Source organism: Tildeniella sp. (assembly GCF_059505325.1).
Window position 1 is genome coordinate 133,904 of the sequence record NZ_JCACKI010000064.1, and the last position, 57,671, is coordinate 191,574.

Consider the following 57,671-nt stretch of genomic DNA (forward strand, 5'->3'; position numbering starts at 1 on the left):
TCCACCAACACATCCAGAACACGCAACACAGGGCAGTCCAACCGCTCAACGGGTTCTGGTTTTGGTAACAGCACATTGCGACAGTCCGATCGCCCTAGTGGCAGCTATCGTAGTCCTAGCAGAGGCTTTGGCAGTTCAGGATCACGGAGCTTTGGCGGTAGACGGCGCTAGTGTCATAGCTTCGAGGAACCGGATGGACACTGAATCTCTTTGCCGACCATTTGGGGGGCAGCAGGCGGCACTTTCGCAGGTTTACTGGTCAAACAAGTAGCTGTCACAGTTGTGTCGTTGTTCTTGTCGTCTTTGACTACAAGGAATGCGCCCGTGTAGCTGGGTAGGTTGTCTTGCTTGGCTGTTGCGGTAGCGATCGCCTGTTTTGAGGGCAAGACGCTGGTGCTATAGGTGTAGTTTGGCGTATCAGCAGGAATGCTACTGCCTAATTCCGTCAGATTGGCGGCAAAGCGTTTCTGTTTGGCAAAAAAGTCTGTCTGCTGCTGAAGCAAGGTATTAATGGTTGTCACAGCAACTGTCGCCGCGTCGTTTGCAGGGCTGGGGCTAGTAGACGGTTGCCCACCCGCAATCAAAGGAATACCACCGTCCGTATTGCCTTTAGCCGCAGAACGCTGGCTTGCACCACCCCGCTTTGCCTGTTGCTGGGCGCGCGCTAAAGCCTGTTGGTACGCTACCAGTAGCTTTTGCGCCGCGGCATGGTTCGGGCTAGATGGCGGCACTGCTTTCATGAAGGCGATCGATCGCTGCCATTGCGTGAGCACTAAGTTCCAATCTTCTGCCGACTGAGCTGATTGCGCCAGACTGGTGGCGCTGGCTGCCTTGTCTATACCTTTCGTAAACGGGTCACCTGTTGCGATCGGAAGCGGTGAAGGGCTACCAACTACTGGGCTGGATGAGAAGACATCAGGCAGCGGTGATGGTGTGACGGACGGGCGAAACGTATTGCACGCGACCAGTGTCGTAGCGATCGCTAACTGAATGGAACCATTGGTCAAAAGGGTCTTCATGTCTAGCGATTTTACCGTTAGTAGAGTCGTTTGCAAAATGGACATTTGAGCGTGATGAGCGGTAGCGAGGCATGAGAGAACGTTTTGTTGAGTGATGAAGTTAGAAGGCAAGAGTTAACGGCAACCTCTGACTTATGCTTTTAACCCTTATCCTTTAGCCCTTAGCCTTGATCCTTTAGCCCTTAGCCTTCCCCCCCTCTCCCTCAAAACGGATTCACCACGATCGAAAAATACAGTCCGTTTTCCTGCCAGGTGTTTTTCGCACCGCTGATCTCCATCAGCGGCATGCCCCAGTCAAGGCGGGCTGTAACGCGATCGCTGCATTGCAACCGCAGCCCCAAGCCCACTGCTAGTAGCGTACTGGGATCGGGATCAGGGGCGCTTCTCAGGTTCCAGGCAGTGCCAAGATCAACGAAGGGTGTGAGTTGCAACAGGCTATTCAACCTAGGCAAGCGCAGAATGGGAAGGCGAATTTCGGCTGAAGCGAACAGTCCGCTATCAGTGAGCAGGGCATCCTGACGATAGCCCCGCACGCTATCTTGACCACCCAAGCCAAATTGTTCAAGCGGCAGAACTGGTCGATCGGCGAGCTGTAAGTCGCTACGTACCAGCAGCAAGGTGTCTGGAGCCAGCAAGCGTACCCACTGAGCCTGTCCGCGCCATGCAAAAAAGCGGCTGTCGGGCGGATCGGGGTTGATGGTGGCACTGAGAGCATTCAGACCCACCGTAAATTGAGAGCGGAGCGCAATCACCTCTACACCACTGCGCCAGGTTGCCTCCTGAAAAAACCGTAGGGCAGTGAGGCGCGTTTTGCCATTGCGATCGGCTCCCAGCGCTGGAAACGGAATGAGTCCACTGAGCAAAGTCGCTTCGCTTTCGCGTCGGGTAGCGGTGATGCCGAGCGCTACTTCTCGTGTAGGTGTTTGAACGATCGGCTGCCGCAATATGAACTCGTAGTAGCGAGATTTGGACTCAATCTCCAGTACATCGAAGGGTAGCTCAATGACGTTGCTAGAGGCGCTGCCGTAGTTGAAGCTGAGGGTGCCATTGCGTGGATTCAGCGGCAGCACGTAGCTTAAATCAACCGCGTTGCTACCGTTTGTATTAGTGTAGACGGCACTCAGACGATCGCCCAGTCCGGTAAGATTACCCTCGCTGACTTGCAACTGACGGCGATCGGTGCCGACGCTGGGCGCACGAGCGTTATCAAATGTAAGCTGTGTCGTCAACGATTTTGCTTCTGTTACCCGCACCGACAGTACGCTTTCGCCCGGACGGGTGCCAGCAGACAGTTCTGCCGAAAGCGATTGAATGAGTGGATCGAGCTGTAGCAACTGCAATGCCTCTAACAGCCGATTACGGTTGAGAGGGGTGCCCGTGGCGATCGCCAACCGCGATCGCACGTAGTTTGGGCTGAGTCGGCGAGTACCCGTGATAGCGATCGCTTCTAGCCTGCCTTCTACGACTTGGATGGTGACGACTCCCCGCTGAAGTGTTTGCGGTGGAATGTATGCACCAGAGGTGATATAGCCCTTGTCAGTGTAAAGCCGAGTAATGGCAGAGCGAAGCTGAAATAGTTCAGCGATCGCTAGAGGACGCTTCGCAAATGGCTCCGTGATTTTGGCAAGTTCTGTCGCGCTAAACACTGTACTGCCGATGACCTCAAAGCGATCGACTGTAATCACCTCAGGCGGGCTTTCAGATGTTGGCGATCGCTGAGGGGCAGGCAGCGGGAACAACTGATCAAGGGATGGTAACGGTTCTGGTGTGGCAGTTGGCGGCGGCTGGGTAGACGGTGGCGATGGTTCTCGTGGCAGCGGTTGTGGTGCAGTTTTAGGTGGGATGCTTTGGGCGATCGACCACGTTGCGGTGGGTGCGATCGAATCTGATAGAAAGAGTGGCGAGTAGGCTTGAGATTGCTCCAAAGTTGTGGATACCTTGAGCAAAACCTGCGGCGATCGCTCACGTTCAACACTCTGCCCCTTCAGAGGCTTTGCGGTAATCAAACTAAACACGGTCAGTAAACTGCACCCGAGTCGGAACGTTAGGAAAGGGTTCTGCATGGAACCATCGCTTCACGACATTTAGCATCATCTCACGTGTGGCTGGTTCCAGGGTATTGCGCTTCGATCGTGCCTTCAGCTTCGTTGGCGATCGCTTTCAACTGCTCTAGCATTTTGGGGTCAGGCTGCTGCCATAAATCGCGCTGGTTCGCCTCCAATAAGCGTTCTGCCATATCGCGCAGCGCCCAGGGATTGCTTTTTTGCATGAAAGCTTGCACCGCTGGATCAAACACATATGCCTTGGCAATGCCTTCGTACATGAAGTCTTCGACACAGTGAGTCGTGGCATCGTAGGCAAACAGGTAATCCACTGTCGCTGCCATTTCAAACGCGCCTTTATAACCGTGCCTCATTGCGCCTGCAATCCATTTAGGGTTGACGACTCTGGAACGATAGACGCGGGCAATTTCTTCGCTCAGTTTTCGCACTCTGGGCTGTGCAGTACAGGAATTATCACCAAAGTAAACCGCTGGAGTCGTCTCAGAGACAGAACGTACAGCCGCTGTCAAGCCGCCTTGAAACTGGTAGTAATCATCCGAATCGAGCAAGTCATGTTCGCGGTTGTCCTGGTTTTGCAACACGATTTGCATTGTGCTCAACCGTTGTGTAAAGGCTTCGGGCGCTGATTTGCCTTCGGCGTTGCGGGCATACGCGTAGGCGCTCCAGTTAATGTAGGCACGGGCTAAATCATCATCGCTCTCCCAATTTTGGGATTCGATTAAGCCTTGTAGACCAGCACCATACGCACTGGGTTTGGAGCCGAAAATGCGGTAACGCGATCGGGCTGCTGCCTGTTCTGCCACAAGCCCCTCAGCTTCCCACCGCAACGTTTCTTGCTGCACTTGAGCGGCAAGGGGGTTTTGGTCAGCCGATTCATTGAGATTGGCGATCGCATTCACCGCACTGTCAAATAAATCAATCAAATTGGGAAACGCATCGCGAAAGAAGCCGGAAATGCGCAGCGTTACATCTACGCGTGGACGACCCAAAAAGGACAGAGGCAGAATCTCAAAATCAATGACCCGTCGTGAAACGCCATCCCACACGGGCTGTACGCCTAGCAGCGCGAGTGCTTCTGCCAGGTCATCGCCGCCTGTGCGCATGGTTGAGGTGCCCCAGATGGATAGTCCCAGTGTTTTGGGATACTCACCATGTTCCTGGGTATACCGTTCTACAAGGGTTTCGGCGGCTTTGCGTCCAATGTCCCATGCGGTTTCGGTTGGAATGGCGCGAATGTCTACGGAGTAGAAGTTGCGTCCGGTGGGGAGGACTTCTGGTCGTCCGCGTGTGGGCGCACCGGATGCGCCGCTGGGGATGTAGTGTCCGTCTAAGCCGCGTAAGAGGTTGATGATTTCTTGATCGGTTTGGCGGAGCGCAGGAAGGAGACGATCGCGCACCCAAAGCAACTCTTGCTCTGTCTGCTGTCCAAGGGAGTATTGCTGCGAGTGATCGTCTGCGTGTATTGTTGCTTCGGCTGAAGGCTGGCTCCGGGGGACTTCCCCCCTGCCAAAGACTTTTCCGTGGCACAGCGTCACAGAAAAGTCTTTGTCCCCCGCCTTGTGGGGTCCTAACTCCCCCACACCCCCCGAATAAGAGGTCTTGGGTAGAGGGTAAAGAGCGATCGAGGGGGCTTTGGCGTTTGCTGCTAGTTCTGTGGAAGGTTTAGCTCCCCCAGCATTGGGGGTTGGGGGGCAACCCAGATCGTTGCCCAGTAGCGTTCGATTAATAGATGGCTGAGTAATAAGTGCTTCGACGATTGCAGCGGCATGGTTTTCGATAACTTCAACGGCATCGCCAATAATGCGGCAAGTTTGGAGAGCGGGATGCTGCGTGGGTTCTAGAATGTCGCCTAGATTAGCGGTCAAAGGGTCGAAGTCGAGTTGCCAATCTTGAGCGATCGCGCGGGTTAAACCCATGCGGTTGGCGTTAGGATTACGGGCGATCGCCACGATCAAATCGCGCAACTGTAGCCCGTTGGGGCATTGCCCAAAAATGTGTAGACCGTCACGAATTTGTGCCTCTTTGAGTTCACACAAGTAGCCATCAGCGGCAGTTAAAACTTTAGCGATCGCCTCATCTGGCAACTCAGTTTCAATCCCTAAATCTTTGTGAAAATTTTCTTGCCGAATCAATGTCAGGAGGCGATCGCGAATTAAACTTACTCGCGCTGGATCAAGTGTTTGAGCTTCGTAATACTCATCAATTAAGCCTTCTAATTGATGTAAACTGCCGTACAGTTCAGCGCGAGTCATCGGCGGCGTAAGGTGATCGATGATGACAGCGTGCGATCGTCGTTTTGCCTGAGAGCCTTCACCAGGATCATTCACAATAAACGGATACAGATGCGGCATCGCACCAAAAACCGCTTCGGGATAGCAATTTTCTGACAGCGCAATGCTTTTCCCTGGTAGCCATTCTAAATTGCCATGTTTGCCCACATGAACGACTGCATTTGCGCCAAAATGAGCGCTGACCCAGTGATAAAACGCGAGATACGTATGGGTTGGTTCTAAGTCGGGTGCGTGATAATTGAGAGTGGGATCGCGATCGTATCCACGCGCTGGTTGAATGCCGACAAACACATTGCCAAATTGTATACCTGCAATGGGAAAAGCCTCTGTTTCAAGCGGGTTTCCCCAGCGAGTTTGAACACCAGTTTGTACCGACGTTGGCAATGTTTGAAAGTGCGTGTTGTAGTCTTCCAGCGATAGAGATTGGTTTACCAATCGCAGCTCTAAACTCTCTGGATCATTCGTAATGCCAGCGGCTAAAAGCTGCATCAGTGCATCACTGGTTGTAGGCAGTTCTGAAACGGTATAACCTTCATTTTGAAGCGCGTTCAAAATTTCTAAACAGCTTGCTGGAGTGTCTAATCCAACACCGTTTGCTAACCGTCCATCACGATTGGGATAGTTTGCCAGAATCAGCGCGACTTTTCGTTCAGCGATCGGGGTGCGACGCAATTTCACCCAATTGGATGCTAATTCTGCGACGAATTCGATACGCGATCGCTCCGGCTCATACACCACCACATCGGTTTGCAGTAATGCATTTTGCGCCTGCACTGTTTTGAACGAAACCGCTCTCGTAATAATTCTGCCATCCACTTCTGGCAATGCCACATTCATTGCCATGTCGCGTGGCGTTAAACCCTGCAAACCATTTTTCCAAGCCTCTTTCGTACCACCACTAAAAATGACTTGAAAAACAGGCACATTCAGCGTCTGCCACAAATCAACTTTAGGCGTATCAGTTTCCAAACTGGCTAAGGAAAAGCTAGTTGTATTAAGCAAAACGTCAATTTTTTGATTGCAATAACGAATTAATGCTGTTTGGACATCTGGTTCTTTAAGCGATGAAACAAAAATAGGAATGGGCGTTAGATTGCGATCGATTAAAGCAGCACAAAGGGCATCGATCGCCGCTGTATTACCCGCCAAATAATGCGCCCGATAAAAAACGATTCCAACGCTCCTTGATCCTTTTTCTTGCTTTTCATCTTTGAGCGCCTCTACAGACTTTTCTAAACTATGCTCCTCAAATACTTCAGCGTGAACTAGATCCCTCTTAACCAATACCTGTTTTTCACCACAGAACTCCTGTTCGGGGGGTTTGGGGGAGTTAGGACCCCAAGCGGCGGGGGACAAAGACTTTTCTGTGACGCTGTGCCACGGAAAAGCCTTTGGCAGGGGGGAAGTCCCCCGGAGAGAGGTTTCATTCAAGCCATAATTTTGATGCACAGTAACCTCAGCCAGAGCGCTAGAGCAATGGTTATAAAGCCCCACACGCGGCACTGGTTGAGGCGGCTGATAGGCGATCGCCTGATCCAAAAATTCCGTTGCAACAAACTTCAGCAGATTCTGATAATTCTCACTGCCTGCTTCAATAAAGTACTGCCACACCTGATTCACTAATGCTAATGAAACGGTAGAGTGGCTAATCAGCGTCGGATCAGGGCGCTCATCACCCGGAATAAAAATCAGCGCCGCACCCGTTTGCCTCGCCGTTTGCTCCACTACATCCAAGCCATAGCTCCAGTAAGACTGTCCGCCAATCAAGCGCACAATAATGACCGTTGCATTAGCTAAAACATCTTCCGCATAAGTGTCGATCGTCAACTGCTGTTGCAATTGAAGTAAATTCACCACACGCAATGATGGAAAGTCTGCGGGTAATTGAGCAGCGGCAGCAGCAAGTGTTTGAATATCCGTATCGGCTGCGGTGATCACCACGATCGGCGCGGGCTGCTGTTCCACAAAAATTACGCCGTCTGTGGACGGGTTCCAGCCTCCTGGCAAAGTAGCAAGACGATGCATCAGCGTTTAGCCAAGTAACGATAGCGGGCAATGGCTACCATTATTGCAGGTGAGTCAGGATTGCAGGTGAGTCAGGCATTTACCGCTACAACGAGTCGTCAAGCTCATTGTTGTACAGCATACATCTCTAAAGAGCGTGTATAATGGATAAACTACTATGGGGCTGCAACGGTTTCGACGTTTTGGCGAACAATACAGTGTGATTCAGGCTGAGAGCGAGCTAACTCTCATAAATCAATGGCTCAAACACAGTACATGCGAACAACATTGTACCCTTTGCTCGTAAGCAAGCACTCGTTGCTGCCTAACAACCTCTAACTGGTTCGAGCGTCTGCCATACGACTCCGTTAAGTATGGTAGACAACCCCCAACGGATGCTCTAGGAAGCTTTCTCTGGTAGGCTTTCTGGCTAAGAAATTATCAGAGAATCCCACCGTCCGGGATAAGGGACGGTTCCCGCTTCGAGGATTAGAGAAGCTAAGCCTGTGAACGAACGATGTACCAATACCCAGGGCGGACACGGGTTCGACTCCCGTCAGCTCCACTTCTTACTATCCTGATAAACCTCTTTGTGCTTGTGGTGTGAAGGTGTTCCAGCGCTTGGGCACCTCAGAGATGACAGATCGCGAACGGCAATTCTTACAGTTGCTGGCGATCGGCAAAAGCAATCAGAAAATTGGCGCTAAGTTAAGCATGACCGCAAGCACGGTCAGGTCTCATATCAATCATGCCTGGGCAAGCTGCACGTCAGCGATCGCTTGCGCTGCTTTGTCACGCACTCAAACTGTTGTCATACTGCGATGTGGGTTGATGCATCTGGTCAATGAACCTAAGACTTAGCCAAACGTTCAGGTTTTGCCCTCATTTCACGGCAAATGAGCTAACGCTTTTGCCTGATTAGACTGAACTTACAGCAGGCGACAGCAAGAACGTTGCCCTGTATAGTGACCTCAGAATCAACGTGAGGTTGAGTATATGCCTTTTCGTGTCAACGTCGGTCCGCCTGTCTTGACCATCAATCAAGGCAATACCTTTATGGTGACGCAGCAGGACGGACAAATCACGTCTGACGGAGAACTGGGGGTTTTTGCAGACGACACACGGTTCGTCAGCTACTATGCCATTTTTGCCAACGGTCAACCTTGGACGCGACTCAATGCAAGTACAACGAGTTACGCGACTGCGCGGGTTTATCTCACCAATCCTGCCATTGAAACCGAGGAAACCACGATCGCTCAAGGAACGTTAGAGCTGGTGCTGAGCCGGGTTGCGGGTAATGGCATTCACGAAGACATTGACATCATCAACCACGGTCTGATTACGGTGAAGTTCAATCTCGAAATTGTCCTGCGATCGGATTTTGCCGATATCTTTGAGGTCAAAGCACATCACTATGTGCGACGCGGACACATTGAGACTGATTGGAATGAGCGCGATCGTGAATTAAGCACCACGTACAACAATCGTGATTTTCAGCGTCGCTTTAGCTACCGAGTACGAAACGAGTCCTCACCGCCGCGAGTGGCGAATGGTCGCCTCACGTTTGGGGTTGAGTTAGCTGCCAAAGAAACGTGGCATACCTGTAGCTATTATCTTCTCAGTGCAGATGGTAGTGCTCCCACCGGGGAAACGGCTGCACAAGATGGGCACAGGTTTCCCTCTCAATGCTATGAGCTTGCACCGGAGACAGTAGCGTTGCAGCAACAGTGGTTTGACACTGCCACTCAAGTGACAACGGCTCAGGAAGAGCTTTATCGCCTCTATCAGCAATCTCTTGAAGATATGGGGGCATTGCGGCTGTATGATCACGATTTTGCCCCTGATATCTGGCTTCCGGCGGCAGGTGTCCCGTGGTTTGTGACAATCTTCGGGCGTGATAGTTTGATTGTCAGTCTCCAGAATATGTTGGTGCGTCCTAGCTTTGCGCTTGGCACGCTAAAGAAACTCGCCCAATATCAAGCCACGGAAGTCGATGACTGGCGCGATGCTCAACCGGGGAAAATGCTGCACGAACTCCGCACTGGAGAACTGGCTCACTTCCATCGCATCCCGCACACGCCCTACTACGGTACTGCCGACGCAACCCCGCTCTATTTGATTGTGCTGCACGAGACCTGGAAATGGACGGGCGACAAGGCACTGCTGCACGAGTACCGGGATGTGGCGATTCGTTGCCTAAACTGGATTGATCAGTACGGTGATTTAGATGGCGATGGCTTGCAAGAATTTAAAACCCGCTCGTCTCAAGGCATTGAGAATCAAGGTTGGAAAGACTCAGGCGATTCAATGGTTTCCTCAGACGGTTCACTCGTTGAGGCACCGATCGCCCTCTGTGAGCTACAGGGATACGTGTTTGATGCCTGGATGCGGATGGCAGAAGTTTTTACCACGATCGGAGAACCGGAGCGCGCTGTTTCACTCCGGCAAAAAGCGATCGAGTTGCGCGATCGCTTCGAGCAACAGTTCTGGTGTGAGGACTTAGGGTACTACGCCTACGCGCTGGATGCGAATAAACAACCTGTACGCACGATCGCCTCCAATCCGGGTCACTGTTTGTGGAGTGGCATTGCCAGCCCTGAACATGCTGCCCGTGTGGTGAAGCAACTGATGGAGCCAGATTTATGGAGTGGTTGGGGCATTCGCACGTTATCTGCGGCTCACCCCAGCTTCAATCCACATTCTTACCATCTCGGTTCCATCTGGGCACACGACAATGGCATCATTGCCCTCGGCTGCAAACGCTACGGTTTCGCAACGGAAGCGGCTCGGATTGCACGAGGGATTTCTGAAGCGGGCAGTTATTTCGAGAACTACCGTCTCCCAGAAGTCTACGCAGGCATTGCCCAACAAAAAGGAGCGTTTCCCATTCAGTATGCTCAGGCGAATGTGCCGCAAGCTTGGGCAGCAGGCTCGGTCTTTCATTTGTTGCAAGCCATGCTCGGACTGCAAGCCGATGCGCCTAATCATCGGTTATATCTTGACCCAGAGCTTCCCGCATGGCTGCCTGATATTACGCTGCACCAACTCACGATCGGTCAAGCAACGGTTGACTTGCGGTTCTGGCGAGAGGATGAACAAACCCATTGGGCAGCGGATATCAAAGCAGGTGACGTTGAGATTCTCGAAAAAGCATGGCAACCGTGGCACTAGGTTAAAGCCAGCGCCTCAAGGCGATCGACAATCACCATTACACACCAATGCATTGCGATCGTACTAAGCCACACGCGCATCTCAGTAAGTAACGTGACGATCATGCTTTGTGCGATCAGTCTCTTTGTGAGTAGCAGCGCGATCGTAGTAAGTCACACGCGCATCTCAGTAAGTAACGTGACGATCATGCTTTGTGCGATCAGCCTCTTCGTTAGTAACGGCGCGATCGTACTAAGCAACACGCGGATTTTAATAAGTAACGTCGCGATCATGCTTTGTGCGATCAGTCTCTTTGTGAGTAACACGGCGATCGTCCTTTGTAATACGCGGATCTTAGTTAGTAACGTCGCGATCGTGCTTTGCGCGATCGTCACGTTACTTAGTGACGTTCGGATCATCCTAAGTCAGATTCGGACTGCACTCAGTTAGGTTTGGCTCTTCCTTTGTGCGATCGTCATCTCTCTACGTTGCCTCTAACCCGCAGTGTGTGCGATCGTGGCTTCTCATTCAGCACTGCAATCGCTCAAAGCGGGCGATCGCCGCCTCAACTTAGCTTTGGCTCAAGCAATCATTAAGGTCTTGCCTGATAAGGCTTCCAGAACCAGGCTTTTTCTTGATCTTTGACAAAGGCACATTACTGCTTAGTAGGCTGATGCGATCGCCTTGACTTGCTGCTATCGCTACTTCACGCTCATGGTACGCTTCAGCAGCTCCAGAAAAGCGAATGCAGCGGGCGGCAACAGTGCCTCTGCCAGAATGGCAACGCTAATCACTCTGAACAATGGCACAGGCAGACTATAAACTTTAACGCCTGAAGGAATCGGTTCTGCGGCTAGGCGCGGACTGATCGCTGCCCCCAGTCCTTTCGCAACCATATTGACGATTGTCGCGTCTGAGCGAATCTGATAAGTGGCGTGTAAGGTAATGCCATAGGTGGCGCAGTGAGCATATACCATCGCATCACAGCCATCGCTCACCGGAGCCATAATCAACGGGTAGCGCATCAGTGCTGCCCACTCTATGTTTGGACTTGCTAACTCGAATCCAGGTGGAAACAACACGACAAACTCGTCACGCATCAGTTCCCAGGCTTTCAGCTCAGCCCCCACAGGTAGATAAGTGATGCCAAGCTCCGATCGCCCTTTACGGAGATCGTCTTCAACTTCGGGACGATCGTTATATTCGCGAATGTCGATGGCGATCGCGGGATAACGCTGACAATAGTCTGCTAAGACATCGGGCAGAATGTGCGTTCCTGCACTGCGAAACGTAGAGATTCGGAGATGTCCGCCGTCCAACCCTTTGGCGAGATTGGCTTGTTTGATGATGTCGTCCATCAGTTGCAGCATCTCGCGGGCACGAGCAACAATTTGTTCGCCAACGGGTGTAATCTGTGAGCCATAGCGACCCCGTGTCAGTAAAACAATGCCTAACTCGTCTTCAAGGGTAGCAATGGCATAGCTCACCGCCGACTGAGACATGTGCAGCGTCAAAGCCGCTTCGCTAAAACTGCCAGCCTCTGCGACGGCGACTAAAATGCGGAGCTGGGAGAGTTTGAGCTGGCTGAGGTTCATCGCAGACCACGAGTTGATCTCTTTTATTGTCTCAAACTTAAAAACAGAATCTCACCGCTCCTATCGAATTCATTCATGGTTGTGATTCGATTCAGCGGAGCGGAGCATCTTAGAGATAGGAGTTAAATAGTTCGAGCTTTGGCAGGGGCGAAGCATTCGGGCAAAAGTGTTGTCACTCAGTCAGATAACTGCCGAATGCTTCGTCCGTACAAGCTTGCATCATCTCTTTCTACTCTTTCTACGCCAATCTATTTTTTGCGCCAGTCTGCATATCCAAGTCACACTACTTGCGATCGACAGCCCGCTTTAACAGCAAGACTGATTTAACCGATCGCATGACAGGCTGACCTGCTTGATCACGCTTGCCATAAACCGTTTTGGCATTGTAGTAAAGCGACGATGAACTGCCGCCATCCAGATTCATTGCTTGCTCGACATCCAGCGTTTGCATAAATGTCGCTAGTACTTGCAACGTCATCCCGCTCGCAACACCCGGTTTTTGAGCCACCATGACCCAAAGCAGGCTGCGATCGCGCGTGATTCCGATCGCCGTTCTCGCATTGGGCTGGCTGCTTCCCAGCGCATCGCGTATGACGATCCCATTCGCTTCAGCCGTAAACCCCTCTTGCTGTGCGGTTAGCGTTGGCAGCAGACGCGGACCACCACCCAACGCATGGATCAGTTGACAGCCCGCTGGGACAGCATCGTTACGCAAAGCAAAGTCGTAGCGGTGGCGATCGCCACACTGATACTGCCGAAATTCGGTGCGGTTGAGAATTTTGCTTAAGTAGGGTGTCAGCTTCGGGTTCTGCATCAGGCGTTCATTCTGTCGCGGATCTGCTACCAGTTTGCCGTTGACCACTACGTAGGCAGTCGATTGCTGATTGTCAGGATCAAAAAAACCGCCGTTGAGAGCCGCGATCGCGTTCTGACGCTGGGCGATCGCGGCTGGTAGCTCAACCGTCTCCACCACCGCAGGCAGCACTACAAACGGGCTTTCCATTGGAATCTTCAACGTATAAACGGTGCTGTCGGCTAGGGTGTAAGACTTGTATTCAATGGTTGGCGCTGGCACAGTAGCTGTAGGTATCGCTTTGGTGATAGGCGTTACTTTAGCGATCGAAAGCGGCGAAGGTGCAGAAGACAGCAAACGAGGCACGACCCAAACCAACGTTCCCACCCCGATCGCGCTGATGCTCCATAGCCAGATTGCTTTCACGTCAGTTCACCATCGCACCAGAGATTAGATTCGGGACACAATACGCTTCAGATTCAGAACACGATCGTTCCTGGAGTCAAGACACCATCTTGAAACCGATTGTCAGATTTTAATCATCTGCTATGACGAGTCATTTGTGATGAAAACTAACGCTGTTCGTCTTTTAGATACGTTAGGCATTGCTTACACCCTGCGCGAGTACGAGGTCAACCCTGATGACCTGTCAGCCGAAAGTGTCGCTCAAAAAGTGGGACTACCGCCAGAGCAGGTGTTTAAAACGCTGGTCGTGCGGGGTGATAGAACGGGTGTTTGTCTGGCGGTGATTCCTGGCAATACTCAGCTTGACCTTAAAGCATTGGCAAAACTGGCGGGCGATCGCAACGCCCAACCCGTGCCTCTTAAAGAAGTCCAATCGCTGACTGGCTACGTGCGCGGTGGGGTCACTGCCCTTGCCTGCAAAAAAGACTATCCCGTGTATGTTGATGAACTCATTGAGGTCTTTGATGTGATCGCCATTTCCGCAGGCATGAGAGGGCTGCAAGTTCTCCTCGCTCCGGCTGACTACTTGCAAGCCGTTAAGGGCGCGATCGGCGCAATCTCACAGAGTAAAGCATAATTTCTAGTACGAGACTACGATGATAATCACGGGTTCTGCGGCAGAAGGGAAGGTCATGAGTGTCATCACGCGACGATTAACAGTGCCAGAGTTGAGCCAGCAGATTTTGACGATGGCAACGTCAGGTGTTTATCGGGAATCGGTGTTTGAAGCGCTGCGTCCCATGGCGACGAAAAAGCAAATTAGCGCCGCGATCGCTCATGCCAAGCGGTTTGGATTGCACTCAGTTGCCAGTCTGCGTGATGATGAATTGGGCACGTACTATCAGGTTGACTTGGTGAAATACCAATCGCTAGAACAGACGATCGCCACATCCACGCACTTTGGCGACGATGCCGATCTGCTGGAACGGGTTGTGTCTGCGAACAGCGCTATGCAGCGCATGCTAACGATAGCGAAAGGCTTAGCCACAGTGCTGGGAGTCATTGGCATCATTTGTCTGCTGGAGAACCGCAATCAGCTTGGTATCGGTTTGCTGAGTGGTGCGATTAGTGCAGCAGGCGTTTGGGCATTGCAGCGATCGCTGCATAAACCGGATTTTTAAAGGTGATGAGACAGCGCTGATGTAATTTTGCTGATGTAACGTTTGGGACACCGGGGTTTTGAGTTATCCGCTAGGCTTGGAAGAGACATCGCACTACTCATGCAAAGGGCAAGCCACAGCCGTTTGTTTTTGCTCAAGCACCACCAACGCGACAACTTCGGCAACAGTGTTCACGCTCTAAGCTGTCAGCAGCAACGACAAACGCTGTGCTTTAGCCTTTATCCCTTCCCCATGCCTTCCCCCCTTTGGTCTTACGTTACTCCCGGCATACCCGACGATCTGTTTGAGCGGTTGCCCGGTATTCCAATGAGTCCACGCGAAGTGCGGCTGCTCATCCTGTCTTCCTTGCGACTAGAAGCCGATTCGACCCTATGGGATATTGGTTCGGGAACGGGCACGATCGCGGTAGAAGCCGGGTTGCTGTGTCCGCAGGGACGCATTACTGCGATCGAACGTGATGACGATGTGGCAAACCTGATTCGACGGAACTGCGATCGCTTTGGTGTGGGCAATGTCGAAGTGATGGAAGGCAGTGCGCCTGAATGTTTGACCGCATTGCCTGAGTCGCCGCACCGCGTTTGCATTGAGGGGGGGCGATCGATCAAAGCGATTCTGCATGAGGTCTGGCGACGGTTACAGCCTCGGGGACGCATCGTGGCGACGGCAGCAACACTGGAAGGTCTTTACCAGGTTTCAGAGAGCTTTGCCGAACTGCAAGTCCGCAATATTGAAGTGGTGCAATCGGCAGTGAATCGATTGGAGAAGCGAGGCATGAATCAAACGTTTGCAGCGATCGATCCAATCTTTGTGCTCAGCGGAGAAAAACTAGACTAGAAAGGTGAGTGAGTGGCTAAGTCCGATCGCACAGGCTGATTTAACCGTATGTCTGGGACGATCGTCTGCAACCGTTAAGGGAATCTAACCGCTGACGCTCGTCTGGTTTTTGTTAACTGGATCAGCAAACGCGAAGAATTACTGGGAGCGCTACCGAGATTCAGCTAAAGTGTTTCAAAGGATTCTTAACCTTCTTAATCTTGAGCTAACCTTAATGGCTGTTGGTAGCATCTCGATCAAGTGACGTGTAACGATAACCCGAAGCTTTTCTAGAAAGGCTTTTGGTGTCCTCAGCCGACGACTGAAGAGCACGCCAGCCAAAGCAGTTAACTCTGACAGCATTTCGCTTTGTTCCTGTGAAGTGGAGTCCGTCAATGACGTTGGATCATTCAACCAAATCGCTGCCAAAAGAGAGCAGGTCAAAAGAAACCAGTTTCATGTCTTTACCCCGTGTTTTAAGTGGAGTAATTGCGATCGTTCTGGCACTCAGCATGATTATGCTGGGCGGCTGGTACTTTACAGTTGGGTTTGGCATCATCATTTATCTAGGGCAGTTGGAATACTTTCAGCTTGTCCACGCTAAAGGCATTGCACCGGCTGCCAAAACGACGCTGGCGGTTAGTCAGGCATTGCTGCTCATTGCGACTGTTTCGCCAACATTGGCGGATGCAGTCTTCCCGGTTGCAGGCACATTTATTTGCTTCTATTTACTGTTTCAACCCAAACTTGCGACGATCGCCGATATTTCAACCTCAATCCTGGGCTTGTTTTACGGTGGCTACCTGCCGAGCTACTGGGTCAGGCTGCGATCGCTGGGGCAGGCTGATGTTAGCAACCTGCCGCTAGACGGCTACTTTCCTCACTCCTGGACAGACTTACACAGCCTGCCGCAGGGTTTAACCAACACGCTGTTGGCGTTCGGCTGCATTTGGGCGGCAGATATTGGCGCGTATGCTTTCGGCAAAATCTTTGGGCGCACGCGGCTCTCAAACATCAGTCCCAAAAAGACCGTTGAAGGTGCTGTGTTTGGGGTGACAGGTAGTATTGTGGTGGCGATCGTCGGCTCCTGGTATTTGAACTGGTCAGGATGGCCCGTCACAGGTGCCGCGCTCGGCTTGCTCATTGGTATTGCCAGTTTGCTAGGTGACCTGACTGAATCGATGATGAAACGTGATGCAGGCGTGAAAGATTCTGGGCAACTCATTCCTGGTCATGGTGGCATTCTCGATCGCGCCGACAGCTATGTCTTTACCGCTCCGTTGGTGTACTATTTTGTGCTTTTGGTGTTGCCGCTGTTGCCGCAGTGAGAAGCGAGGCGGCAGAAGGCAGAGGGCAGAAGGCAGAAGGCAGAGGGAGCGGAGGAAGCAGGGGAAGCAGGGGAAGCAATTCAAAACTTAAAACTCAAAACTCTGACCCCACTCCCTACTCCCTACTCCCGTTCGGCTGAGCGCTCACGTCGAAGCCTACACCCCACACCCCACACCCTACTCCCTACTACTCTCCCCACTCCCCACTCCCTACACCCCACACCCCACTCCCTACTCCCTACTTCCTACTACTCTCCCCACTCCCTACTCCCCACTCCTCTCCCCCATGTCACACGCTCTCTTCTGGCTTCCTCTACTGGCACTCTTCCTCTGGCTAACCTGGGCTGGCTGGAACGAGTACCAAAAGCTGGAGGCATATAAAATCTGGGCGGCGCAGTTTGAACGGGCAAAATATGACATTTACGCCGTGTTAGGGCAGAAAGGACGCGACCTCACTTGGGGGTTGCCAACTCGCAAGGGAGCAGTGAATCTGGAAACGGTTTCGTTGAATGATGTGCAAACAGTTCGCCTGCTGGTGAATGAGCAACCAGCGGCTTTAGCATCGGCACCCAGTCGAGGAAAGGCTGTTTTAGAGTTGACCTGTGCCGATCGGGCTGTACCGATCCGCATTCCGTTTACAGAACCGCCATTAGCCGCCAAGTGGGGGCAATATTTGCAAGCAAACTTGCAAGTAGACTAAGGCATCTTAGCCTTTAGAGGCTACGAAGAATAACGTCATAGACTGTAGCGGTCAGCAGTCGTTTTTGGGCTGATAGCTGATAGCTGATAGCTGATAGCTGATGGCTGATAGCTTTTAGCCATCTCTCCAAAGATTACGTGACGCTGCTGGTGTTTCCGGTTACAGTGATGCATGTTACCTGCTGACGTTGTGTCAGTGCTGTTTTAGCATGGCAATTGATCGGCGCGATCGTGCGCTCAAGCGTTCCCAACCAGGTACAAAGGCTCAGAAAGCGTCTCAGGCTGCTACAGCACTGCCACTTGCCCCACGCGCAAAACGGGATGGCTTGAGACGCAGCTTGCCGAGAGCATTTTCCTGGTCAGCGATCGCTATGCTATTTCTTGGAGGAAGTGGACTGGCTGGCGCTGGCTGGCTAGGCGTTCAACTGATGGTGAACCCACAAACATTACTATGGATGAATCGTCTGTTACCAGATTGGATTCCCATTCCTGTGACCGGGCTGAAACCGCCACAGACCCTGGACGAGGTGCGTAAGGAACTAGCTCAGGCAGGACGCAACCTCGGTGAACCGCTCCCGTTAGGGAAAAATACTAGCGCTTTGGATCACAAAACAACCGTATCAGATCTGCTGCTGCCTGTGCTGGCGCAACGATCGAACTGCCAGAGCAACTGCGAACAGATTGTCGAACTGCGGATCTACCAAACTACGCCAACTCATCCACGTGAGCAACGCTTACAGCTATTGGATCAACTGGCGATCGTGGGTTCTGATGAATCGTTCGTGCTGGCACCGCTGATTAATGCAGGTGATACTCATCAAGGCTCAACGCGATCGTTGCCGTTGATGACGCTCAATCGGTTTGAGGGCAACGTTCCGTCTCAGGGCGTTTGGTTAAACTTGAGTGGACGCTGGCTGCGAGGAGACAGCACGATCGCCTATGGGCAGGTGCTGCACTACAATCCTAGTCGAGTGCATCTGCAGCCGATGCTGGAGTGGAGCAGTCCGGTGGGACAAGACCCCCTCTGGCAAAACGTGACGGGTACTGGCACGCCAGAACTGATTATCGATCAAACGGTGGGCATGGAGCCTCAGTTCCAGATCTATCAGGTAAAGCCGCGCAAGTTTCTCGCCAGCCCGCTGCAACTGGAGCCGCTTTTGCTGCTGGAGCCTGCGATCGACAACGAAACCTACAGCAAAGGGCTGCTGCTGGCTCGCAGTGGGTTATGGTCTACAGGCTTACAGTGGCTGCAATCAGTGCAACGGCGCGATCGCAGCGGTCAGTGGTCAGCGGCGGCTCAGGCGCAAAGAGCACTCATCCATCTGCACGCGCAGGCAGCACAGAGACAAGCTAATAAAGCCTGGGCAAGCCCCAGCCAGCAGGTGTTAGCCAACCTGATTGATGGTCGGTGGAGACGCGCTTTGACCGTGTTCGCTGCCAACGCTGAAAACAGCCTGGAAACGGCTACGCTGCTCAAGACAGACTCCGGTCGGTTGCAAAATCGGGTTGATGCTGCACTGCGGGTTAGCCCGTCGCAAATGGATGTCAGAACATGGGGAGCATTGTTAGTAGGGGCACGACAAGGACGCAATGCCGCGATCGTCTGGTTCAAAAAACAGCCCCGCATAACTCCCGCAGAGATTACCCGTGTAACGGCTCTCATCACACGCCTGACTGCACCGCCTGCTGAAAATACGTCTTTGGCGGATCTGCCGCCCGGTCAACTGGTGGGTACTGCCGAAGTACTATCTGCCATCAACGCTTCCGTCTGGTTGAAGCCAAAGCAGCATCCGGCGCTCAAACTAGACGCACAGCAAGCGTGGTATCGCGTCCAAGTAGCTGGCTTTCAAGATGGCAAACGCTGGCGCTTTTCGGGTGCGTCTCTGGGTCTACCAGCCAACTCTACAGTCGATCGCCTCTGGCAGCAACTGGGGCTAATCGCTGATCCACCTCTGTCGATCGTGCTCTGGCTACCAGATGGACAGCAGCAAACCGTCACTGCCAGTATCAAAGCCGTCCGCATTCGTGCTGGCGAACTAGAGTTGCTGGCTGCTGGCGAGGTCGCGCCCAAGTCGATCGCTCAGGCGAACAACCGACCACGTCCACTAGCATTCACCGAATCTGCCTTGCAATGGCAAACGCCAGAAACGACCCAACTGTCTGATTGGGTACAGCAACAGCCTGAGTGGGCAACGAACGCACTGCCCACGCTGATGCAAGAATTGAAGCGCGTCGGTAAGCTGCCTGGAACTGCACCCCCTGGAAACGGACCCTCTGGAAACGCACCCCCTGGAAACTCACCTAGATGGGAGGCACTGGAGTCGTTAGAACTTGGCAGCAGTCCAGTTCAGTTAGCAACACTGACCGATCACAGCCAACCTGATGTAGTTGTGACCGTTAATTTTGAAGCACTGCACGGGCAAGCCGCTAAAGCTGCTAAGCGATCGCGCACCCTAATTTTTTCAGCGACTGGCACCCTGCTGTACAGCGAATGCTCTACCGAAGCGACTCTAACTTACTTAGCGATCGCTGACTTGGGCAATAGCGGAGCTACTGCGATCGTTGCCGATAGTTCCAAAGGCTATCACTTTCTGCGCTGGTCCACCAAACGCAAGCACTTTGAATAAAGCTCTAGTTAGCATTCAGTGAAGAGGGAGTGGGGAGTGGGGTGTAGGGAGTGGGGTGTGGGGTGTGGGGTGTAGGGTCAGAGTCTTGAGTTTTGAATTGCTTCCCCTGCTTCCCCTGCTTCCTCCGCTCCCTCTGCCTTCTGCCTTCTGCCCTTCACTCACCGCCTGCCTAGAGCATCGCGCAGCCGTATCTTATAGGTAATGTAAACGGGCACCTGGTAATGCTCCGCTAATAGCCAGCCGACGAACGTGAAATGAGCGCCAAACGTCAGGCTAATCCAGACCGTGGGAAACCAAGCCCAGGTACTACCGTGCAGCGGCGGAAACGTATGAGACGACAGCCAGATGAGCGCAGGCGGCAGCAGCACGAGCGCTACACCAACCAGCCAGACGACAATAGTGAGATCCACGTCCATTTGATTCGCAGCCTTCCAGTTGTACCCGTTCCAGCGCCAGGTCATTGGCTGGGAGCTATCTTCCACATGAATCGATTGCTCCTGCAAATTGCCAGTAAAAATGTGGCGACAGAAATCACAGGCGAAAGCATCCATGAGCGTCAGTGGTGCAATTTGCCCATGCCGACAAACCGGACAGAGGTAGTTGTCCTGATAGTTAAGGTCGCGCCACTCGATCGCCTGCTGCGTTTTCCGCTTGGCGACGGCTGGTTTAGTACTGCTTGCATCATCGCGTTGGCTAAGTTCTGTCATAGAAGCGCTCCAGGCAAGGACAGAGAAGGACGCGAACGATCTGGCAAAGACAACCGATCAGCAACTAACCATTTCCCATTTGCTGTCTGCCTTTGCTCCAGATCATCACTAGCTATTTGCTAGCAAGACGGGCACTGCCGCCGATCGATCGTGTGATCTCTACTCCATTCTGCTGCAAAATCACGATCGGATCGGAGCCAGCACCCGCTACAATCCGCTTCACCAACACCTGACCGTTTGCCAAATAGCTACCAGCATGGACATAGCGACTGGTTTGAGCGTCTGGCTCTTTGACAATCACGCTCCACTTACCGCCAACTTTGATAACGCCACTCACCTCGATCGCGTCGGCTGTAGCAGTGCGCGATACGGGAGCTGTTGGCAGCAGTGTTGGCGGTAGCGGAGTGTTGATCGGCACCTGCGTCGGCGGTGGGTTGAACGTCGGCAACAGCCCCTGATTGGGTGCAGGTAAAGGGCTGGGAAGCGTCACCGCTGGCTTAGTGGCAGCAGCAGAAAGCTGAATGGGTGCTGTAGAAACCGCAGCGAAGGGGTCAGCTCGTCCAGTGACGATCGTCGGGACTCGCATCCGGGCATTCGTCGGCGTAATCAGTCCTGGTATCGTCGGCACTGGAAGCAGTGGAGCTGGGTTTACTACAGGCTTCTGAAAGTCTTGAGCGGCGGCTGTAGGTTTCGGCACTCCACCGTCAGAAGACGATGGTACAGCCGCTTGTTCATTGTTAGGCGCACTGGAGCAAGCCGCTAGCAGCAATACGGTACTAAAACTGATGAGCGATCGTGCGTACATGCCTGGTTCCCTTTGGCTGAGATTAGCCTCAGGATAACGCCAGTTAGCAAGAATGATTCATCTTGCTAAAAGAAAAAATAGGACGGCGCTGGATGCGGTTGTTCGTTTTGGGTCAAAGGTTTAGATCAGCGGTGTGGATGTATAGTGCAAGACCCACCTACACATCCACCACTGAGCAATCATTTCACGACATGCGGCACAAGTTGCCCGCCTACTTTTGCCTCTCGTAAGCCGTAAATGACTGATAGCACTCTTCGGGATGGTACAGGTGGCACTGATCGGTGATTGCTTTCATGAGCGACCACGAGAAGCGACATTCGTAGAGGTAAGTGCCCCAGTTTTCCCGCAGACTCTCGTGCGCCATTCGCAGGTTGTACGACGGAATAGCGGTAGACAAATGGTGGGGGATATGAACATTAATGTGGTGGCACAACCGTTCAACCCACATAGGGTAGTCGCAGTGAACGGTTCCAGCCAGTTGCGCTTTGGCAGCGTGCCACTGCTCAGGCTCTTGGAAATCAATGTCAGGAGCCGTGTGGTGTACGAGCGTAAAGGTGCTCATCCAAAAATGGTAGCCCAGCCAGGGCATGAGCCAGAATTTGATGAAGCCGCCGATGCCAAGCGTGGCAATGAGCAGTGGAAAAAAGATGACTGCGAAGCCAACGACCACTGCAACTGACAGCCTAACTTTGCTCCGATCGTTTGCCCCAACTCTGGATGGATCAAAGTGCATGATTGCCCAATGAACGACCGAGGCAAGCCACCACAAGCGTCCTCGCATCGCCTGGTAAGCACCCCGGATCGGCGTGGGCAGTGAGGCGTAGAGACCTGGTCGAAACGGCTGCCACGCATTATCCACATCCATCTTATTCGTGTGGTTGTGGTGTTGGTTGTGCAAAATCCGCCAGCTATGAAAGGGGTAGATCAGCGGCAGCATAAACAGATGCCCGACCAAATCGTTCACCCAACGCCGCTTCGCAAACGATCGGTGCCCGCAGTCGTGGGCAATCACAAAAAAGCCGGTGAGCGCCGTTCCGGTAAAAAACCAGGCGATCGGCAGTAAAAACCAGGGTGCGATCGCAATACTGGCATAGCCTAAGCTGACCATCAGAATACTGGTCAAAACGGCTGTCCAGGCTTTTCTCATATCTTTTTGAAAGCATTCTTTGGGCAATGTTTTCAGAATGTCTTTCAGGCGCAAATTAGCATTCAGCGGCGTGAATGTCAGGTTATTGGGGCTTACTGTCGCAGTCATGAATCGATTGTTTTCTCCAGGTGTAGGTCGCTTGGGCAAAAGCACACGAAAAAACCTGCTATACGTAAGCAGTGAGCAGGTTGCAGGTTATGACGGATTCAATAATGAAAGGTCAAACGAGATAAATGTGCTATTTCAAAGGGCATCTAACTAAGGGCTGATTTAGTAACAAACCTACACATTTATATCACACTCATAAAACAGTGTGCCCAAGGCGCTCACTTTACTAGCCGTGATCCCTATGCAGTTTGCATCATTTGTAGCCTGTCTTTTATTCTCCATTTCCCAGCACGTCTCCCAACGCTAGTCGAGCGCCATTAGCAAAGTCCCAACCAGATTGAGGGCGTTTTCCAGGCATCTGAACGGCTCGTAGCAGCAGTTCACCGTCACCCGTCTGCACGATCGCGCCTTCCCCTTTGAGCAAACCGACGACTTCGCCAGGTTGTGCCGCTGGCGCTGGTGGTGACCATGTTTGAGCGATCGCACTCAGTGCTGGTGGCAGTTGAGTCCAGTATGCAGCTCCTAGAGGCGCGGTTGCCATAATTTTGAGGGGATCACCTCGGAAGGTGGCATTACAGGCAGGGTAGAAACCACGAACTTGATTGTGAAGGGCGATCGCACTGCGCGACCAATCTAGCCAGTAATCCTCTTTTTTGATGAGGGGTGCGTAGGTTGCCTGCGTATCATCCTGCGGCAGCGGCTGAATTGCCTGCTGATTCAGCTTCAGCAGAGTTTCAATGAGCAGATCGGCACCAATATGTGCAAGGCGTTCTGCCACATCGTCGAAGTTATCCAGGAGGGCGATCGGAGTACGCGCTTCTAGCAGGGTCGATCCTGTGTCCATACCAGCATTCATCAGCATGGTGGTAATGCCCGTTTCCGCCTCGCCGTGATACAAACTCCACTGTATCGGGGCGGCACCACGATACTTTGGCAAAATTGAGCCGTGGGCATTGACGCAGCCCAGACGCGGCATGTCGAGAACTGCCTGCGAAAGAATTTGCCCATAAGCAACGACGACAAAAACATCTGCCTGCGATGACCGCAACTTGTTTAAGGTGTCTTCATCTTTTTTGACGCTTTTGGGTTGATACAGCGGCAGATTGTGCCCTTGAGCGATCGCCTTGACGGGTGATGGCGTGAGTTGGTTACCACGTCCCCGGCGTTTGTCAGGTTGAGTGACAACACCGAGAACAGTAAAGTCTGGGTGCGCCAGCAAGCGCTCTAAGCTAGGGACGGCAAACGCAGGCGTGCCGAAAAAGATGATATTCATACCGTTGGTGCTGCGGGTGCGGGGAGAACCTGTTTCCCGATCGCGATCGTCCCTACTGCGAATCTTTTCGACCGCGCCACGGGCTGACTTCAAGCTTACCGTCTGGCTTGAAGACAACCTTGAACAGGGCAAGGGGCGTTTGCGCTGCGCTCGTATCGCTGTCAGCCGCAAGCTTGCCTAGCTGGGGCAGCGGTGTCTCTTTGACGTAATCGGCTGCTGGTGGAACATCTGGCTTATAGTCCACGAGTTTGCCGTCCTGCATGACCCGTACCCGAAAGACCAGATCTTTTTTGAAGCTCGGTTTGCTTTTCCAGTTTTTGTCGATTTGGTCGTAAAGCTTGGGTTGAAGGTCTTTGATCTGAGCGGCATCAGTAATTTCGGTGATGCCAGTCAGGGGACTCGCCATTGCCTCCTTCCAGGGTGCGACATCAACCATGCCTGTAGAGGTGAAGACGACTTTGTATTGAGCGATCGGCTCTGACGTTGGCTGCGAACCAGCCGCTGGAATGTAAAGCAGGTTGAGTAATGGCGTTTGCTTTGCTTCGGTCAGTGCGGCTGGATTGATCGGTTTATAGCCAACAATGGCACCGTCTCTCACGACACCAACGCGATACACAAGGTCTTGCTTAACGGACGTACGATTTTTCCACGCCTGATCAAGCTGAGTCGCCAACTGCTTCTGCAATGTTTGCACTTGCGCGGGATCTGTAATTTCGGGGGCAGCGGTTAGAGCCGTTTCTAACCCGGTCAAATCGGGCTGTGTCGTTGTGGTCGTTGCTGGAGTGGGGCTAGGAGTGATTGCTGCGGTTGTAGGGCTGGGTTGCGGCGAACCACTAGCGATCGGCGTTGGAGGGCTAGCGCTCGGCGAGGGTGTGCCTGTTGTGCTAGAGGTTGTGCTGGCTTTGGGCACCAGATCCTCTGGTTGGCGTACTTGAGGGGTAGGGATAAAAAAGAACGCGATCGCCGCTAAGGCTAAACCGGAGGCTCCGATCGCAGCAGGCACCGCTTGTTTGGCGACGGGTTCGCTACTGCGAACAGCACGTTTAGCAAGAGGCGCGATGTGGAGCGACAAATCTGGCAAGGTTTGGGTATCGGCAAAAAACTGATCTACCGCTTCTACCAGGTCAAACAACTGCACCGTCGTCAGGTCAACCTGTCGGGTAAGGTGAGTCGTAATACCAGAACCAGGATCGGCATCAGGCGGCAGCACGCTCAACCGATGGTGGTTCTCACCCAACCGCTCTAACTGCACCATTTGTGTGGGAGCTTGGGGCGCTTTTTTGAAGGCACGAATGCCGCTCAGCAGTTCTTGAGCATAAAGGCTCACTGTTGTTGTCAGGCTTTCAAAAAACTCACGTCCGCCGGACAGCGGTTTCTCTTCACCCACAAGATGACACTCAACGCTCATCAGTTGAGACATCAAGGGGCGTGCCTCCGTCTGGTTGGTCACAACGGTATCGCCCCATCCTTCCAGGACAAGGGTGCAGTTCGGTAAGCTATATTGCCGCTGAATGCTCATGCCACTTCTCCGTCAAACAGGCTTGCCCAAAACCGCTGCATACCGTAAGTGCCCGTACAAAACAGCAGTTGCGTCAATAAATTCAGTGCCAGTTCGTCTAGCTTTTCGTCAGAGTTATACGCGGCGACGAGCGCCCGTTTGGGGTTCATGCGCGATCGGAAATGAGCACGAAACCGCTCCAGATACTCATTGAGCCGAAAGTGGTGCTCCATGGATAGCTGCTTATCGCTGAGCTGTTGGTATGCCAGCAGAAGCTGCCGAATGAGCACAGTCAGCCGTCGTGCCAGGTAGCAACCGACGACGACTAGCGCTTTTGCCTCAGTGAGTGTGAGAGGACGACGCTGGCTGTAGCGCCGCAACGGGTTGGTGCTGCGTAAACGCCATAACGAAACCCGATTTTTGATGACGCTCTGAAGCTCCAATTCACTTGCCATGAGCAGAATAGCTTCTGAACCGCTCAAATCAAGCGCCTCGATCGCCAGCAGCATCAAATCAATTTCTAGCCTTGCACGACGGGGACACATCTCATCGGCAAGCGACGGACTTGGCAGACTATCAAGAACTAACGGTGTTGACTGGGCAGGTGAACTATTTAACTGCATTACACTCACGGGAACATCCATTCCAACTGGCTTAGATAGTGAACTAGACGCAGTCACCGAGCGTAGCGATCGCTCACGCGGCAACTCTAGTTCTAGCTCTAGCGCGTCCTGATTGCTACTTTGCTGGTTTAGTATCCAGCCAAATTTTAACGAAATCAGGATCGACACGGCGAACGATTGTTACATAGACAGGGTTTTATGGGGCAGCGACCGTCTTAAGTACGATCGTGCTGGAACCATGCAGCCTTATAGTGTACGATTTCTCGTCGTTTTATGACACCACGCTCGAAATTAGTCAAAAGTTCCCAGCCGAGGAGGGGCAATACGATGATGCTAACGCGTCACAGTAGTGAGAGAATGAAGCAAGGCTGGCACGGGGCGATCGCGTGCATTGCTTGCAAAGACGGCTGAGGGGAAATTGAAGCGATGCTCAAACGAATATTGGCAGTGGTTTTGGTGGTCATGAGCCTGAGCCTGCAAGGATGTGTCACCACACCCACTGGCGGCTTGAAGCCCTATATCGACAGCCTTGATGGCTACAAGTTTCTCTATCCTAACGGTTGGTTGCCCGTTAGTGTGACGAGTGGACCCGACGTAGTTTTTCATGACATCATTGAGCAAACTGAGAATGTTAGCGTGGTCATCAACCCCGTCACTGGCAATAAGACGCTCACTGAATTGGGCAGCCCCGGCGAAGTGGGCTATCAATTGGGCAAAAGCGCGATCGCGCCACCCGATTCTGGACGCACTGCCGAACTGGTGAACGCTGAAGCCCGTACCGTTGGTGACAAGCTGTATTACCTGCTGGAGTATGCCGTCAAAGTGGGCGATCGCGAACGGCACAATCTCGCAAGCGTCGCCGTGAGCCGAGGCAAACTCTACACCTTCAACGCCTCTACGCCAGAAGATCGATGGTCTAAAATGCAGACGCTGATGGAACGGACTGTGAAGTCGTTCTCGGTCGATTGAGGGTGAGTAGAAATAGGGAGTGGGGAGTAGGGAGTGGGGAGTAGGAAAGCGCAGAATTAATTCAAAAAGCTCTTTAAAGTGGCGTGTAGCTTAAAACTTCGGCAAGGGTCAGACGTTAAAACTTATTGGCTCTCGCTTTGTTTCATTCTTCATTCTTCCTCTTCATCCCTCGTCCCCTCATCCCCCTCCCAATGGGTACACCACAATTCATTCTTGCGTCTGCATCATCTGCACGACTACGGTTGCTGCAAAGTGTGGGCATTAGCCCGATCGTTCGTCCCAGTCACTTTGACGAGTCGCAAGTACAAACGGCTGATCCAGTCGCACTCGTCGAAACGTTAGCACTCAGTAAAGCAACCGTTGTCGCCGCACAGCTCGATCGAGGTACGTCTGTCGCAACGCTGGTCTTAGGATGCGATTCTGTCTTGGCAATTGACGGTGAAATTCATGGTAAGCCAGCCAGTGCAGAAGAGGCGATCGCTCGTTGGCAGCAAATGCGTGGTCAGGTCGGTAGCCTCTACACTGGACATGCGCTGCTCGTCATTCCTCCACTGAGCCGGATGGAAGGCGGCATTCACCTCTCTCCTCTTCCCCCTCCCAACTCTCTTGTCCGCTGTCAGAAGACCCAGGTTCACTTTGCGAACGTGAGCGATCGTCAGATCGCTGCCTATGCTGCCACTGGTGAACCACTTCACTGCGCTGGAGGCTTCGCCCTGGAAGGTAAAGGCGGCTCGTTTGTCGAAAAGCTAGACGGCTGCCACAGCAATGTGATTGGTCTCAGCCTACCGCTGCTGCGGCAAATGTTAGACGAGCTTGGGTATGACCTGACAGACGCTTGGTCAACGGTTCCATAGGCAATGCGCCGTCGATCGACAACCGAACCTGCTAGCGATGCTTCATCACGCGATCGATGGCGGACTCAAGCTGGTCTTGCAGCAGGACAGTCAAAATGAAGACTTCTTGTACCGTCTTACCCTGGCGTGCGATGACTTTGAACCCGCCTCGGATTGGCACGGATATCTTAAGCATCATTTTGGGAGCATGAGAACGCGTTGATGCAATTATACCCGGCGTGATCGTCTGAATGCCCATTTGGTGGGTCAACCGCTCCAGGAGTTTAATCAAACCTGGAATGTGGGTGGAATGGTTGAGGACAAGTCTGCCGCCAGAGGCACTACTCATAGGAGGAACGGCTCATGGATAGGGTAAAGAGAGTCGGTCAAACAGCTCTAGGCTGCTTCCAGGGGAGCCATCGTCAAACCTTCCATGCCAAGCTGCATGTGGTAGAGTTCTGCCTGTTCTTGAGGACCGACCCACACGATCGCCTGTCCTTCAAAATGAATCTGGTTGGTAAGCTCCGAGGCACGATCGACGGTCATCCCTGGGATATGCTCTAACAAGCTTTCGGTGACATGCTGAAACGTGTTGAAATCATCATTGAGCACGATGATCTTGAAGTTGGGATAATGCTGACGAGTTACCTGGCTCGATCGCGAAGGGGCTGCCGTTGGTGCAGCGGCTGTTGTAGCGAATACCAGCAGGGGAGTCATAGCCATAGAGAAGTTACCCAAAAAAGCGCTCATCACTAATGTTGTTCAGTCTTTCATCCTAACCCACTGGTTCGCCTCTAGTTGCCCTGATAGCTGAACAGTGCGGACGTATTTCAGCTTTTAAGACGCGATCAGCTATTAGCGATCAGCTTTTTTTGACCGCTGACCGCTGACCGCTGACCGCTGACTGGCTCTACATCAACCGCCGTGTGATCAGCACTACGATCGCCCCCAAGCCCAACAGTGATGGCGTGAGCCAGTCACCCCAACGAACATAGAGCGTCTGTGTCTGACGGCGGAAAATTGTCGCTGCGTGGGTTTGATAGGTGCGCGGTTGCGATCGCCACTCAACCTTGCCGTGAGGAGTCACCACGCTGGAATAACCTGTGTTGGTTGCCCGGATTGCCCAGCGATCGGTTTCAATGGCTCGCATGATGTCCTGTGCCTGGTGCTGTGCCATTAGCACTTCGCTGTACGGGTCGAGGTTCGATGCCGTCAAGATGAACTGTCCGCCTGCTGCTGCCTGATAGCGGAACACCTCAGGGAACGCAGAATCGTAACAGATGCTGGCGATCGCTCGTCCAAACGGCGTTTCAAACTGCTGTTGGAAGGTTCCTGGTAGTCCATTCTCAGCGATCGGGGAGAGAATGCTGATGATACCCCCTAGAACGTTCTGAAAGGGGATATATTCACCCAGCGGCACGAGCTTAATTTTGTCGTAACGACTCGTGGTGGTGCCATCAGGAGCGATCGTCAGCAAGCTACGGGCAATACCGCCCTTTTGCGCTGTAAAGGTTCCCAGCCAAAGCACGACCCCACGCTCCAATACCGCTTGATACAGGGGATTACGGAGCTTATTCGGCTCATTCCACACAAATGGCAGCGCTCCCTCTGGTGTCAGTACGGCATCCACCCCTTGAGCCGCCAACGTTTTATAGCCGCTGGTATAACCGTCTGTTGCTCTCTGAATGCCCTCATTTCCCAATTTGATGCGCGTGGGCACATTGCCTTGGATGATTCCCACTTTGAGTGCCGCTCCATTGGTTGCAGCCAGCGGACGAACATAAAGTGTGTAGCCAAGCAAATGAACTGCCATGAGAAGCACGGCGGCGAAAGATAGTAGTGTTGCAGGTTCAAGTTTTAATCGGCTGATAGCTGACCGCTGATGGCTGATCGCTTGCCGATCGCTCATCCACGCTTCAGCCAGAAGCCCATTGACCGCCACGATCGCTGCTGTCACCCCAGAGGTGCCGGAGAGTTGACCAACATGCAGCAATGCCAGGTTTCCTGGACTTTGAGTGTAGGCAAGTGCCGTCCAATCTAGCGGACCCAGGCTCCAAAACCATTCCAAGGCACACCAAAGCGCGGTGCCAACCAGTACGCGACGGAGAGAAGCGAATGGTAATTGAGAGCGATACAGGTGAGGGGCTGAGGGATGAGTAGGGTTTAAAGGGCTTTTTTCTGCGATCGGTTGTGCCCTGTTCACGAAACCTTCGATCAACTGCATGAGCCATGCCCAGACGACAACCAGCGCTGCACCCCAGAGTGTAATGAAGCCCCAACAGAAGAGGACGATCGCTACGCTTGCCAGCCACGGCACACCCAGCCAGGTCAGTGGATGTAGCCCTGTAATCCAGGAAAGAGCCAGCCCGTGATACCCTATACCCCAGGTAAGGGCAAGGCAAAGCGTGAATGGTGTCCTTTTATCTGCTCCTCTCCGTGCAATGAATACCCATAGCGGAGCCAACGCCACCCATGCCAGCGGAAACACATTGAGTGGAGCAGGCGCTAAGCCCATCAGGAGACCGCTGCCAAAGGCGACTGTCAGGGGCAACAGGTTAGAGCGAAGCGAAACGGGGCGATCGCCCCGCAAAGGGTGCCACATTTTGAACCTTCTAAATCTGGTTAAGCACAGTCACCACATTAGACCCTGTTAGAAGATCAAGGATAATCATCAGCAGTTGCATAGTTATCCTACAAGGGCTGCCTTGAGAACATCGTCTTGATTGTGCTCGTCTAATGCGGGCTTTGAGAGGACTGTACCAACTGAAGCGTTGCTGCCAATTGAGTTCTACGACCAGTTATGATCACCGCTACAAATTGGGTGCCACAGCCAACGGACGATGGCTCTTTTACCTTCTTCTCTGAAGCCTTTGGTGAGGCGTTTCACAGCCGTAAGGGAGCAAAGGCAGAAGCGATGCACAAATTTGCCCAGGCGACCGAGCTGACACAGAAGGCACAGCAGCCCCGTTTGCGCTTGCTCGATGTTTGCTACGGCTTGGGCTATAACACGGCTGCGGCGCTAGAAACGATTTGGAACGTCAATCCGGCTTGTGAGGTAGAGCTTTACGGGCTGGAGTTAGATTTGACCATCCCCCATGCAGCGATCGCGCCTCCCCTCATTCATAGCTGGTCGCCAGTTGTACAGATGGTCTTGCGGCAAATGGCTCTGGCACACGCCTGTACAACGCCTTGCCTCAACGCTAAGCTGCTCGTTGGCGATGCACGTCAAACAATACAATCCCTTTGCCAGTCAGATTTTCAAGCCGATGCTATCTTCTTTGACCCCTTTTCGCCGCGCCGCTGTCCACAGCTATGGACGATCGAGTTTTTTTCTCTAGTTGCACGCTGTTTAGCACCACAAGGCAAACTGGCAACCTATTCACGATCGGCGGCAGTGCGATCGGCAATGCAAGCAGCAGGGTTGGCGATCGGGACGATTCCTCTGGGTATCACACACTTATCGCACGAATGGTCACAAGGAACCGTAGGCAGTTTTGATGGTCAAACGCTGCATCCCCTCTCACAAATGGAACAGGAGCACTTGCACACGCGCGCGTCCGTGCCATACCGCGACCCAAGTTTATGTGATGCAGCCGCTATCATCCTGGAGCGGTATCAGCAAGAGCATGCACTCTCGACGCTAGAATCCACGTCCATTTGGCGACGACGCTGGGGCATCCGATGAGGAGGTTGGAGCGGTTAGCTATCAGCTATTAGCTATCAGCTATTAGCTAAAGACATGCAGACGCACTTCAATCTAGCAGCTACAGGCAGCCCTTTTTTGCTTCTGCCTTCTGCCTTCTGCCTCCTGCCTTCTGCCTCTTGCCGCCGCTTCTAAAGCGTTAACGATTGCGTGTTGGTGTCGATCAGCGTTGCCAAATCCTTTAAGAAGGCGGCGGCATGAGCACCGTAGATGACGCGATGATCGCAGGTGAGATTGACCTGCATCTGCCGTTTCACGCCCAACAGCCCGTCCTCTGTAGCGACAACGGTAGGCAGGGACGCACCGATCGCCAAGATAGCGCCCGTTCCAGGGGGTAAAATGGCATCAAAGCGATCGACTCCAAACATGCCCAAATTGGAGAGCGTGAAGGTGCCAGAGTTGTACTCTACGGGCTGAAGCTGCTTTGAGCGGGCGCGATCGACCAGATCCTTCCAGGTGCGCGACAGTGTATAAATGTCAAGCTGATCGGCTTGCTGCAACACGGGTGTAATCAGTCCGCCGTCTTCCATTGCCACTGCCACTGCCACGTTGATCGATGCCGGATGAGAAATGTTCTGGTTGACGTAGCTGGCGTTCAAAAGTGGATGCTTTTGCAGGGTCATGGCAACCGCTTTTGCTAGCAGCGCGGTCATCGTCACGCCTTTGGACTTGATTTGCTTGTAGAGCTTGTCCAGATTATCGGTTGTGATCGTATAGCCAACATGATAGGTGGGCACGTCCAGGCTGGCGATCATGTTGCGGACAACCGCGTTTTGCAGCGTTGTGAGCGGTACCTGCTGACCCGCGATCGCGGGCGTTGATGAAGCCACGACAGCTGGTTTTGGCACGGCAGGAGTAACGGATGGCGGTGGTGGCGGTGGTGCCGTAGGCGCTTTGACAGCGGGCTGTCCGCTAGCAGCTTCGACATCTTCTGCCACAATACGCCCATGCGGTCCGCTGCCTCTCAGCGTACTCAAGTCAACTTTCAGTTCCTTCGCTAGCTTGCGGGCACGGGGAGACACGGCAACACGACCATTTGGTGCGGTAGAGCTACCATTTTGTAGTGCTGGTGCGGCAACGGCTGCTAGTGATTCTTGCTTTGGGTCACCGATCGACGACGTGTCAGCGATCGCGCCAGCGGTTTCTACAGGAGCGGCTGGAGTTTGTCCTACCGCTTGTTGCTGAGCAGTGGCAATTTCGGCTTCGGTTTCGACAATGAGGGCGATCGCCTCTCCTACAGGAGCAGTTTCACCGGCTGGTACAACGATCGCGCCCAGATAGCCCTCATAGAAGGATTCCACATCCATATCAGCTTTGTCAGACTCAACCACGACAACGGTTTCACCCTTTTCGACCTTATCCCCAGGCTCTTTTGTCCAGGAGACGATTTTGCCCTCGGTCATGGTGGAGCTAAGCGCAGGCATGAAGACTTCGTAAATCATGGAGTGAGTTCCAGGTCTGAAATGGAGTGAAAAAAGTTTTGTGGACGAAGAGATGCTGACGGCTAGCGATCGTGAACCGAGCAAATCGGCTACCCATTTGAACCAGTCCCATTTGGACCAACCATCTAAACCATCTAGAAGAAGGAGAGCGATCGTGGCAGCTAGATCTGCTTCTCTTTACTGTGACATAGCGACCAATCCGCTTGATGTGTCGAACTATTCATTCGGTATGAAGTTGAGCGTTTATTTAAACGGCTCCGCGAATCGCTTCTACAATGCCGTCACGCAGAAGAATTTCGACCTGCATTTTTTCGATCAGGTTGTCGCCCGTTTCGACTCGAAAGATACTGTCGATTTGCCCCTGCTGCACTTCTTGGTTGAGTTCCAGCAGTTGAATTTGTTGAAGCTGCTGCAAGATCTGGTTCTTTTGCTCCAGAAACTCGCTTTTCTTTTCATTCACCTGAATTTGAATGCTGTCGATTTGTTGAAGCGTTTCGGGACCAGGCGGCTTGAGGCTCTGCTTCTGAATTTCAGCAATCATGCGCTGCCCCTGCATTTCAAGCTGCTGGAGTTGGTTGTCGAGCTGATTAAGCTGCGCCTGTAATTGCTGCTGTGCGTCTTCTTTCCAGCGAGACGTGACGATCGCCTTTACGTTGACGGTACGCTTCAGCAGCAGATGAGATTGAGAAACATCCATAAACGTTGGGTCAGGAAAAAGTGTGCGGAATGACAGAGTGTTCGTTGGCAAGTCTTTGAGCAAACAAGTCTTGAAGCAAAAAATTACACTGATGCCACCCGTTCAGCAGTCACCACCGATCAGGTATTGCGGCTTGTACTGAGCCAGACTACCCAACGAACATCTCGTTAATCATACCCTGGTAGCGCTCCGTCACGACATTGCGCCGAATTTTTAGCGTCTGAGTCAGTAGCCCATTTTCGATCGAAAAGGGTTCTTCAAGGAGCCGAAACAGTCCAATGCGATCGTCCGCCCGATAGCCTGGACGATTTTTCACTTCCCGGTTGAGTTCTTGCCGCATGAGATCTTGGACAGGTTTGCTGGTGAGGGTGATGAGGGAGGAGTTGTTAGTTGTTAGTTGTTGGCTGTTAGTGCTTAACTCTTGACCGCTGACCGCTGACCGCTGACCGCTGACCGCTGTTTCCGGCAACTGCAACTCTCTACCCTGCGCCATTGCCCACTTCTGCAATGCCTCTAGATTCGGCACAATCAGCGCTCCCAGCACTTTTTGATCCTGTCCTACCAGCATGATCTGGTCAATATAGGGGCTGCGGAGGCAAGCATCTTCGATCGGCTGGGGTTCAATATTTTCGCCACTGGTCAGCACGATCGTATCTTTGGCGCGTCCAGTAATGATCAGGTCATCCTGCTCTGTCACCCAGCCCAAATCGCCTGTGTTGAACCAGCCATCAGGGTCGATCGCTTTCGCAGTCGCTTCCGGATTTTTGTAGTAGCCCTGCATGACCTGTGCCCCCCGAATCAAGACCAAACCTTGCTTGAAGAGAGGCACTGGCTGGCGGGTTTCAGGATCAACAATGCGGGTTTCGGTCTGGGGTAGCGGTTGTCCGTCGCCACCGCGAATGTTGCGCCAGATGCGACGAACATGGGTAATGGGAGCGGTTTCCGTCAAGCCGTAGCCGCCTAAAATATCCACACCAATCATTTCAAAAAAATCTTCCAGGTGTTCGGCGATCGACCCGCCACCACTCACAAAGAATTTCACTTCACCACCAATACCTTCCCGCACCTGTTTGTAAATCAGACGATCGCCCAGTTGATGCGGTAGCCATAAAAGGGCGGCTTGAACGGCAGCAGTCAGACGTTGGGCGATCGAGGGCTGTAGCGCGTCCAAACTCACACCGTTCAGAATCCGTCGAGCCACAATATAACGATGGCTCACAGTCAAAAAGAAGTTAACCAGTCGTTGCTTACTCGGCGGCTGATCCCGAAACTGCTTCTGTACCCCTTCGTAAATGGACTCCCACAGGCGCGGTACTGCGACCATATAGTTGGGTTTGAAGTCCTTTAGATCTTGCTTGACGTGGCGGATGTTGGTATACGCCTGAGTACAGCCATACGCAAAGATAAAATACTCAAAGGTGCGTTCGTAGCAGTGCCAGATCGGTAGAATGCTCAGCACTCGTCCGTTTTGTGGATTCACTACCGATGCAGCACCGTCGATCTGGGCAAGCAGGTTGCTATGGCTGAGCATCACCCCTTTGGGCATTCCAGACGTACCAGAGGTGTACATCAGCGTTGCCAACGTGTCGCGTTCTAGCTGCACGGGCTGAAGCGGTTGACCCGCACCCAGTTGCATTAACTGCGAAAAGTTAAGTATTTTCAAGGCACCGATCGCGGGTGGCGTTTCATTAGTCAACAGCACAACGAATCGTAGAGGCAGCGACTCTAGTGCTTGAGCCAGCTTTGTCAACGTTGCCTGGTCTTGCACGACTAGCGCGGTGCTGTCACTGTTGGCGAGAATGAACAGCAGTTCGTCTCGGTCTGCCTGAGAGCCACGCACGGCGTTCACAGCACCTGCGCCCATAATGCCCTGATCGGCAACCAGCCAGCGGGGACTGTTGTCGGCAAATAGCGCGACGTGATCGCCTTGCCTCACACTCAACGCTTGCAGACCCGCTGCAAACTGCTGCATCTGCTGGTAAAGTTCTGCGTAAGTTAGCTGAACGACTGGCTTTGCGTGAGGATCATAAACCGCAAGATTCTGGCTGAAGCGCTGCGCTGCGATCGCCCACATCTCTGGTAGTGATTGTGCCTGACTGTAATCAAGCCGATTGGCTATTTGGCGCTCCTGCTCAGTACCGGGAGACGTATGGGGACGATTCATCGCGCAACTCCTAAAACCTTGCCATTATCTTATTGCCTGATGGGTCGATCGACGACTGCGGTTATACCGTTTCTTCAGGTGCCACCTCTAAAGCAGCACATAGAAGCAGTCAAAGGTTAGCAGGGAGTAAAATTGACTGGAGCACTGTAATCGCTGCCATTCCCTCTTCTTTATTTTCTACTGTCCCGTCATCCATGCATCAACATTCTGCTGACTGCCAACACACGACGATCGATCCGCAAACCAAGCAAACTCAACTCACGATCGCTCTGCTGCTGCTGGGTAGCTTTGCTGCTGCCGAACTGGTCGTTGGCTTGACCAGTGGCAGCTTAGCGCTGATTGCCGAAGCAGGGCACATGACTGCTGACAGTTTGGCGCTGGTGCTGGCACTGGTTGCTACACGGTTCGCCCTCCGCCCAAAAATCAGTGTACTGAGTGATTCGCTGACAGGCATCATGGCAGAATCGTCTCCACCAGCCCTACCAGAAGCCGTATGGGAAGTCTGGGCAGCACTGGTCAACGGACTTGTACTCATCGCGATCGCCCTTTGGATTGCTTGGGAAGCCATTCAGCGTTTGCACACGCCTCCAGAGGCGATCGCCAGCCTACCTATGTTGATTACAGCCGCTGTGGGACTTGTCGTCAATAGTATCAACATCGCTCTCCTCCATCGCGGTAGCAATCACGATCTCAACCTGCGCGGCGCTTTTCTGCACGTGCTGGCAGACGCAATGAGTTGCATCGGTGTCATTCTTGCCGCGATCGCGGTCACCACACTCCACTGGCTTTGGGCAGATGGTGTCATTAGCCTCGTTGTTGCCAGCATCATTCTTTGCAGTGCGTTACCGCTTGTGGTGCAAAGCGTGAGAGTTCTGGGTGAGGAGTGAGGAGTGTGAGAGGTAGAAGCAATTCGACTCAAAACTTAAAACGTTACTTTCCCTAGCTCGTTTCGTCGATTTCCCTAGCGCCGTTTAAAACTTCAGGTATGAGGGCACTCTACTAAAAAGAGGAATGTCTACAATTGAGTTGCCTACGATGTTTGTCTCCATTGACTAGCTTCACCTAACCTTTAAACTTCTAAGGTGGCAAACTGGCGATCGTGATCGTCGCGCCGACCTATCACATCCTTAGCAGGCTGTTTCACAAGCATCATGCCCACCGCGATCGGTCATGTCTGACCTCACTTAGACGGCACGCGCTTGCCAGTCGAAACTTCATGGAAAACGACTTACTAACATCAGAACTGAGAGGACAGCGCACACTCGCCACTGTGGTGTTTACAGATTGCGTGGGTTTCAGTGCCAGGATGTCAGTCGATGAAGATCACACCCTTGACCTGATTCGCCGTGATCTCAAATACATGAAGCAGCTTTGCGGACAGTACGAAGGGCGAGTCCTGAAATCTACTGGTGATGGCTTGCTCATGTGCTTTACCAGCGCGGTCAAAGCGGTCGAATGTGCGATGGAAATCCAGAAAAATTTGACCGAGAAAGCCGTTACACTGCCTCCTGAAGATGCGCTAGAGCATCGCATCGGCATTCATTTAGCCGATATGTTCATCACCGCAACCGATGTCATGGGCAATGGTGTCAACATTGCCGCCCGGTTGCAAACCGAAGCGGAACCGGGCGGTATTTGCATTTCGCAAACGGTTTTTGATGTCATTAAAGCCAGTCTGCATGTTGAAAGTGACTATCTCGGACCGCGTGAACTGAAGAACATCCGTGAAGTGGTGCCCGTCTACCGGATTCTGATGTCGCCAGAGTCGAAGGTTCTAAATCCACACACGGTAGCCATCCGCAATCTTGAGCAAAGCCGCAGCCTCCTGCGCGTCAAGAAGCTGTTGTTCTATGCGTGCAAAAATAGCTGGGAAAGCGACCATAACAAGCTGAACCTGATCAACCTGTCTGACCAGATTCAGGATGTCATGCTGCTTGCTCCAACACCAGAGCGGCTCCGCTTTTTTTTGGATGCTGCTGTAAGAACTCTAAGTAAGCCAGCCGAGTACTCCCTCATTGCCAACATTATTGTCAAAGAGATCAGTCGCATCTATCCCACCGAGCACGATCGCGACGACGACCCGACCTGTTACAACCTTGCATCAGAACCGCCATCACCTCAGACCATTAACACTCGCTACGAACAACTTGCCACTGAGCTGGAAGCAACGGGCAACGGGGCACGCATCAAAAAACTTGCTTTTTACGTCTGTCGGCAGCGTTGGGAAACGGATCAAAGCCGTTTAGACAACATTCGCCTCCAAGATCTCATTGCCGAACTGCACCAGTCGATGCCAACGGTTGAACGGCTCACGATCGCGGTCAATGGCTTTGTGCGAACGCTCAGCAAACAAGCAGAATATACCCTTCTTGCCAACGCGCTTACCAGCAAGCTACAGAGCCTCTATGGTGTGTCTACAGATAGTATTGTAGACACCCCTCAGCCACCCCAGGCATTAGCACCCTTAGAGGTAGCACCGATCGACCCGGTCACACCACCAGCGGTGACAGAGCCGTACACTAGCATCGCTCGCATTCTGGAGCGAGAACCCGATCGCCTGCGAATCACAAAACTACTGTTCTATATTTGCTCTCGCCAATGGGAGAGCGATGCCGCCAAATTAGAGAGCCTGGATCTCGTCCGCTTGCTGCAAGATGTTCATCAGATGACACGTACCGTCGAACAGCTAGAGGCAGCTCTACACGCCGTGGTCAAAACGCTGAACAAGCAAGGTGAATATCGCACGATCGCACAAACGATCGTGCTCAGGCTTGGCAGACTTTATCCTAGCGATCAAGAACCAGCACAGCCACAGTCCGAACCCGAGCAACCATCTGCCGCCAACGAGCCAAGCTTAGAATCGGTCGAGACTGAAGATGAAGGGGCGCGATCGACCGCTGCTCCTGAACCACCGCATCATCTGCAAGAGTCACCGCTAAGCCTGTTTGATTTTCGGCTTGGCATCATGAAATACACAAACCCACTACAGGCAAAAATTCTGCTCTTCTCGACTCTGTACGACGACTTTGATTTCACCAGTCAAGCCTGGAGCAACCTTAAACGGCACGATCTGGATAGCTTGCTGCGCCATCTGTTAAGCGTCTGCAAAACTTATACAGATCTGGAAGCTTGCCTTTTTGGAACCGCACGGCGATCGTCAGAACCAGAAACAACCGTTCAAACTGCCGAAGCCGTCATCAAATGCTTGCGCTCTTTCTACCTGTACAGCAGTGCTGCCCGACTGCCTGCTAATCTCAGCGAACCTACCCAACTCAAGCTCGATGACTTTGAAGAGACTACGCTGGAGTTCATCAGCATCACTGATGAAGATGACTACACCTGCCAACTGTTGCCGCCCGCAGCCGAGCCAACGGGAATCTTTGACAGCTCCCTGCTAAAGGATAGCCCCCTGCTTCCAACCACTACGATCGCAGAAAGCAGCGACCCTACCGAAAACACGTCAACCCAACTTTCTTCAAAGCCGCCAGTCGCTCAGAAAGCCAACGATTAGGACAATCCAATCATTAGTTGTAACGACCAATGGGCATACTAACAAGGGTGCTAGTGGCTAAAGCGTTGCCTTACCGCAAATCGGCAGCTAACGGCTTACAACCTCTGGGGTGAACAGATCATGGACGCGATCGAGCTAGTGCAACGCTACCAGACAGGTGAAACCGACTTCCGGGGGGCAAATCTCAGCGGTGCCGACTTGAGCGGAGCCGATCTGATTGGTGCTGATCTCAGCGGCACTGACCTCAGCGGTGCCAACCTGGTCTTGGCTTACCTCAATCGAGCCAATCTCAGCAAGGCAAACCTGGCAGGAACCCGGCTTAGTGGAGCCAACCTCAGTCAGGCAGACCTCATCAGCGCCAAACTACGAGACGCTGACCTACATGGTGCCATTCTCTACGGAGCCGATCTGCGCGGTGCCGACATCACCCTAGCAACCTTACTCGATGCCAACCTGATCAGCGCCGACTTGCGCAACGTCAACTTGGGCAGTGCCAACCTGCGCGGTGCCTGCCTACGTGGAGCTAATCTGCGCTACGAAAAACGCTGTTACGACGGCGCTAATCTGCGCGGCGTTGACCTTCGTAACGCCGATCTGCGCGGTGCCAATCTCAACGGTGCCAATTTGACCAAAGCTGATTTGCGCGGTGCTAACCTGACCGAAACCAGCCTACGGGAGGCTAACCTCACCGCAGCCAATCTGATGGGAGCCATACTACAAAATAGCTTCTTGACCGATGCCATTCTAACTGGGGCAGATCTGAGTCAGGCAGATTTGACCAACGCCAAATTGGAACGCGCCAACCTGACTGAAGCCACGCTAAAAAGTGTCAATCTCACTGAAGCAAACCTGACCCAGGCAGTTTTAAGCAAAGTAAATCTTACCCAGTCAATCATGCGCCGAGTGCGGTTAAATCGGGCAGACCTGAGTCGCGCCACCCTGCATAACGTTGATTTGACTGAGGCGACCCTGATCGAAGCCTATCTCGGTCGAGCCGATTTGCGCGATGCGAACCTGACCGATGCTAATTTGGCAAAGGCAGAACTGAGTAGCGCTAATTTAACTGGAGCCAATCTTCAGGGCGCAACGTTACCCGACGGGACAACAAACAGCTAATGCCCCCTCCGTATTCTTTCCTGCTTACAGCAGTGGTCAGACGGAAAGTTCAGTAATCTCTCCTGCCCTGCAAGCGTTCATCCCAGCATGTGTTAGGGAACGATGTGTATAGTTTAAAGCCCTTGAGGTTTGGCAAGGGTTCTACGGTGACACACGGGGGACGCAGGGCAGAATGATAGACTCTGACAATCGATTGTTTTGTCGCCTTGACGGTAAAACCGTCTCAGCACGCGAGGAACGACGCATACTAGCGATCGCAGAACTAGGCATCGTAGAGCTGAAGAATGTCTCTGTGTTTGATGAAGCGACTCAGACAGCAGCGCACTTTTTGAATATGCCTATCTGCACCTTAAGCGTGATGGATCAGCAACGTCAACACTTTAAGTCCTTTGTCGGGCTGTCCCGGCTAGGGTTAATGAGTGACCTGGCAAACTCTCGTCAGTTTCCTCGCGGTGAGTCTTTTTGTGTTCATGTTGTTGATAGCCATCAGGTGCTGGCGATCGAGGACACCTTTACTCACCCCGCCTTTGCTAATAGTCTGCTGACACAGCAATATGGCGTACGGGCATATCTTGGGGTGCCGCTGATCACCTCTCATGGTTTCTGTATTGGCACTCTGGCTGCTATGGACTTGAGGTCGCATCCCTTTACTGAAAAGGATATCGAGTTTTTGGAACTGACTGCCCGCTGGAGCATGAGCGAATTTGAGCGGCAGCAGGCTGTCAACAGTCAAGTAGCAGTACCAGCAACGTTGACCAAGAGCGACGTTCGTAAAAGCTGCGCCAAAGCCTCGACTGTCAAGACACCGTCCGCTACTCTTAGCCTGTCGATCGCCAGTCAGCTTAAAGTCGAATTACTCAGCCAACTGACGCAAGAGCTATGTACACCCCTAACATCCGTTATGGGCATGGCAAGCGTCTTAACGCGCGAAATCTATGGACCACTCACCAACAAGCAAAAAGAATATCTAGACATCATCCATCACAGCGGACAGTACTTGCTATCGCTGGTCAAAGAAATTTTAGAACTGTCGAACTTGAACGATAGTAACCAGTTACAGCTTGCCCCCGTCGATATTGAGATGCTCTGTCAACAGGCTATTAGTACTCTAGAAGGGGCTGCCCACCGTCGCGGACAGCAGATCCACCTCTCGGTAGAACCCGGTCGTCGTATTTGGCTACTCGATAAAGATAAAGTCCGCCAAATGCTTTATCACCTGATCTTCAGCGTGATTCAAGCATCCAACGCTGGCAGCATCGTTCGCATCCACGTATCCTACCGGAACAGCAATCTCAGTCTCGCTGTCTGGGTATCTCATCCGTGGCTCGGCGAGGGCTTGCCCTATACGGAAGCCAGTGCTCATTCTGTAGCGCTGCCGATCGCTAACCAGTCAAGTGTAGAATTAGCTGCTAGCTGCTCTATGTCTCCATTGGAAGCAAAAGAGGTGCTGCTGAGCCAGAGCAGTTCTAAAACTAAAGCTGCAAAACCAGTAGAGCAGCTCAACGGTACTACAGGAGAGGCGTTGACGGCTCCCAACAAAAGTCTAGGGTTGCTGCTCAGTCGTCAACTTGCTGAGCTGCACAAGGGTCAAATTACCACACAAAGCGTTTCTGAATCAGGCTACCGCTACGTTATTAGCCTGCCACAAAAGGCTGAGGCGACAGCAGATAACGCTTGATCGAGGCTGCCAAAAGCAACCGCTTTTCGATGAGCGCCTTGAGCTTCTAAGCCTTACTGCAAAAGGAATTGGTGCTCTTATTTTGTTGAACTGATGCGCCAGAGGGCTTCTAACATAGCAATTTGCCGTTTTAGCAAGCGCGATCGTTGGATAGCACGATATTTTTTAGCTCCAAAGAGGATCAGTGCCAGACTGAGCGTCAGCGCGATGACCAGAAAGCCAGTAACAGTAGCATCGGGTGCCAGCTTGGTCGCAGTCGTGGGCATCGCTGATGCAGGATTTGGGGCTTGAGTAGAAGTTGGAGCTTCAGGGGAGAAAGAAAACATAGACTATCTGTTGGGTTGGGGCAAGCGCACTCGCAGCATCTGGTAGCCAAAGCATTAGCTAAGTGGAGACTGCTGAACCACTGCTAGACTTTCCACACGTGTGAGCGGTGATTCCGTAACAATTTCCCCTTTTGCTAGGAAACTCATCCCTGCCGCTCAAAAATTCATAGAAGCTTGACGAACAATTGCCATAATAGTACAATTGAACCATCCGCTTCATCACTCCTTCATGCAAAAAGCCCCCAATAACCTTTGGGGGCTTTCTTTTGAACTTGCTTGTGTTCTAATCAATCGTGCGATCGAGCGGCTAATCGAGCGAGCTGCAACACGCTTATTTTGCTGCTAACGCATTTATTCTACGGGCAAGCTCAACATCTTTAGCTGTAATGCCGCCTGCATCATGAGTCGTCAAGTCTATAGTGACGCGGTTGTAGACGTTAGACCACTCTGGGTGATGCCCGGCTGCCTCTGCTACCAGCGCTACGCTAGACATAAACCCAAACGCCTCAACGAAAGACGGAAACTGCAACTGGCGATGAAGTTTACCGTCCTTGATGCTCCAACCGTTGAGCTGCCCCAACGCCGCATTCAATTCTTCTTTAGAGAGGGGCGTAAGAATGCTCATAGTATGGCTTTTAGGGGGTTTGGTGACAGTCACTTGATTAGCGTTAACTGCGGTCAAATGACTGGTGAGCAGGAAGATAATGACTGAAAGCCCTAAGAAAAGGGTAAACACCCTGTGTAAGCTACTTTGCCAAATCCAACGCATACGCTAGCTCATAAATCTGTCATTGCATGGCGCTCGATCGCCTGGTTCAAGCTCTACCGTTAGCAAAAGCGACCACAAACTGAACTGGAGCAAACTGTGGTGAACGAGTTTAAAAGTCAGACATCAGAAGCAGTTTGGACAGCTTCTGATTAGAACGGCGGATTACAGCATCTCAGAAGCAGTACCAAGCTCCCTCAAATACGGGCAAATTGTCTGGCTCAGCAGGTGCCTTAAATTAGTTGGTGCTTCAGAAGACTGGCGATCGCCTGGTTGTCTCTTTCGCCGTGAACAGAAGCCAAAGCTTAGGTAGATTTAACGTTTTCGATCGCAACCTCAACCGACGTTTGAAGCGCCAGAAATTGTTCCAAGCGCACAAGCTTGACTGTCTGAGTGACACGGGGGTTGGTGACAATTTGCAAAGTACCCTCAGCGGTCTGAGCTTTCTTAGCAAGCTGCACCAAGGCACCCAAGCCAGAACTATCAACAAAATCTATTTTGGATAGATCTAGAATGATGTGCTTGGGTCCCTCCTCCACACATTTAGTTAGCACCTTGCGAAAAGTAGGCTCTGAGAAGGCATCCAAGAGACCTGTGAGGCGAAATAACTGGTAATTGTCCCTAACTTCGCGTGCGCCTCTTAAGCTGACCGTCAGGGTTAGTTGTTCAGGAATAAAACCCTCCTAGCTGTTTAGTCCTTGATTCGACGTTTAAGTATACATCCTGGCTAGCAAATCTGCTACCGCGAGGTTGTCCTTAAGTACCGCTATCTTAGCGAATAGTTGATGAACAGGGAAAAGAAAGCCTGAAATTGCGTTCTCTTTGCCTTTCTACTTTGCACCGATCGGTAATTGTGCTCGCATTGTTTGCACGAACTGCTCGAACAGGTAATCAGCATCGTGCGGTCCAGGGCTTGCTTCAGGATGATATTGGACAGAAAACAACGGCAGCGACTTGTGGCGTAAGCCAGCGACCGTCTGATCATTCAGGTTCAGGTGAGTAATTTCGACATCAGCAGTAGCCAGTGAATCGGCAGTGATCGCAAAGCCATGATTCTGACTGGTAATCTCTACTTTTTGATGCAGCCCACAGGGTTGATTCAAACCTCGGTGCCCAAACTTCAGTTTAAACGTCTCTGCTCCAAGCGATAGCCCCAAAATCTGATGTCCCATACAGATGCCAAAAATCGGCTTTTGGCTAGCTAGTAGCGCTTTGGTCGTCGCAATACCTTCACTTACAGCGGCTGGGTCACCGGGTCCGTTTGAGAGAAAGATGCCATCTGGGTTGTATTTGAGGATTTCTTCTGGTGGCGTGTTGGCTGGTACGACGATGACACGACAGCCGTAACTAGCAAGACGACGCAGAATATTGCGCTTGATACCAAAGTCGATCGCAACGACCGTAAGCGGGACGGCATCGACGGGCTGGGCAGTGGGTCCAAACTCCCAAACGGCGTTCGTGACACCCGACCACTCGTAGCTCGTTTTGGTACTCACCTCGCGTACCAGATTGAGTCCTGCCATGCTGGGTGCATCTTGGACATGCGCCAACAAATCCGCAGGGTCAAGAATCTCAGTGGATATTGCTCCATTCATCGCTCCGGCTGAGCGGAGCTTACGCGTCAAGGCACGCGTATCAATGCCATAAATTGCCAAAATGTGGTGTTGCTTCAGATAGTCAGGTAACGATTGCGTCGATCGCCAGTTGCTCGGCTTGAAGCAGACATTGCGGGCGATCGTTCCTCGTACTTGTGGCTGAGCTGATTCCTCATCGTCCGCATTCACGCCCGTGTTGCCCAGTTCTGGATAGGTAAACGTCACGATCTGACCAGAGTAGCTGGGATCGGTCAAAACCTCTTGATAGCCTGTCATGCCTGTGTTGAACACAACCTCGCCGATCGCTGTGCCAGTTGCCCCAAACGACGAGCCGTGGTAAGACGTACCATCCGCTAAAACCAGCAACGCGGGCTGAGTAGGAGAAACCATAATCACTTTTGCAATCAGATACTGACGTTTTATTATGCCATGCTCAACCAGGGACAGGAGTTCAGCATAAGCATGTGAAAGGCAAAGCGAAGCCCCGTCCAGTTTGTTATTTTCATAGAGTAAGTTAGTTGAGTACCTATAGTGCGGCACTCTAGAGTTAAGGTGAGGCATCTAAACCTGACAGGCGTAAATGCACCTCCAATTCGTACCTCATTCATAAGTTTTCTGAGCCCATGCTAAAACGCTCTTGCGCTGGTGCCGTTCTGCTCATACTGTCAGGTACGATTTTGTTGGGAAGCACTGCCTGTAGCCGCCATACTACTGACAGGACGGCTGTGGAGCGTGTCGAAAAGTCTCCGCCCATTGCTTCTGATGATGTTACGCCCGATGCTAGCGGGGTGTCATCTGTTCTCAAACCCCAGCCCGCCACTACCAATCTAGACCCTTACAAGCTTGCGTTAGAGAAAGCTGATAGCGCTGGTAATATTACGGTTTCAGCTCAGTCACGGGACGATTGGAATTTGGTTGCCAGCCGCTGGCAGCAGGCAATCCAATTCATGCGATCGATTCCACCTACCAGCCCTTATCGATCGCTGGCAAAAGCAAAGTTGACCGAATATCAACGTAACCTTGCTTATGCCAAACGACAAGCGACCCGTGCAGGTTCTAATGAAATTGCCTCTGAACCGACTTTTTTACCCATCACGCCTCGTACTGATAATGTGCCTGCTAGCCAGCCTGAAGCAGTCATTTCAAACGCAGCGTCCGGCAAAAGGCGTGTCTACATAGCCAGAATCAAGCGGCGGGCGGGCGGCACACCCGTTATTGATGTCACGTTTAACGGTCGTCGAAGCTTTGAAATGATTGTCGATACAGGAGCCAGTGGTACTGTCATTACCAGCGCTATGGCATCGACCTTAGGAGTTAGTGTCATCGGTAAAGCAAAGGTAGACACGGCTAGTGACAAAGGCGTGGAAGTGCCTCTTGCTTATGTCAGTTCGATCGCGGTGGGTGGAGCAGTCGTTAAAGGCGTTGTGGTTGCGATCGGTAACTCAGCCCTTGATATAGGCTTACTAGGTCACGACTTTTTCGCTGACTACGATGTCACCATCAAGCGTGATGTCGTCGAATTCAAGCCTCAGTAAGCTAGGAAATTTCCGCACTACAACACCCAGAATGAAACACTCGAAGCTTTTGTTAAGCTCACTTGAGAAACTGAACTAGCTGCTCAACTTTACTCCAGGCAGCTCCACTACTCAAGATTTCCCTGGCAAGCATGACACCCGTTGCGTAAGGATTGTCCGCTTGAGGCAACGCGTCACCCACCTGAAGAGCTAGAGCGGCGTTGAGTGCTACGACATCTCGCTGTGCCTGCGTTCCCTTACCTTGCAGCACTGAGCGTAAAATTTCAGCGTTATACTGCACGTCGCCACCCGCGATCGCGCTCAATGGTGCAGCTGCAATGCCTAACTCAGCTGGGTTCAAGCTGGTTAAGGTCACTCTCTGATTCGCCAAAACCGCCAGGTCTGTCCAATCGCCGATGCCAGCTTCGTCTAACTTTTCACGACCATGCAGCACGATCGCGCGCCGTACACCCAGACGGTTCAACGCTTCTGCGATCGTCTCGATTAAGCCAGTGGCGTACACACCCAACACCTGCCCCGTCGGATTCATCGGATTTACTAACGGACCTAAAAGATTGAAGATCGTTCGCACCTTTAAAGCACGACGCATCGGTGCAACGACTTTCAAAGCCGGATGCCAACCGGGAGCAAACAAAAACGTGATGCCAACTTCATGAATCGCAGCCTGGATTTTCTCTGAAGGTGCTGCCAAATTAACACCCAGGGCTTCCAGTACATCCGCGGAACCGACACGACTAGAAGCCGATCGGTTGCCGTGCTTAGCTACGGGAACACCTGCGGCTGCAGTCACAAACGCCACAGCGGTAGAAATATTAAAGGTTCCAGAGCCGTCGCCGCCAGTACCACAGGTGTCAACGATCGTCGCTAAAGATGGGTAGCGAGGCACAGATAACGGGGATGCTAAACGTTGCAACACTTGCGCCATACCAACTAACTCATCGGCAGAAATTTCTTTCGCTTGCATTGCAATCAGAAGCGCTCCCGATAATACAGGCGGAACAGCATCATTCAACCAACCCTGCATAAGAGTGGCGGCTTGCTCAGTAGAAAGAGACTCACGATCGAGTAACTGCTGTAATAAAACAGACCAATCGCCTGGATTACCAGCAACATTGGTTAACGTCTCTAGGGCTAACGTACCTGAGTCGGGATTGTTGAAACTTTGTGCCACGAGTTAACCACAAAATGCTAAGTCACTAAACAGCATCGTACTAAAGATCTGCTCCATAACAACAGCAACGATGTTTTCGTGAGGGACGCTCTAGCGAAACCCTTAGGAATGAGAATTAAATAAGATCGAATTCTGTAGGATGTGTTAGCGCAGCGTAACGCATCAAACTCTGGCAGCGATGCGTTACGGCTAGCGCCTAACACATCCTACGCAAGCGTTCGGTTTTATCAAATTCACGACCCTTAGCTTGGCAACACCATTGGTACTCCAACAACTTCCGCAAAGTAATGCCCAAAAAAAGGGGACATCAGCTGATGTCCCCCAGGCCTTGGCTATACGTTATCTACCGTGCGCTTAGCGCCATCCTTCAGATCTTCCTTAGCGTTGCGTGCTTGCGCTTCCGCTTGCTTCGCTTTACCTTCTACTTGATCCTCTGGATCGCCAGTCACTCTGCCTGCAGCGTCTTGGACTTTGCCTTCGACGTTCTTGGCAGCAGCTTTAGCTCTTTCTTCTAAACTCATCTTCGTACTCCGTTTCTAAGGAACTTTTGAATGGGACGAGACATCTAGAACTATCTCTTTCCACATTTCAATAGTACGTAAGGTTTCTAGTTAAGCCCTCTCTCAGAGGTTGTATTCAAAGCAACAGCTTTTGCCTCTCATCTATGCTCAAAGAGCGATACATGGTTGTATGAAGCGCACAGTTTTATCATCACTCAATCCCTTATAGGGCTGAGCTTTGAGGTTTCCGATAATAGGCGTGAATTGACTGGGTATTAGCTATGTGCAACCAGTTAGAGTTCTTGAGATTTTGCCAAATCGCGCTCTGTACGAACCCATTTAGTCTGAGGTTTCACCAAAAAAGCGATGTAAAGTGGCACCTTCCAGAGGACATAGAGCGGTACCGCTAAGAGCGTGCTTAAAGGCAATTTATGTCGCGCGAATTTTGCCCAAGAAATAGTAATCGAAGCCAGGATTAACAGTCCTTCCAGCGTCAATAGAGCTAATGGTGCGTAGATTTGAAGCGTCAAACCGGACACGATCGCAGCTACCATAGCCGCGCACCAGAACATCACTAATAGCGATAGTGGAGGAACGCACAAATCAAGCGCGATCGCCAATAAATTGAAATGCTTTTGGTCAATCCATGCTTTTAGCAGGCGTGGCACCTGTTTCAGCAGAGTTTGCAGGTGTCCATGCTCCCACCGAGTCCGCTGACTGGCTGCGGCTTTTTCGTTCTCTGGCAACGAACCAGACACATCCGCCTCTGCACAGAAAATTGTGGGATAACCCGCAATTAAGAGGTCTAGAGAAAGCTGCATGTCTTCAACAATGTTGCCGCTGGCTAAGGAAACCTGTTGCAGAACAGACCAGGGAAATGCCATTCCAGTACCTGTTAAGAGGCAGGGCAGTCCGAGTTGAGCCAGCCCGACTGGACGCACTAAGTTCTTGACCGTAAAAGCGAGGAGTGAAACCGCTGAGGCAGGACTAGGGTTCGTGGGCTGGGTGAGAAGATAGCTGGACTGCACCGGGCGTTGCGTTGCTGCTGCCAACTGTGAAATTTTCTCGATCGCACCTTCTGCAACCAAACAATCAGCATCAACCACCACTACGACATCGGGCGGCTCAGAGGCTAGAAACTTCAGCCCAAAATCTAAAGCGTAGCCCTTGCCGCGCCTTTCCGAGTCATGCCGCTCCAGCACTGTCGCACCGCTTGCCCGAGCCACTGATGCTGTTTCATCACTACAGTTGTCAGCCACTACAACCAGACGATCGCGGCTGCTTACCTGTGGTAGCAATGTCTTTAAGGTGAGGCTAATTCCTGCTGCCTCATCATGCGCTGGAACTAGGATAGCGATCGTCGGGTGCGTGATTAATGGCTCCCTACGTCTGCTTCGTTTTGGCACTACTGCCGCAAGGCATTCCACCCAAAGCACAATGGTCGGAATGAAGAGGAGAAGCGAGATCGCCAACAAGAAAAAATTGAGCAGTTGATTCATCACGATGTCTCCGGCGCTCCCACCGTGGCTGGCTCTTTAAGTAAACGAATCTAAACAAGTCCGAGTGACTGCTTGAGCTGCGCGGCGGCTTGAAAGCGTGTCGCTCGATCGCTTAATTGACACTTACTTATTGGGCTTGAGCATTTTGGGGTTTTCCAGCAGAAGTGGTCTTACCACTAAAGTTCTGCCCGTATTGACCTGGCTGATTATAAGCATTTGCCGTGCCTCTACCGGGATGGTTAGGAACAAAACCCAATACAGGTAGCCGAAACTTGCCTAGTTCTGCTATGACTTGAGTCAACGTAGAGCGCTTTGTTTTTGCTACGCCAGCAACCATAAGCAGCCCATCAGACTGAGCAGCCAGGAAATTGGCATCAGAAAAGTCTGCAAGCGCTGATGTGTCGTAAATCACAAGGTCGAATTTAGCTTGCAGTTTTTGCATTAGTTCCTGCATCGCAGTTGAAGCCAGTAGCCTCCCCGATTCCGGCAAAGTCTGACCAGACGTTAGCACCGAGAGGTTGTGATCGATAGACGTGCGTTGAACGACTTGATCTAACTCTGACTTGCCTGAGAGCACCTCATTCAGTCCCAGCGAGTTTGGTAAACTGAAGAGCGCATGAATCTGGGGGGAGCGCAGATTAGTATCGACTAATAGAACTCGCTGTCCCATTGAGGCGGCTTCTCGTGCCAGATGGAGAGCAACAGTCGTTTTGCCATCACCAGACTCTGCAGAGCCAACGACGATGGAGCGCACCGATGGATTGGAACTCAGGAAGCGAATATTTGTGTAGAGCGAACTGAATGCTTTTGAAAAGGCATCAGATCGCGAAGCAGTCATCGCTGTAGTTTGGGTTAAACCAGTTCTGAAAGGAACAGTTGCTAGAAGCGGCAACTTCAACGCGCCTTCCATATCCTCTGCACTGTAGAACTGATTCCTAGCTTTCTCTTTCAGCAAAGCGGCTGCCAGTCCAAGCAACAAACAAGCACCCAAGCCAGCGATCAGGAATTTTGGTTCGATATTTGCAGATGGAATCGGATTGTTTTTACTATCTCGATCAATCGATGGAGCCGAAACAATCTCCCAGGGGACTTCTTTCTGTGCCGCTTCAATCCGCAGCGTTTCACGTTGCGTCAAAAATTGGTTGAGTGTCGTTCTAGCAAGATCCAATCGTTGGCTTAAGCCAGTGTACTGACGCACAACGACTGGAAACTCTTGCAGCTTTTGGTTGAGGAACGCCTGAGATTGAGCGATCGCCTGTCTACGTACCTGCAATTGCTGTGTGGTGTTTGCAGCGGTAACGAGCTGCTTGATCAGGTCAACCCGAAGCGCATTTTGAAATGCCAGAATGCGAGGGTCAAGAGCTACGTTAGAACCAGACAGCCCTAAATTCTTGCGGGCTTCCCTATCTAAGAACTGCTCTAACTTGGTTTGCTGTTCTGTTAAACCTCGAATGACTGGACTGTCGTCACTATACCGTGCGGACTTGGACGCAATCAGCGCCTGCACCTTTTTCAATTCAGCAATCTGAGTTTGATAACTGGTATTTTCGCTGAGAGAAGACGCTGCTAGTGCTTGCTCTGGTGTAATACCAAGCTGTGCCTGCAGGCGTGCGAAGAGTGCCTGCTGTTCTGCGAGGTTACGCTGCGTTTCTAGCTGCTGAGCCTGAACCCCTTGAGCCTGCGTAGAAAGTTGAGCACCTTCCGTCGTTGGATCAGCGATGCGATAACGCTGCTTTAGAGTTTGCAGTTCTCCTTCTAAGTCATTGACGCGGCGCTGTAGGCTGGGAAGTTGGTCTTCAATAAACTGCACACCACCACCAATGCGAGTTTTTCGGTCTTCAAGGCTATACCTCAAATACCCTCTGGCAAGTTCCTGTAGGATAAATTCTACTTTCTGAGGATCTTGTCCTTTGTACAAGACATCAATCACCTTCGTCGGGTCTGATGCATCAGACCCGAAGCGCTGTGCAGAGACTTCATAACGCTTAATGACCAGTGATTTGTTACTGGCAGCGGCTGCAAGCGAATTGGCTGTGACATCAGGATAACGACGTTGAATCTCTGTAGCAATCTTGGAGAGCAATTCAGGGCTTTGTAAGACCTGGATCAACGTCGGATAGTCAATGACATCGGGCTGTTGTGCGCCTGGACGTGAAATTGAAGCAGGGTCGGAAAGGCGAGCTTGAGAAGTGATTGGCTCTACTAAAAGCTGAAAATGCCCTTTATAGGTCCGCGTACCACTCAATGTTGAGTAGGCAACAAGAGCCGCACCAGCGACGGTAACCCCTGCAATGAGAAGAGCATTTCGCTGGATCATCCTAACTAGAGGCGACAGATCTAGCCCCTTTTGTCCAGGAGTAAAGTCTGCTGCTTCATCACCTAACATGCCATTTCCACGCGATCGCTCTTGGTCATTCAGTGATGAATCGTGAGTATATTGTTCAGCTTTCATGGTTTTTCTCTCTACCTCATTGACTCTGAGCATCAAAACTTTTGACCCTACCTAGGAGGCGTATCCAAAATTACCTGAAGATAGTAAACAGCCCTAACACACCGCCAAGTGGACCTAAGACAGTACTGACACCGTCGCCAATCTTAGCAAGCCCATTCCGGTTCACTACAACGACATCGTTGTTGCGTAAGGGAGGATTATTTTTTTCATCTAACTTTTGTGAAAAATCAACGGCAATGCTTCGTCGATCGACACTGCCGTCGGGATTGAGCCGAATCAACTCCACATCCTTCTTCGCCCGACCATTTCTAAACCCACCCGCAGCTAAGATTGCCTGGTTCAACGTCGTGTTGGGTTTGACAGCAACTGCTCCAGGGGTCGTGACCTCTCCGACAACATTAACCCTGATTGCGTCCGGGGAAAAATTGCTGTTGGCAATCTGAAGCGCCTCTGCTGTATCGACCTGAGTCGCCTTCGGAATCACGAGCGTATCACCATCACGCACCTGGACATCTTGAGTTAGATCGCCCGCGCTTAAAAACTTCCAGAGGTCGATCGTCAAAGTCTTGTCCCCGCCTAAACCTTGGGGACGGCGAATCTGAATCTGACGAATGTTAGCTTGCTCAGTAATACCCCCGGCAGCCTGAATTGCTTTGCTGACTGTGGGCCATTGACTGCCACTCTCAGTAGTGCCCTGCTGCTGCGTATTCAATCCACTCTGAGCTGCATTCGTTGTACTTACCGCAGATGTACTGGTGAGATTATTTGCAATAACATACGAGCCGGGACGGGTCACTTCACCAATCACACCGACTTTTAGAGTACGAGCGCCAATTAAGCTAACGGTGATAGTTGGGTTTTTGATAAACCTGCCGTACCTGGTCTTCAGCTGGTCAGACGCTTCTTTGAGCGTCAAGCCTGCGACGGGAATACTGCCAACCCAGGGTAAATTGACTGTCCCGTCTAGTAGCACTGGATAACGCGGCTCTAGAACAAGATCAGGTGTATCGTAGCTGTCGATTCTGAGTAGATCGCCCGCACCTAGGGTGTAAGCGGTTTCTGGCTGTACAGTATCAATTGGTTTCGGAGCGTTAACATCCGTTTGAGAAAGATTGGTTTGAGCAGGCGCTGTCTGTGCTGCTGTTGGCAAGGAGTAGCTTACTCCGACCAACACCAGTAGAGAAAAACCTGTGATCGAACGATTGATTCCCTTCATCGTGAAGTCTCTTAGTGAAAGGGGAGAGTGAAGATGCAAATTGCGTACAAGCGTGAGTGAGTGAAAAGCTAAGCGGCAAGTCGTTGGTTAACTTGCCTCCATAAACCTTCCTACTATAGCCTTGCAAACTCTATTAAAAGACCCAGTAATGAGCGCAGCATTTGACTGATGGTCGTTTCAGACCGTTTCAAAAATTTATTGCTCTTTGATGCGCGACCACTCGATCGACATTGACTGGTAGTAGATTCTTTAGCGAAAACACGCTTTATGCACCCTGAAGCAAGTAGCTCAACCTAATTATGGAGTGTTTGATCACCCCCTCTTCGTCGCTGACTGCTTGCTTTATCTAATATTTATAACTTTCCTCAATAAAGCAATGCAAATAGAAGAGCAAATAAAGTTTGGTTGATTGAATAATCGTAGGGCTTGAGTAGAAACTGAGTTTTTCGGCAAGGAGATACTGTTTGAGTGTCTAAGAGTGTCTAATTGTTGCAAACGACCGATTTCTAGCGTTGTTGAATGCAAGTATGATTTCCCTTATTCCCAACCCTTCTCCTTGAGGAGAAGGGAGCCAGAATCTAGTCCCCTCTCCCAACGGGAGAGAGTGAGGGGGGATTTGACCTTTCATACCTTTATTCAGCAACGACCGATTTCTCTCTGACCGTGCGTTAGTTGTGAGCCGTATTCATTCTGGTTCTACGGAATCAAATAAGACAGTTGATCGTAAGGTCAGTAAGGGGTTTACCTATAAGGCATGACCAGTGACAGGTAAACAAATCAGGCGTTTGAACATTAAGACTGGCGATCGCGGGCGCGTCTGGAAAGGGCAACAGTCGATCAAAATAAAGTGTGTCACCCTGCCAGCCAAACTGCATGAGGTAGACGGCTGGTGATGCATTGAGCGATCGCAGCAACCGCTGAGCTAAGGCATACAGTGGCTGCCGCTGCACGTCTGAAAGATGGATCGGCTGTTCGTAGGATGATCCTAGTGAATGCGTTGTCAGAGCTGTATTTGCCTTCACGCCAATGACTTCAGCATAGAGTGGTCCTTTGGCTGTAAGGACGATCGGCAGCCAGAAGGCACCTGCGCCTGTAGGGTATTGCCAGCACTCAAGCTGTTGACGTAGAGCGTCAGTGTTGCGGCAGGTGGTGTAAAGTGTCTGTGCTGTAAACGGTAACGTTTCGGGTAAGTTGAGGGTGAGAGGACAAAGCAAGCGATCGTCCAGTATCGCATCATCTGCCATTAGGTCGGACGAATCGATTATATCGACCGTCCGTGCTTCAGCATTGGACTCTCGTTCAGTTAAAATGGCTTGCTTTAGCGCCGATGCCATCTGAGTCGTTGTGGCTGAAGGAACATCGACGACAATGAGTACATCAGACATTGCAGTTTAAGCGTGCCCAAAACTGGGGAGAGAAGCGCTCATGTCTTTGGGAAAGCTGGGTAAATCGAGGTGCGTTTGACGGCGGGTTCTTACTGCCAGCCGATAGCTAACGCTTTGCAGTTCGGCGTGGAGCTGACGATTTTCGCGTTGGATTTGAGTTACTTTTTCACGAATGGGCACCATCCGCTCAGCAAATTTCTGCCGATAAATTTTGGGGAGTTCTTGAACGACTTGCTCCAACATACGGGAGCGATCGGTCAGTTCTTGAACCGACTGCCGTAACTGGTAAACTTCTGTATTGCGATCGGTAATCTGTTCCTGGTAGAACGTGACCTGCTGTTCGACACCTTGCAATTGTTCGCGTAGAGCACACACTTCGGACAAATGTCGTTCAGACACTTCTGGACTAGGCATAAAGCTGGCATTGCCTTTTACCAGGCGAAACAGCTCTTGAGATAGTTGCTGCACCAGGTTGTCGCGCATCTGTAGCTCTTCGCGGAGACGCGCAGTTTCAACTTGTATATCAGGCAGGGTTTGGTTCTCAGAATAAGTCACGTCTTTAGAACTCCATTTTCTATAACATCAGGCTGGCTCAAATGAGACTCCCAGCGACGAGGGGCAGAGGCGCGGCGAATCTCCCGCCAAATTGCAGTTGCAGCTAATGTACCATCTGCAACTGCAATTGATACCTGATTAAGCCCTTCTTTTAAATCGCCAATGGCAAAAAGTCGTGAGTGAGACGTTCGGCACATGGAATCCGTCACCAAGTTCTCACCGTTCCACTGTAAGTCCAGCGCTTTCAAATATTCATTGAAGTAGTGTGAACCCATAGCGACCAGCCCCGTTTCCAGATGTACCGTCGCACCATCGGCTAACGCGACCCCGGTCATTTCATGATTTTGCCCAAGGAATTTAGCGATCGGTGTTTCTACCAGCGGGTAGCCGTGCTCTTTGAGCTTCTGGCGCATTTCTGTGCCCACAGTGCATAAGCCTTGCGTAAAGACAGTGATATATGGGGTGAACCAGTTCAACACAAAGGCAGTGTTGATCGCCGCTTCGGTCTCTACAAATAGCCCACACTGTTTATCTGCAATCTCATAACCGTCACAAATCATGCAAACATGCAAGTTGTAGCCTGCGTAATCATAGACATTTTGCATGTCTTCGAGGTGGGGTAGGCGATCGATAATACCGCTTGCCGCCACCACATACTTACTGCGAAAAACAGGATAAACGCTGTCCTGCTTGCCCACTTTGACTTTGACGGCAAAGGTCTCACCTTCGTCATACACCGCTTCCACAAAACCAGCCAGGTAGTCAGCACCCAGTGAGAGAACGTGCTGTTGTCCTTGCTGCAACAATGTCCGTCCCGGCGTTTCGGGCGGCAAGCCCAGGTAATTTCGCAAATCTTGCATCCAGAACGATCGCCCCCGCCCTTTCTCAATGACGAGGCAAGAGAGACGATAGCGCTGCAAGTAAACTGCTGCTGCCAGTCCACCGGCACCGCCGCCTACAATAATGACATCGTAAACGTGCTCTAAACGCTGGTCTAGATTTTTCTTAGAGAGCTTCATGGGCTTGCTTTGACTGCACTTAAGACCAATGACGAGAGGCAAACATGAGCGTCTGCCTTCTCCAGTGTAAGCAGTTTACGATTTGGATCTCGAAGCTAGGCTTCTACAGCTTCTTTTTCGACTTCTGGGACTTCTTGCTTGATGGTGAGGAAGCGAATTACTTCTTCACTTAAACGCATCGCACGTTCCAGCGGTGCTACCTGGCTGCCGTTGCTTTGGTAGTTGATTTGAATGTAGATACCTTCACGGTGGTTTTGAATTTCGTAGGCGAGACGGCGTTTACCTCGATGCTGTGTTTCTAGAACATCGGCTCCGTTTTCGCGTAGGAGCGTTTGGTATTTTTCGATCGCCTGATCCACTGCTTCTTCATTCAGATCGGGTCGAAGAATGTACATCGTTTCGTAAAAATATTCCATGTCGAAGGTCTCCTTGTGGACTAGTGGCTTCGTGACACAATGGCGAACAATTTGGTGGAGGTGTTAGGTTACCTGCCGTTCATCGATCGCTTCGGTCTTCAGAAGCAAGGATTTACAATTCTATCGCTTTTGGGTTGCAAGTAGGTAGATCGGCGATTAGTTAAAAATTAACAGCTTTGGTGATGCATCGTCGATACCGCCATACCTGAAACTGTAGTGATAGGTTTAAACACACTCCTGTGAAGGGCAGAGTGGCTCGACCAAGCTGTCTACGCAAGTCAGAGTGTTTTCAAATTTTTCTCGGTCTGTGAGGAATCAGTTAAGTTATGGCACAGCGCTATGTCCGGGTTCAAACAGCAGACGGACAGATCTACTACGGTTTACTCCAACTTAGCCGAGAGGTGCATGTTTTAGATGCGCCTCCCTGGTTAAATGGGCAATTAACGGATTTAGAGTTGTCGGCTGAGAGCTACTCCATCCTCGCACCTTGTGCGCCATCAAAAGTGGTAGCGGTTGGCAAGAACTACGCCGATCATGCGGCAGAAATGGGTACGCCTGTGCCTGAAGAACCGCTGCTGTTCCTGAAGCCATCTACCAGCGTGATCGCTACAGATGGCATGATTCTGTATCCCTCTCAGTCGCAGCGTGTGGATTATGAGGGAGAACTAGCGCTGATTATCGGCGATCGCTGCGTCGATTGCACTCCCGAACAGGCACAAGGGAAAATCTGGGGTTACACGATCGCAAACGACGTGACTGCCCGCGATTTGCAACGCAAGGATGGGCAGTGGACACGCGCGAAAGGCTTTGACACGTTCTGTCCGTTAGGTCCCTGGATTGTGCGGGATGTTAGCTCAGGAGCGCGGCTACAAACCTTTGTCAACGATGATCCCAAACCTGTGCAGTCTGCTTTCATCGATCAAATGGTCTTCTCACCAGATGTCTTGGTATCTTACATCAGCCAAGCGATCACCTTGCTGCCAGGCGATGTGGT

General features: G+C 51.8%; 49 protein-coding genes and 1 other RNA gene (2 of these 50 running past the window's edge). 20 read left to right on the plus strand and 30 right to left on the minus strand.

The window, feature by feature from the left end; translation table 11 throughout:
* A protein-coding gene (locus AC5JO6_RS21840) for a hypothetical protein (protein ID WP_496083150.1) crosses the window boundary here: on the plus strand, positions 1-171 show its final stretch. Its footprint begins 657 nt before the window's first position; only the last 171 of its 828 coding nucleotides appear in the window; its start codon lies off the left edge, out of view; the stop codon is at positions 169-171.
* A 2-nt stretch (positions 172-173) separates the two neighbouring features.
* On the opposite strand, the gene AC5JO6_RS21845 is transcribed toward AC5JO6_RS21840, so the two are convergent.
* From AC5JO6_RS21845 to cobN, 3 genes are all read right to left on the minus strand, one after another.
* Positions 174-1,019: a type IV pilin-like G/H family protein gene (locus tag AC5JO6_RS21845; protein WP_496083151.1), complete on the minus strand. Its 846-nt coding sequence runs from the start codon at positions 1,017-1,019 to the stop codon at positions 174-176.
* Positions 1,020-1,222: 203 nt separating this feature from the next.
* Entirely contained in the window at positions 1,223-3,082 is a 1,860-nt protein-coding gene (locus AC5JO6_RS21850) for a ShlB/FhaC/HecB family hemolysin secretion/activation protein (RefSeq protein ID WP_496083152.1), read from the minus strand.
* A gap of 32 nt (positions 3,083-3,114) precedes the next feature.
* Positions 3,115-7,398: a cobaltochelatase subunit CobN gene (gene cobN / locus AC5JO6_RS21855; protein ID WP_496083153.1), complete on the minus strand. Its 4,284-nt coding sequence runs from the start codon at positions 7,396-7,398 to the stop codon at positions 3,115-3,117.
* Positions 7,399-7,557: 159 nt separating this feature from the next.
* Here cobN and ssrA point away from each other — a divergent pair.
* The 4 genes from ssrA to AC5JO6_RS21875 all read left to right on the plus strand — a co-directional run bounded on the left by ssrA (position 7,558) and on the right by AC5JO6_RS21875 (position 10,977).
* Positions 7,558-7,945, plus strand: a transfer-messenger RNA (tmRNA) gene (ssrA, locus tag AC5JO6_RS21860).
* Between the two features lie 68 nt (positions 7,946-8,013).
* Positions 8,014-8,238: a LuxR C-terminal-related transcriptional regulator gene (locus tag AC5JO6_RS21865; protein WP_496083154.1), complete on the plus strand. Its 225-nt coding sequence runs from the start codon at positions 8,014-8,016 to the stop codon at positions 8,236-8,238.
* Between the two features lie 135 nt (positions 8,239-8,373).
* Positions 8,374-10,548: an amylo-alpha-1,6-glucosidase gene (locus tag AC5JO6_RS21870; protein WP_496083155.1), complete on the plus strand. Its 2,175-nt coding sequence runs from the start codon at positions 8,374-8,376 to the stop codon at positions 10,546-10,548.
* A gap of 102 nt (positions 10,549-10,650) precedes the next feature.
* Positions 10,651-10,977, plus strand: coding sequence for a hypothetical protein (locus tag AC5JO6_RS21875; protein ID WP_496083156.1), 327 nt, complete (start codon positions 10,651-10,653; stop codon positions 10,975-10,977).
* A 251-nt stretch (positions 10,978-11,228) separates the two neighbouring features.
* On the opposite strand, the gene AC5JO6_RS21880 is transcribed toward AC5JO6_RS21875, so the two are convergent.
* The gene (locus AC5JO6_RS21880; protein ID WP_496083157.1) at positions 11,229-12,122 is read right to left on the minus strand and encodes a LysR family transcriptional regulator; all 894 of its coding nucleotides are present in this window, start codon (positions 12,120-12,122) and stop codon (positions 11,229-11,231) included.
* A 283-nt stretch (positions 12,123-12,405) separates the two neighbouring features.
* A complete protein-coding gene (locus tag AC5JO6_RS21885; RefSeq protein ID WP_496083158.1) occupies positions 12,406-13,341 on the minus strand; it encodes a phosphodiester glycosidase family protein in 936 nt (311 codons plus the stop codon).
* A 139-nt stretch (positions 13,342-13,480) separates the two neighbouring features.
* Between AC5JO6_RS21885 and ybaK the strand changes: the two genes are divergently transcribed.
* The 6 genes from ybaK (at position 13,481) to AC5JO6_RS21915 (ending at position 19,968) form a co-directional block, all read left to right on the plus strand.
* The gene (gene ybaK, locus AC5JO6_RS21890; protein WP_496083159.1) at positions 13,481-13,957 is read left to right on the plus strand and encodes a Cys-tRNA(Pro) deacylase; all 477 of its coding nucleotides are present in this window, start codon (positions 13,481-13,483) and stop codon (positions 13,955-13,957) included.
* 55 nt (positions 13,958-14,012) lie between these two features.
* Complete coding sequence (locus AC5JO6_RS21895) at positions 14,013-14,501, plus strand: hypothetical protein (RefSeq protein WP_496083160.1); 489 nt, start codon at positions 14,013-14,015, stop codon at positions 14,499-14,501.
* A gap of 231 nt (positions 14,502-14,732) precedes the next feature.
* Entirely contained in the window at positions 14,733-15,335 is a 603-nt protein-coding gene (gene cbiT / locus AC5JO6_RS21900) for a precorrin-6Y C5,15-methyltransferase subunit CbiT (protein WP_496083311.1), read from the plus strand.
* A 437-nt stretch (positions 15,336-15,772) separates the two neighbouring features.
* On the plus strand, positions 15,773-16,642 hold the full coding sequence (locus AC5JO6_RS21905) for a phosphatidate cytidylyltransferase (protein ID WP_496083161.1): 870 nt from the start codon (positions 15,773-15,775) through the stop codon (positions 16,640-16,642).
* 286 nt (positions 16,643-16,928) lie between these two features.
* On the plus strand, positions 16,929-17,342 hold the full coding sequence (locus AC5JO6_RS21910; RefSeq protein WP_496083162.1) for a hypothetical protein: 414 nt from the start codon (positions 16,929-16,931) through the stop codon (positions 17,340-17,342).
* Between the two features lie 208 nt (positions 17,343-17,550).
* Positions 17,551-19,968: a hypothetical protein gene (locus AC5JO6_RS21915; protein WP_496083163.1), complete on the plus strand. Its 2,418-nt coding sequence runs from the start codon at positions 17,551-17,553 to the stop codon at positions 19,966-19,968.
* Between the two features lie 158 nt (positions 19,969-20,126).
* Here the strand turns inward: AC5JO6_RS21915 and AC5JO6_RS21920 are convergent, their stop codons facing one another.
* The 6 genes from AC5JO6_RS21920 to AC5JO6_RS21945 form a co-directional block, all read right to left on the minus strand.
* Complete coding sequence (locus tag AC5JO6_RS21920; RefSeq protein ID WP_496083164.1) at positions 20,127-20,675, minus strand: hypothetical protein; 549 nt, start codon at positions 20,673-20,675, stop codon at positions 20,127-20,129.
* Positions 20,676-20,787: 112 nt separating this feature from the next.
* A complete protein-coding gene (locus tag AC5JO6_RS21925; RefSeq protein WP_496083165.1) occupies positions 20,788-21,480 on the minus strand; it encodes a hypothetical protein in 693 nt (230 codons plus the stop codon).
* A 211-nt stretch (positions 21,481-21,691) separates the two neighbouring features.
* Positions 21,692-22,735, minus strand: a complete 1,044-nt coding sequence (locus AC5JO6_RS21930) for a fatty acid desaturase (protein ID WP_496083166.1) — start codon at positions 22,733-22,735, stop codon at positions 21,692-21,694.
* A gap of 271 nt (positions 22,736-23,006) precedes the next feature.
* Positions 23,007-24,008: a methionyl-tRNA formyltransferase gene (fmt, locus tag AC5JO6_RS21935; protein WP_496083312.1), complete on the minus strand. Its 1,002-nt coding sequence runs from the start codon at positions 24,006-24,008 to the stop codon at positions 23,007-23,009.
* 52 nt (positions 24,009-24,060) lie between these two features.
* Positions 24,061-25,527: a DUF4335 domain-containing protein gene (locus tag AC5JO6_RS21940; protein ID WP_496083167.1), complete on the minus strand. Its 1,467-nt coding sequence runs from the start codon at positions 25,525-25,527 to the stop codon at positions 24,061-24,063.
* The gene (locus tag AC5JO6_RS21945; RefSeq protein WP_496083313.1) at positions 25,524-26,150 is read right to left on the minus strand and encodes a DUF3038 domain-containing protein; all 627 of its coding nucleotides are present in this window, start codon (positions 26,148-26,150) and stop codon (positions 25,524-25,526) included. Before AC5JO6_RS21945 ends, AC5JO6_RS21940 begins: the two co-directional genes overlap by 4 nt.
* Positions 26,151-26,555: 405 nt before the next feature.
* On the opposite strand from AC5JO6_RS21945, the gene psbP reads away from it, so the two are divergent.
* Both psbP and AC5JO6_RS21955 read left to right on the plus strand, forming a co-directional pair.
* Positions 26,556-27,098, plus strand: coding sequence for a photosystem II reaction center PsbP (gene psbP / locus AC5JO6_RS21950; RefSeq protein ID WP_496083168.1), 543 nt, complete (start codon positions 26,556-26,558; stop codon positions 27,096-27,098).
* 191 nt (positions 27,099-27,289) lie between these two features.
* Positions 27,290-27,952, plus strand: a complete 663-nt coding sequence (locus tag AC5JO6_RS21955; protein ID WP_496083169.1) for a Maf family protein — start codon at positions 27,290-27,292, stop codon at positions 27,950-27,952.
* A gap of 31 nt (positions 27,953-27,983) precedes the next feature.
* On the opposite strand, the gene AC5JO6_RS21960 is transcribed toward AC5JO6_RS21955, so the two are convergent.
* The 3 genes from AC5JO6_RS21960 to lnt all read right to left on the minus strand — a co-directional run bounded on the left by AC5JO6_RS21960 (position 27,984) and on the right by lnt (position 30,533).
* Positions 27,984-28,280: a DUF2103 domain-containing protein gene (locus AC5JO6_RS21960; RefSeq protein WP_496083170.1), complete on the minus strand. Its 297-nt coding sequence runs from the start codon at positions 28,278-28,280 to the stop codon at positions 27,984-27,986.
* Positions 28,281-28,327: 47 nt separating this feature from the next.
* Entirely contained in the window at positions 28,328-28,648 is a 321-nt protein-coding gene (gene clpS / locus AC5JO6_RS21965; protein ID WP_496083314.1) for an ATP-dependent Clp protease adapter ClpS, read from the minus strand.
* 193 nt (positions 28,649-28,841) lie between these two features.
* Positions 28,842-30,533 carry an apolipoprotein N-acyltransferase gene (lnt, locus tag AC5JO6_RS21970; RefSeq protein ID WP_496083171.1) on the minus strand — a complete coding sequence of 564 codons (1,692 nt, stop codon included), beginning with the start codon at positions 30,531-30,533 and terminating at the stop codon, positions 28,842-28,844.
* Between the two features lie 198 nt (positions 30,534-30,731).
* Here lnt and AC5JO6_RS21975 point away from each other — a divergent pair, with 198 nt between their 5' ends.
* Positions 30,732-31,616, plus strand: a complete 885-nt coding sequence (locus AC5JO6_RS21975; RefSeq protein WP_496083172.1) for a tRNA (5-methylaminomethyl-2-thiouridine)(34)-methyltransferase MnmD — start codon at positions 30,732-30,734, stop codon at positions 31,614-31,616.
* Positions 31,617-31,765: 149 nt separating this feature from the next.
* On the opposite strand, the gene AC5JO6_RS21980 is transcribed toward AC5JO6_RS21975, so the two are convergent.
* From AC5JO6_RS21980 to AC5JO6_RS21990, 3 genes are all read right to left on the minus strand, one after another.
* Entirely contained in the window at positions 31,766-33,076 is a 1,311-nt protein-coding gene (locus tag AC5JO6_RS21980; RefSeq protein ID WP_496083173.1) for a dihydrolipoamide acetyltransferase family protein, read from the minus strand.
* Positions 33,077-33,323: 247 nt separating this feature from the next.
* A complete protein-coding gene (locus AC5JO6_RS21985) occupies positions 33,324-33,773 on the minus strand; it encodes a YlqD family protein (protein WP_496083315.1) in 450 nt (149 codons plus the stop codon).
* Positions 33,774-33,921: 148 nt separating this feature from the next.
* Complete coding sequence (locus AC5JO6_RS21990; RefSeq protein ID WP_496083174.1) at positions 33,922-35,937, minus strand: AMP-dependent synthetase/ligase; 2,016 nt, start codon at positions 35,935-35,937, stop codon at positions 33,922-33,924.
* 194 nt (positions 35,938-36,131) lie between these two features.
* On the opposite strand from AC5JO6_RS21990, the gene AC5JO6_RS21995 reads away from it, so the two are divergent.
* From AC5JO6_RS21995 to AC5JO6_RS22010, 4 genes are all read left to right on the plus strand, one after another.
* Positions 36,132-36,824, plus strand: coding sequence for a cation diffusion facilitator family transporter (locus AC5JO6_RS21995; RefSeq protein WP_496083175.1), 693 nt, complete (start codon positions 36,132-36,134; stop codon positions 36,822-36,824).
* Positions 36,825-37,153: 329 nt separating this feature from the next.
* Positions 37,154-39,448: an adenylate/guanylate cyclase domain-containing protein gene (locus AC5JO6_RS22000; protein ID WP_496083176.1), complete on the plus strand. Its 2,295-nt coding sequence runs from the start codon at positions 37,154-37,156 to the stop codon at positions 39,446-39,448.
* A 120-nt stretch (positions 39,449-39,568) separates the two neighbouring features.
* Entirely contained in the window at positions 39,569-40,564 is a 996-nt protein-coding gene (locus AC5JO6_RS22005; RefSeq protein ID WP_496083177.1) for a pentapeptide repeat-containing protein, read from the plus strand.
* A 172-nt stretch (positions 40,565-40,736) separates the two neighbouring features.
* Positions 40,737-42,242, plus strand: a complete 1,506-nt coding sequence (locus tag AC5JO6_RS22010; protein ID WP_496083178.1) for a GAF domain-containing sensor histidine kinase — start codon at positions 40,737-40,739, stop codon at positions 42,240-42,242.
* 77 nt (positions 42,243-42,319) lie between these two features.
* On the opposite strand, the gene AC5JO6_RS22015 is transcribed toward AC5JO6_RS22010, so the two are convergent.
* The 4 genes from AC5JO6_RS22015 to carA form a co-directional block, all read right to left on the minus strand.
* Positions 42,320-42,508 (minus strand): hypothetical protein, encoded by a 189-nt coding sequence (locus AC5JO6_RS22015; RefSeq protein WP_496083179.1) that lies wholly within the window; start codon positions 42,506-42,508, stop codon positions 42,320-42,322.
* Positions 42,509-42,899: 391 nt separating this feature from the next.
* Positions 42,900-43,193, minus strand: coding sequence for a 4a-hydroxytetrahydrobiopterin dehydratase (locus AC5JO6_RS22020; RefSeq protein ID WP_496083180.1), 294 nt, complete (start codon positions 43,191-43,193; stop codon positions 42,900-42,902).
* A gap of 446 nt (positions 43,194-43,639) precedes the next feature.
* The gene (locus tag AC5JO6_RS22025; protein WP_496083316.1) at positions 43,640-44,008 is read right to left on the minus strand and encodes an STAS domain-containing protein; all 369 of its coding nucleotides are present in this window, start codon (positions 44,006-44,008) and stop codon (positions 43,640-43,642) included.
* Positions 44,009-44,164: 156 nt separating this feature from the next.
* Entirely contained in the window at positions 44,165-45,319 is a 1,155-nt protein-coding gene (gene carA, locus AC5JO6_RS22030) for a glutamine-hydrolyzing carbamoyl-phosphate synthase small subunit (RefSeq protein ID WP_496083181.1), read from the minus strand.
* A 233-nt stretch (positions 45,320-45,552) separates the two neighbouring features.
* Between carA and AC5JO6_RS22035 the strand changes: the two genes are divergently transcribed.
* On the plus strand, positions 45,553-46,464 hold the full coding sequence (locus AC5JO6_RS22035; protein WP_496083182.1) for a retropepsin-like aspartic protease family protein: 912 nt from the start codon (positions 45,553-45,555) through the stop codon (positions 46,462-46,464).
* A 58-nt stretch (positions 46,465-46,522) separates the two neighbouring features.
* Here the strand turns inward: AC5JO6_RS22035 and trpD are convergent, their stop codons facing one another.
* The 9 genes from trpD to rpsF all read right to left on the minus strand — a co-directional run bounded on the left by trpD (position 46,523) and on the right by rpsF (position 56,677).
* Positions 46,523-47,635: an anthranilate phosphoribosyltransferase gene (gene trpD, locus AC5JO6_RS22040; RefSeq protein ID WP_496083183.1), complete on the minus strand. Its 1,113-nt coding sequence runs from the start codon at positions 47,633-47,635 to the stop codon at positions 46,523-46,525.
* A gap of 332 nt (positions 47,636-47,967) precedes the next feature.
* A complete protein-coding gene (locus tag AC5JO6_RS22045) occupies positions 47,968-48,156 on the minus strand; it encodes a CsbD family protein (RefSeq protein WP_496083184.1) in 189 nt (62 codons plus the stop codon).
* 272 nt (positions 48,157-48,428) lie between these two features.
* The gene (locus AC5JO6_RS22050; protein WP_496083185.1) at positions 48,429-49,634 is read right to left on the minus strand and encodes a glycosyltransferase family 2 protein; all 1,206 of its coding nucleotides are present in this window, start codon (positions 49,632-49,634) and stop codon (positions 48,429-48,431) included.
* 127 nt (positions 49,635-49,761) lie between these two features.
* Entirely contained in the window at positions 49,762-52,086 is a 2,325-nt protein-coding gene (locus AC5JO6_RS22055) for a GumC family protein (protein ID WP_496083186.1), read from the minus strand.
* A 70-nt stretch (positions 52,087-52,156) separates the two neighbouring features.
* Positions 52,157-53,302, minus strand: a complete 1,146-nt coding sequence (locus AC5JO6_RS22060) for a polysaccharide biosynthesis/export family protein (RefSeq protein ID WP_496083187.1) — start codon at positions 53,300-53,302, stop codon at positions 52,157-52,159.
* Positions 53,303-54,006: 704 nt separating this feature from the next.
* Positions 54,007-54,687, minus strand: coding sequence for a hypothetical protein (locus tag AC5JO6_RS22065; protein ID WP_496083188.1), 681 nt, complete (start codon positions 54,685-54,687; stop codon positions 54,007-54,009).
* A 6-nt stretch (positions 54,688-54,693) separates the two neighbouring features.
* Positions 54,694-55,242, minus strand: coding sequence for an Npun_F5560 family protein (locus tag AC5JO6_RS22070; RefSeq protein WP_496083189.1), 549 nt, complete (start codon positions 55,240-55,242; stop codon positions 54,694-54,696).
* Positions 55,239-56,261: an NAD(P)/FAD-dependent oxidoreductase gene (locus AC5JO6_RS22075; protein WP_496083190.1), complete on the minus strand. Its 1,023-nt coding sequence runs from the start codon at positions 56,259-56,261 to the stop codon at positions 55,239-55,241. Before AC5JO6_RS22075 ends, AC5JO6_RS22070 begins: the two co-directional genes overlap by 4 nt.
* A 95-nt stretch (positions 56,262-56,356) precedes the next feature.
* Positions 56,357-56,677 carry a 30S ribosomal protein S6 gene (gene rpsF, locus AC5JO6_RS22080; RefSeq protein ID WP_496083191.1) on the minus strand — a complete coding sequence of 107 codons (321 nt, stop codon included), beginning with the start codon at positions 56,675-56,677 and terminating at the stop codon, positions 56,357-56,359.
* 326 nt (positions 56,678-57,003) lie between these two features.
* On the opposite strand from rpsF, the gene AC5JO6_RS22085 reads away from it, so the two are divergent.
* Positions 57,004-57,671: the 5' portion of a fumarylacetoacetate hydrolase family protein gene (locus AC5JO6_RS22085; RefSeq protein ID WP_496083192.1), read on the plus strand. 133 nt of this gene lie beyond the right edge of the window; 668 of the gene's 801 nt are visible here — the first part of the coding sequence; its start codon is at positions 57,004-57,006; the stop codon falls past the right edge of the window.

Bases quoted from the DNA above. Each gene is read 5' to 3' on its own strand.
- AC5JO6_RS21845 (WP_496083151.1), bottom strand. From the start codon at position 1,019: ATGAAGACCCTTTTGACCAATGGTTCCATTCAGTTAGCGATCGCTACG.
- AC5JO6_RS21850 (WP_496083152.1), bottom strand. From the start codon at position 3,082: ATGCAGAACCCTTTCCTAACGTTCCGACTCGGGTGCAGTTTACTGACC.
- cobN (WP_496083153.1), bottom strand. From the start codon at position 7,398: ATGCATCGTCTTGCTACTTTGCCAGGAGGCTGGAACCCGTCCACAGAC.
- AC5JO6_RS21865 (WP_496083154.1), top strand. From the start codon at position 8,014: ATGACAGATCGCGAACGGCAATTCTTACAGTTGCTGGCGATCGGCAAA.
- AC5JO6_RS21870 (WP_496083155.1), top strand. From the start codon at position 8,374: ATGCCTTTTCGTGTCAACGTCGGTCCGCCTGTCTTGACCATCAATCAA.
- AC5JO6_RS21875 (WP_496083156.1), top strand. From the start codon at position 10,651: ATGCTTTGTGCGATCAGTCTCTTTGTGAGTAGCAGCGCGATCGTAGTA.
- AC5JO6_RS21880 (WP_496083157.1), bottom strand. From the start codon at position 12,122: ATGAACCTCAGCCAGCTCAAACTCTCCCAGCTCCGCATTTTAGTCGCC.
- ybaK (WP_496083159.1), top strand. From the start codon at position 13,481: ATGAAAACTAACGCTGTTCGTCTTTTAGATACGTTAGGCATTGCTTAC.
- AC5JO6_RS21895 (WP_496083160.1), top strand. From the start codon at position 14,013: ATGAGTGTCATCACGCGACGATTAACAGTGCCAGAGTTGAGCCAGCAG.
- cbiT (WP_496083311.1), top strand. From the start codon at position 14,733: ATGCCTTCCCCCCTTTGGTCTTACGTTACTCCCGGCATACCCGACGAT.
- AC5JO6_RS21905 (WP_496083161.1), top strand. From the start codon at position 15,773: ATGTCTTTACCCCGTGTTTTAAGTGGAGTAATTGCGATCGTTCTGGCA.
- AC5JO6_RS21910 (WP_496083162.1), top strand. From the start codon at position 16,929: ATGTCACACGCTCTCTTCTGGCTTCCTCTACTGGCACTCTTCCTCTGG.
- AC5JO6_RS21915 (WP_496083163.1), top strand. From the start codon at position 17,551: ATGGCAATTGATCGGCGCGATCGTGCGCTCAAGCGTTCCCAACCAGGT.
- AC5JO6_RS21920 (WP_496083164.1), bottom strand. From the start codon at position 20,675: ATGACAGAACTTAGCCAACGCGATGATGCAAGCAGTACTAAACCAGCC.
- AC5JO6_RS21925 (WP_496083165.1), bottom strand. From the start codon at position 21,480: ATGTACGCACGATCGCTCATCAGTTTTAGTACCGTATTGCTGCTAGCG.
- AC5JO6_RS21930 (WP_496083166.1), bottom strand. From the start codon at position 22,735: ATGACTGCGACAGTAAGCCCCAATAACCTGACATTCACGCCGCTGAAT.
- fmt (WP_496083312.1), bottom strand. From the start codon at position 24,008: ATGAATATCATCTTTTTCGGCACGCCTGCGTTTGCCGTCCCTAGCTTA.
- AC5JO6_RS21940 (WP_496083167.1), bottom strand. From the start codon at position 25,527: ATGAGCATTCAGCGGCAATATAGCTTACCGAACTGCACCCTTGTCCTG.
- AC5JO6_RS21945 (WP_496083313.1), bottom strand. From the start codon at position 26,150: ATGGATGTTCCCGTGAGTGTAATGCAGTTAAATAGTTCACCTGCCCAG.
- psbP (WP_496083168.1), top strand. From the start codon at position 26,556: ATGCTCAAACGAATATTGGCAGTGGTTTTGGTGGTCATGAGCCTGAGC.
- AC5JO6_RS21955 (WP_496083169.1), top strand. From the start codon at position 27,290: ATGGGTACACCACAATTCATTCTTGCGTCTGCATCATCTGCACGACTA.
- AC5JO6_RS21960 (WP_496083170.1), bottom strand. From the start codon at position 28,280: ATGAGTAGTGCCTCTGGCGGCAGACTTGTCCTCAACCATTCCACCCAC.
- clpS (WP_496083314.1), bottom strand. From the start codon at position 28,648: ATGACTCCCCTGCTGGTATTCGCTACAACAGCCGCTGCACCAACGGCA.
- lnt (WP_496083171.1), bottom strand. From the start codon at position 30,533: ATGTGGCACCCTTTGCGGGGCGATCGCCCCGTTTCGCTTCGCTCTAAC.
- AC5JO6_RS21975 (WP_496083172.1), top strand. From the start codon at position 30,732: ATGATCACCGCTACAAATTGGGTGCCACAGCCAACGGACGATGGCTCT.
- AC5JO6_RS21980 (WP_496083173.1), bottom strand. From the start codon at position 33,076: ATGATTTACGAAGTCTTCATGCCTGCGCTTAGCTCCACCATGACCGAG.
- AC5JO6_RS21985 (WP_496083315.1), bottom strand. From the start codon at position 33,773: ATGGATGTTTCTCAATCTCATCTGCTGCTGAAGCGTACCGTCAACGTA.
- AC5JO6_RS21990 (WP_496083174.1), bottom strand. From the start codon at position 35,937: ATGAATCGTCCCCATACGTCTCCCGGTACTGAGCAGGAGCGCCAAATA.
- AC5JO6_RS21995 (WP_496083175.1), top strand. From the start codon at position 36,132: ATGCATCAACATTCTGCTGACTGCCAACACACGACGATCGATCCGCAA.
- AC5JO6_RS22000 (WP_496083176.1), top strand. From the start codon at position 37,154: ATGGAAAACGACTTACTAACATCAGAACTGAGAGGACAGCGCACACTC.
- AC5JO6_RS22005 (WP_496083177.1), top strand. From the start codon at position 39,569: ATGGACGCGATCGAGCTAGTGCAACGCTACCAGACAGGTGAAACCGAC.
- AC5JO6_RS22010 (WP_496083178.1), top strand. From the start codon at position 40,737: ATGATAGACTCTGACAATCGATTGTTTTGTCGCCTTGACGGTAAAACC.
- AC5JO6_RS22015 (WP_496083179.1), bottom strand. From the start codon at position 42,508: ATGCCCACGACTGCGACCAAGCTGGCACCCGATGCTACTGTTACTGGC.
- AC5JO6_RS22020 (WP_496083180.1), bottom strand. From the start codon at position 43,193: ATGAGCATTCTTACGCCCCTCTCTAAAGAAGAATTGAATGCGGCGTTG.
- carA (WP_496083181.1), bottom strand. From the start codon at position 45,319: ATGGTTTCTCCTACTCAGCCCGCGTTGCTGGTTTTAGCGGATGGTACG.
- AC5JO6_RS22035 (WP_496083182.1), top strand. From the start codon at position 45,553: ATGCTAAAACGCTCTTGCGCTGGTGCCGTTCTGCTCATACTGTCAGGT.
- AC5JO6_RS22045 (WP_496083184.1), bottom strand. From the start codon at position 48,156: ATGAGTTTAGAAGAAAGAGCTAAAGCTGCTGCCAAGAACGTCGAAGGC.
- AC5JO6_RS22050 (WP_496083185.1), bottom strand. From the start codon at position 49,634: ATGAATCAACTGCTCAATTTTTTCTTGTTGGCGATCTCGCTTCTCCTC.
- AC5JO6_RS22055 (WP_496083186.1), bottom strand. From the start codon at position 52,086: ATGAAAGCTGAACAATATACTCACGATTCATCACTGAATGACCAAGAG.
- AC5JO6_RS22060 (WP_496083187.1), bottom strand. From the start codon at position 53,302: ATGAAGGGAATCAATCGTTCGATCACAGGTTTTTCTCTACTGGTGTTG.
- AC5JO6_RS22065 (WP_496083188.1), bottom strand. From the start codon at position 54,687: ATGTCTGATGTACTCATTGTCGTCGATGTTCCTTCAGCCACAACGACT.
- AC5JO6_RS22075 (WP_496083190.1), bottom strand. From the start codon at position 56,261: ATGAAGCTCTCTAAGAAAAATCTAGACCAGCGTTTAGAGCACGTTTAC.
- rpsF (WP_496083191.1), bottom strand. From the start codon at position 56,677: ATGGAATATTTTTACGAAACGATGTACATTCTTCGACCCGATCTGAAT.